40 protein-coding genes and 1 other RNA gene (2 of these 41 cut by a window edge) are annotated in these 57671 nt (G+C 38.4%); 21 read left to right on the forward strand and 20 right to left on the reverse strand.

Features of this window, described 5'->3' with window-relative positions; translation table 11 throughout:
• From BM130_RS08745 to BM130_RS08805, 13 genes are all read left to right on the forward strand, one after another.
• On the forward strand, window positions 1-979 hold the 3' portion of the coding sequence (locus BM130_RS08745) for a DUF2027 domain-containing protein (protein WP_010527403.1). It extends 83 nt beyond the left edge of the window; 979 of the gene's 1062 nt are visible here — the last part of the coding sequence; its start codon lies beyond the left edge, outside the window; the stop codon is at window positions 977-979.
• A 1033-nt stretch (window positions 980-2012) separates the two neighbouring features.
• Window positions 2013-10061, forward strand: coding sequence for a T9SS type B sorting domain-containing protein (locus BM130_RS08750; RefSeq protein ID WP_074964345.1), 8049 nt, complete (start codon window positions 2013-2015; stop codon window positions 10059-10061).
• A 27-nt stretch (window positions 10062-10088) separates the two neighbouring features.
• Window positions 10089-11033, forward strand: coding sequence for a PorP/SprF family type IX secretion system membrane protein (locus tag BM130_RS08755; RefSeq protein ID WP_010527400.1), 945 nt, complete (start codon window positions 10089-10091; stop codon window positions 11031-11033).
• 35 nt (window positions 11034-11068) lie between these two features.
• Window positions 11069-13195: an OmpA family protein gene (locus BM130_RS08760; RefSeq protein ID WP_010527399.1), complete on the forward strand. Its 2127-nt coding sequence runs from the start codon at window positions 11069-11071 to the stop codon at window positions 13193-13195.
• Between the two features lie 27 nt (window positions 13196-13222).
• On the forward strand, window positions 13223-13852 hold the full coding sequence (locus BM130_RS08765) for an SPOR domain-containing protein (RefSeq protein WP_010527398.1): 630 nt from the start codon (window positions 13223-13225) through the stop codon (window positions 13850-13852).
• Window positions 13853-14114: 262 nt separating this feature from the next.
• Window positions 14115-14483: RNase P RNA component class A (gene rnpB, locus BM130_RS08770), an RNA gene on the forward strand.
• A gap of 9 nt (window positions 14484-14492) precedes the next feature.
• Window positions 14493-15803 (forward strand): YihY/virulence factor BrkB family protein, encoded by a 1311-nt coding sequence (locus BM130_RS08775; RefSeq protein ID WP_010527396.1) that lies wholly within the window; start codon window positions 14493-14495, stop codon window positions 15801-15803.
• Between the two features lie 363 nt (window positions 15804-16166).
• Window positions 16167-17168, forward strand: a complete 1002-nt coding sequence (gene pta / locus BM130_RS08780) for a phosphate acetyltransferase (RefSeq protein WP_010527395.1) — start codon at window positions 16167-16169, stop codon at window positions 17166-17168.
• 62 nt (window positions 17169-17230) lie between these two features.
• A complete protein-coding gene (locus tag BM130_RS08785) occupies window positions 17231-18190 on the forward strand; it encodes a 3-hydroxyacyl-CoA dehydrogenase family protein (protein ID WP_010527394.1) in 960 nt (319 codons plus the stop codon).
• Between the two features lie 429 nt (window positions 18191-18619).
• The gene (locus BM130_RS08790; protein WP_029626571.1) at window positions 18620-19852 is read left to right on the forward strand and encodes an acetate/propionate family kinase; all 1233 of its coding nucleotides are present in this window, start codon (window positions 18620-18622) and stop codon (window positions 19850-19852) included.
• A gap of 94 nt (window positions 19853-19946) precedes the next feature.
• On the forward strand, window positions 19947-20843 hold the full coding sequence (locus tag BM130_RS08795; RefSeq protein ID WP_010527392.1) for a bifunctional enoyl-CoA hydratase/phosphate acetyltransferase: 897 nt from the start codon (window positions 19947-19949) through the stop codon (window positions 20841-20843).
• Window positions 20844-21082: 239 nt separating this feature from the next.
• Window positions 21083-22159: a butyrate kinase gene (buk, locus tag BM130_RS08800; protein WP_010527391.1), complete on the forward strand. Its 1077-nt coding sequence runs from the start codon at window positions 21083-21085 to the stop codon at window positions 22157-22159.
• A gap of 107 nt (window positions 22160-22266) precedes the next feature.
• Window positions 22267-24456 carry a T9SS type A sorting domain-containing protein gene (locus BM130_RS08805; RefSeq protein ID WP_010527390.1) on the forward strand — a complete coding sequence of 730 codons (2190 nt, stop codon included), beginning with the start codon at window positions 22267-22269 and terminating at the stop codon, window positions 24454-24456.
• A 51-nt stretch (window positions 24457-24507) separates the two neighbouring features.
• Here the strand turns inward: BM130_RS08805 and BM130_RS08810 are convergent, their stop codons facing one another.
• The 4 genes from BM130_RS08810 to BM130_RS08825 form a co-directional block, all read right to left on the reverse strand.
• Complete coding sequence (locus BM130_RS08810; protein WP_010527389.1) at window positions 24508-25542, reverse strand: DUF4465 domain-containing protein; 1035 nt, start codon at window positions 25540-25542, stop codon at window positions 24508-24510.
• Between the two features lie 164 nt (window positions 25543-25706).
• Window positions 25707-27170: a TlpA family protein disulfide reductase gene (locus BM130_RS08815; protein ID WP_010527388.1), complete on the reverse strand. Its 1464-nt coding sequence runs from the start codon at window positions 27168-27170 to the stop codon at window positions 25707-25709.
• Window positions 27171-27270: 100 nt separating this feature from the next.
• Window positions 27271-29064, reverse strand: a complete 1794-nt coding sequence (locus BM130_RS08820; RefSeq protein WP_010527387.1) for an aminopeptidase P family protein — start codon at window positions 29062-29064, stop codon at window positions 27271-27273.
• 10 nt (window positions 29065-29074) lie between these two features.
• Window positions 29075-30136, reverse strand: a complete 1062-nt coding sequence (locus BM130_RS08825; RefSeq protein WP_052298953.1) for a DUF4097 family beta strand repeat-containing protein — start codon at window positions 30134-30136, stop codon at window positions 29075-29077.
• A 686-nt stretch (window positions 30137-30822) separates the two neighbouring features.
• On the opposite strand from BM130_RS08825, the gene BM130_RS15435 reads away from it, so the two are divergent.
• The gene (locus tag BM130_RS15435) at window positions 30823-30960 is read left to right on the forward strand and encodes a hypothetical protein (RefSeq protein ID WP_175560424.1); all 138 of its coding nucleotides are present in this window, start codon (window positions 30823-30825) and stop codon (window positions 30958-30960) included.
• 282 nt (window positions 30961-31242) lie between these two features.
• On the forward strand, window positions 31243-32706 hold the full coding sequence (locus BM130_RS08830) for a sensor histidine kinase (protein WP_010527385.1): 1464 nt from the start codon (window positions 31243-31245) through the stop codon (window positions 32704-32706).
• A 531-nt stretch (window positions 32707-33237) separates the two neighbouring features.
• Here BM130_RS08830 and corA read toward each other — a convergent pair.
• The 3 genes from corA to BM130_RS08845 all read right to left on the reverse strand — a co-directional run bounded on the left by corA (window position 33238) and on the right by BM130_RS08845 (window position 35635).
• Window positions 33238-34296, reverse strand: coding sequence for a magnesium/cobalt transporter CorA (gene corA / locus BM130_RS08835; protein ID WP_010528846.1), 1059 nt, complete (start codon window positions 34294-34296; stop codon window positions 33238-33240).
• Between the two features lie 69 nt (window positions 34297-34365).
• Window positions 34366-34866, reverse strand: a complete 501-nt coding sequence (ribH, locus tag BM130_RS08840; protein WP_010528845.1) for a 6,7-dimethyl-8-ribityllumazine synthase — start codon at window positions 34864-34866, stop codon at window positions 34366-34368.
• An 88-nt stretch (window positions 34867-34954) separates the two neighbouring features.
• Window positions 34955-35635, reverse strand: a complete 681-nt coding sequence (locus BM130_RS08845) for a tetratricopeptide repeat protein (protein WP_010528844.1) — start codon at window positions 35633-35635, stop codon at window positions 34955-34957.
• A gap of 135 nt (window positions 35636-35770) precedes the next feature.
• Here BM130_RS08845 and recF point away from each other — a divergent pair, with 135 nt between their 5' ends.
• Together recF and BM130_RS08855 are read left to right on the forward strand one after the other, a co-directional pair.
• Window positions 35771-36868, forward strand: a complete 1098-nt coding sequence (recF, locus tag BM130_RS08850; protein WP_074964351.1) for a DNA replication/repair protein RecF — start codon at window positions 35771-35773, stop codon at window positions 36866-36868.
• A gap of 23 nt (window positions 36869-36891) precedes the next feature.
• Window positions 36892-37206 (forward strand): DciA family protein, encoded by a 315-nt coding sequence (locus BM130_RS08855; protein WP_010528861.1) that lies wholly within the window; start codon window positions 36892-36894, stop codon window positions 37204-37206.
• A 23-nt stretch (window positions 37207-37229) separates the two neighbouring features.
• Here BM130_RS08855 and BM130_RS08860 read toward each other — a convergent pair whose 3' ends face one another.
• Complete coding sequence (locus BM130_RS08860) at window positions 37230-37739, reverse strand: acyl-CoA carboxylase biotin carboxyl carrier protein subunit (RefSeq protein WP_010528860.1); 510 nt, start codon at window positions 37737-37739, stop codon at window positions 37230-37232.
• Between the two features lie 343 nt (window positions 37740-38082).
• Entirely contained in the window at window positions 38083-39594 is a 1512-nt protein-coding gene (gene accC / locus BM130_RS08865; RefSeq protein WP_010528859.1) for an acetyl-CoA carboxylase biotin carboxylase subunit, read from the reverse strand.
• A gap of 300 nt (window positions 39595-39894) precedes the next feature.
• Here accC and BM130_RS08870 point away from each other — a divergent pair, with 300 nt between their 5' ends.
• Entirely contained in the window at window positions 39895-40401 is a 507-nt protein-coding gene (locus BM130_RS08870; RefSeq protein WP_010528858.1) for a ferritin, read from the forward strand.
• A 57-nt stretch (window positions 40402-40458) separates the two neighbouring features.
• On the opposite strand, the gene BM130_RS08875 is transcribed toward BM130_RS08870, so the two are convergent.
• The 6 genes from BM130_RS08875 to BM130_RS08900 all read right to left on the reverse strand — a co-directional run bounded on the left by BM130_RS08875 (window position 40459) and on the right by BM130_RS08900 (window position 46570).
• Complete coding sequence (locus BM130_RS08875; RefSeq protein WP_010528857.1) at window positions 40459-40818, reverse strand: translation initiation factor; 360 nt, start codon at window positions 40816-40818, stop codon at window positions 40459-40461.
• Window positions 40815-41561, reverse strand: a complete 747-nt coding sequence (locus BM130_RS08880) for a shikimate dehydrogenase family protein (RefSeq protein WP_010528856.1) — start codon at window positions 41559-41561, stop codon at window positions 40815-40817. The genes BM130_RS08875 and BM130_RS08880 overlap by 4 nt, the downstream gene beginning before the upstream one ends.
• Window positions 41562-41565: 4 nt before the next feature.
• Window positions 41566-42471, reverse strand: coding sequence for a DUF368 domain-containing protein (locus BM130_RS08885; protein WP_010528855.1), 906 nt, complete (start codon window positions 42469-42471; stop codon window positions 41566-41568).
• The gene (locus tag BM130_RS08890) at window positions 42461-43228 is read right to left on the reverse strand and encodes a phosphosulfolactate synthase (RefSeq protein ID WP_010528854.1); all 768 of its coding nucleotides are present in this window, start codon (window positions 43226-43228) and stop codon (window positions 42461-42463) included. The genes BM130_RS08885 and BM130_RS08890 overlap by 11 nt, the downstream gene beginning before the upstream one ends.
• The gene (locus tag BM130_RS08895; RefSeq protein ID WP_010528853.1) at window positions 43218-44660 is read right to left on the reverse strand and encodes a tetratricopeptide repeat protein; all 1443 of its coding nucleotides are present in this window, start codon (window positions 44658-44660) and stop codon (window positions 43218-43220) included. Before BM130_RS08895 ends, BM130_RS08890 begins: the two co-directional genes overlap by 11 nt.
• Window positions 44661-45037: 377 nt before the next feature.
• Complete coding sequence (locus BM130_RS08900; RefSeq protein WP_010528852.1) at window positions 45038-46570, reverse strand: DUF4301 family protein; 1533 nt, start codon at window positions 46568-46570, stop codon at window positions 45038-45040.
• Window positions 46571-47196: 626 nt separating this feature from the next.
• Here BM130_RS08900 and BM130_RS15665 point away from each other — a divergent pair.
• Together BM130_RS15665 and BM130_RS15670 are read left to right on the forward strand one after the other, a co-directional pair.
• Window positions 47197-47793 (forward strand): OmpP1/FadL family transporter, encoded by a 597-nt coding sequence (locus tag BM130_RS15665; RefSeq protein WP_254771983.1) that lies wholly within the window; start codon window positions 47197-47199, stop codon window positions 47791-47793.
• On the forward strand, window positions 47765-48424 hold the full coding sequence (locus BM130_RS15670) for an OmpP1/FadL family transporter (RefSeq protein WP_254771984.1): 660 nt from the start codon (window positions 47765-47767) through the stop codon (window positions 48422-48424). The genes BM130_RS15665 and BM130_RS15670 overlap by 29 nt, the downstream gene beginning before the upstream one ends.
• A 170-nt stretch (window positions 48425-48594) precedes the next feature.
• Here BM130_RS15670 and BM130_RS08910 read toward each other — a convergent pair whose 3' ends face one another.
• The 4 genes from BM130_RS08910 to BM130_RS08925 all read right to left on the reverse strand — a co-directional run bounded on the left by BM130_RS08910 (window position 48595) and on the right by BM130_RS08925 (window position 53742).
• Window positions 48595-49977, reverse strand: a complete 1383-nt coding sequence (locus tag BM130_RS08910) for a TonB-dependent receptor plug domain-containing protein (RefSeq protein ID WP_010528851.1) — start codon at window positions 49975-49977, stop codon at window positions 48595-48597.
• Window positions 49958-50314 (reverse strand): carboxypeptidase-like regulatory domain-containing protein, encoded by a 357-nt coding sequence (locus BM130_RS08915; protein ID WP_010528850.1) that lies wholly within the window; start codon window positions 50312-50314, stop codon window positions 49958-49960. Before BM130_RS08915 ends, BM130_RS08910 begins: the two co-directional genes overlap by 20 nt.
• Window positions 50315-50441: 127 nt before the next feature.
• Complete coding sequence (gene feoB / locus BM130_RS08920; RefSeq protein ID WP_010528849.1) at window positions 50442-52661, reverse strand: ferrous iron transport protein B; 2220 nt, start codon at window positions 52659-52661, stop codon at window positions 50442-50444.
• A 55-nt stretch (window positions 52662-52716) separates the two neighbouring features.
• On the reverse strand, window positions 52717-53742 hold the full coding sequence (locus BM130_RS08925; RefSeq protein WP_010528848.1) for a metal-dependent transcriptional regulator: 1026 nt from the start codon (window positions 53740-53742) through the stop codon (window positions 52717-52719).
• A gap of 118 nt (window positions 53743-53860) precedes the next feature.
• Here BM130_RS08925 and BM130_RS08930 point away from each other — a divergent pair, with 118 nt between their 5' ends.
• Entirely contained in the window at window positions 53861-54511 is a 651-nt protein-coding gene (locus tag BM130_RS08930) for a metal-dependent transcriptional regulator (RefSeq protein WP_029626749.1), read from the forward strand.
• Window positions 54512-55784: 1273 nt separating this feature from the next.
• Here the strand turns inward: BM130_RS08930 and BM130_RS08935 are convergent.
• Window positions 55785-57671, reverse strand: partial view of a type I restriction endonuclease subunit R gene (locus tag BM130_RS08935; protein WP_044138752.1) — the 3' portion only. 1098 nt of this gene lie beyond the right edge of the window; the window shows 1887 of its 2985 coding nt (coding positions 1099-2985); its start codon lies beyond the right edge, outside the window; the stop codon is at window positions 55785-55787.

The following is a 57671-nucleotide window of genomic DNA, read 5'->3' on the forward strand; positions in this document are numbered from 1 at the left end:
TAAGGTGGTTTATGTTATCGATGAAATAGGTTTTGAAGTTCCCGTTCCGGTATCAGAGGTGGTAGTAGTTGAACGCAAAGCCGAAGATAATAGACCCCAGGTTGAGACTACGGCACCGGATACTGTAAGTAACGATAATTCTACAATTTCTCATCCCGAATCGTCAGAAGAAGAATTACCATATATTGACCCTCGGCATGACGATTTTAATCCAAGATTTTATTTGGCATTTACTCCGACAAACCCTGGAGATAATGAGCAAAAAGTTGATTTTTATCTAGTTAATGATAGTAACTTTTATTGTTTTTATCTCATTACAGAAACCGGTGAAAACGGTTTGGCTCAAGAACTATTTAGTGGGGCTATTCATCCTAACACTAAAGAATTTATTCAGGCATTTTCAGCCGCAAATATGGATGTTAACTGGCACGTGCAATTGATTTTGTTTAGAAAAGATAAACCGTTCCGACTTTTCGAACCGGTAAATGAGTTGATTAAAATCCGTGCCAATAAATTTTTCCGAGACAATGCCTTTAAAAGCAATGATTTTTTTGATAGGAAAGCGGTTCTAATTTCTGTTATTAAGAATGAACTTGAACGAAGGTTGGAAAGTTTATCGAAAAAAGAGACACAGCAAATCATTAAGGAAAAAGAAGCTAAAACTGAGAAAACGGTTTCTTCAAAAAAGCAAAAACGACCTGATATTATTGAAGTTGACCTACATATTCATGAGCTATTGGATGATACCCGAGGGTTATCCAATTCAGAAATGCTTAAAATTCAATTGGATAAATTTCATGAAGTAATGGAGGAGTATCAAAAAATTAAGGGACAAAAAATTGTTTTTATTCATGGTGTTGGTAATGGAACTTTGAAACATGAGATTCGGCGTCAGTTAAATACCAGATATAAAAAACACAGCTTCCAGGATGCTTCCTTCAGAGAATATGGATATGGTGCTACCCTGGTGATTATTTAGCACTTTAGGTTAAATATTCAATCTGTTTTTTCTTTTTAATGCCCATCAGGCCAAACCGCCATTATATTTGTGCAGGTTTCCCTATTGGGCAGAACTTTTTTTAGGAATTTAATTGTTGTTTCTTTATTTTTCATTCGTATAAATTTACTTACTTCGTTGATACACTGCTTCTTATAAGTAGTCGTTAGTGGTTAGTCGTTAGTTATTTTATACTAACCACTTGTTAACTAATGACTAATCACTTCTTCTGCCTTCTGCCTGTGCACTTCTGCCTTTGTCTTTTATACATGTCCTTTTGTGGCAACAGCCGCCATGCTCGTTTTATCCGTACAAAATTTACTTATGTAATTGTTTTAGTGTTAATTATATTTAATGTACAGCCCTTAATGCACTAATGGGAAAATAATTCAACTCGCAATCATAAGATTGAAAAATACCCCTTCTGCAGGTGCACTTCTATCAATGTTTTTTAATCATGTTTTTAATGTGATAAATATTTTTCTTCTGTAAGATTATGTTTGTTTTCTGACTTTTGTCAGTGATTTTGGTGTTTGACCAACAGCCTGAAAATGATGATAAATTGATAAAAAAGACGGTTAAAAGTAAATTATTGAAAGTCTATTTTTTGATTTTAACGCTGCACGAAACCCTGAATTATTCTGTCCATTGAAACAATGAATGGATTGAATGCGTACAAAATAACAATTAAAATTTAGAGCGTTTCTAAATTGTATAACATAAGCCTTTAATTTCATTTTATAAAATTTGAATTAATTCGGTAGTAATTTTAATTAACTTATTGTAATTCAATTTAATTTGCGCTGAATATATCTGCCTAAAGGGCCATAATTCCAATTAATTAATTAAACTATTGTATCGATTTGGCCTGATGGCAAAAATTGGATATTGCATTAGTATGATAAATTCTTATTGTAAAAGTATTTGAGAGAAATTAAATAAATATATTTTTGCTTATTAATGACCTTGAATAAGATGATAAGGTTAGGACGCAGATAACCCTAAACTAAATATTATGAGTAGAGGTTTACAGTCTTTCGCTTTTTTGTTGGTTTGTTTATTCTTGCTGTCAGGCAATGATTTATTGGGGCAGGGAAGAGATACAGGAAGCCAAAATGATGTTAAACAGGACCTAATACCTATTTTGCTTGGATTAAAAGCGAAAATTTCAGATATTGATGATGCTTATTGTTCAAATGGTGCCCCTGATGAAATATATCCTGATCCAGAATTAATTCCTGATTGGGCTGATACTATTGTATGGGGAGTATACACTGTAGTGGGGGGTACAATTGAAGAGGTTGTCCATACCAATTGGTTTAAGCCAATTGGGAACGGTCGTAATACCGGGATTGAGTTTTATCCGGATTCTGTGGAAGATGAATATTTAGACATAGTAGATATTTGGTTTAGAGGTACATTTAGACAAAAAGGAAGTGGTGAAATTAAGTCAATTACCGATTATACCGTTGTTTATAAAAGTGCCACACCATTTGTATTTGGGAGTGATGATGAGATTTGTAGTTCAGAAAGCGCAACATTGATTTTGGAACAAACAGAGAGTGCTTTTTTATATTCACTTTATAGGGATGACGGAAGTGGTTTTAATTTAATTCCCGAATTTTCCGATATTCAGGTAATTAACGGTGGGCCTCTAGAATTTAATGTTAGCCAGTCAGGAACGTATGCTGTAAGTGCTGTTCGCAAAAATTCACCTCCCGAATGTATTTCCTGGATGAATGGTAATCCGGTGGTCACTGTATATCCCAATCCTGTTCCTGATCCACAATCCAATGGTCCGGTTTGTCAAAATGAAGATATTCAGCTGTTTGACGGAAATCCTGCCGTTGACGGCTATGTTTATACCTGGTATGGGCCAGGATTGCCCTCTAGTGGTCAAACCGGTCATTCCATTACTGTATCTGATCCCTCAGTGGTCGGAAATGCGGGAACTTATGATTATGATCTTACCATTATTGATACTAATAATCCTTCCAACTGTGAAGCTACCAGATCGGTAAGTGTGACGGTAAATGAGGGACCTGTTGCCACACCTACTATTTCGCCCACTGAAGTTTGTGAAGGTGCAACCATAACAATTAATGCTAATGCAAGTGGAGGCACAGCACCTTATTCTTATACATGGTCAACAGCTGATAATCCTTCCTTTACATCTGTTGATCAGCCCTCTATAACAATTAATCCTACTACGCTTGATGATGATGGAGATGTCTATACTGTTGTTGTAACAGATGCAAACGGGTGTACTTCAGAGGCAACAAATGCACCGGCCTTAATTGTAAATGATGTCCCGGAAGTAACGATAACCGGACCGAGTGAAGTGTGTGAAAGGTATACGGCCACCTATACAGCGAATGTAACGGGAAGTGGAAGTTACACCTATCAGTGGCAATTGGATGGAGTTGACATTCCAGGTGCCACAGGGTCGACCTTAAGTTATGATGCATCTGGTTTACCTTCGGTAGGTAGCCATACCATAAGTGTAATTGTCGTAGATAATTCATCCACCGCACATTGTACCACCAGTGCCAGTTTGCTTTTGGAAGTATATGATACACCGGAAGTAAGTATAAATGAAGGTGACCAGGAGATATGTGAAGATGGGACCGTAACCTATACCGCCACAGTGATAGGAAGCAGTGGTACTTATAATCATAAGTGGTATATAGATGGAACAGAAATACCAGGTGAGACCACTACGACACTTAATCTTGATGCAACTGCAATAAGTAGTCTGGGAGTTGGGACTCATACAGTGGTGATAGAAGTAACAGATCCTTCAAGCCCATTGAGTTGTAGTGAAACCGCCAGTGTACAGCTGACGATTAATGATGTTCCGGAAGTAACGATAACCGGACCGAGTGAATTGTGTGAAGGTAGTTCAGTCACCTATACGGCCAATGTAACGGGAAGTGGGAGTTACACCTATCAGTGGCAATTGGATGGAGTTGACATTCCAGGCGCCACAGGGTCGACCTTAAGTTATGATGCATCTGGTTTACCTTCGGTAGGTAGCCATACCATAAGTGTTATTGTCGTAGATAATTCATACACTGCACATTGTACCTCCAGTGCCAGTTTGCTTTTGGAAGTATATGATACCCCTGTAGTAACGATAGATGAGGGTGACCAGTCAGTATGTGAAGATGGAAGTGTCAGCTTCACGGCGAATGCTACCGGTAGTGGAGCACTAAATTATAAATGGTCAATAGACGGGACCGAGTTGATTGGGGAGACAGGTTCTGTACTTAACTTAGATGCTGTTGCGTTAAGTGGCTTAAGTATAGGCGACCATACAGTAACAGTGGAGGTTACCGATACCTCAAGTCCGTTGAGTTGTAGCGCTAGTGCGAGTGCACAGCTGACTATCAATGAAATACCTTCGCTTTCACCTATTCCGGCACAAACTGTATGTGAAGATGCTGCAAATGCGATTTTCATTGCTGACGATTTGGGTAGCGGTTATTCTTATGAATGGAGTTATAATGGACACGTTATTAGTGGTGAGACAGGTACTTCTCTCACCATTGAAAATTCTAACTTCCCGCCGGTTGGAGATACCTATCCTGTTTCTGTTACAGTTACGAATAATTTAACAGGTTGTTTTACAGTTATAAACACTAATTTGTCTGTTAATTCTCTTCCTACCGTTAATCTTGACGATGCTTCCACTTGTGATGGACAAGACATAACCATAACGGCTACAGCCTCGGGAGGGAGTGGTAATTATGTTAATTATATTTGGTATGATGAATTAGGAAATGTAATTTCCAGTGGTCCTTCGAATGAGTTAACGCTTACCGGCAGTGATGTTGAGCTTGCCAATAACGGGGCAACTTTTAGTGTTGTTGTTGAAGATGATAATGGTTGTCAAAGTGCACCTGATGATATGACGTTGACAGTCAATGAAAATCCGACAGTAACCATAAATTCCGGGGAAACGTCAAAGGATATTTGTGGAGGTGCCGAATTGAAGTTGGAAGCTTATGCTACAGGTGGAAGTGGTACATCGTATTCTTATGAATGGCTCTTGCCAAACGGAACTACGATGACCGGTAACGAAATTACGATTCCGTCTGTTTTATTTTCTGAACATAACGGCACTTATTCAGTAACAGTTTCAGATGATGCTACGTCTTGTTCTGCAACTGCTCAAATAGAGGTTAATGTTATAGAAATAACACCTGTACTTGATGCTTCAGCAACAAGTGTTTGCGAAAATGATAAGGAGATAACATTTACTGCATCCGGAGGTGAACAATACGAATTCTTCAGATTTGACAGTCAGGCAGGTACATGGAGTTCAGTACAAGGACCTGACACTCAAAATATTTTAGTTACGGATGAGCTAAATGATGGCGACCGCGTTTATGTTGAAGTTTATGAAAACGGATGTAGTGCCCTGTCGGATACATTGGATATCACTGTTCATGGATTGCCGGTGATAAACTCTATTACTAACAACAGTCCTCTCTGTGCAGGCAGCTCATTGAATCTGTCTGTTGAAGCATCTGGGACAAATCCACTTACATATTTTTGGAGTGGTCCGAACAGTTTCGCAAGTGGTCAGAGGGAACCATCGATAGCTAATATTGCCAAAGAAGATGAAGGTGAATATGTAGTTGTTGTTACTGATGGAAACGGTTGTAAAATAGATACATCAACAACTGTTGTTGTTAACAGTCTTGTTATTGATACTATTAGTAACACCGGGCCGGTTTTTGTAGGTGAAGATGTTACTTTGTCGGTTAATGTTTCAGGAGGTATTGAACCATATGAATTTAATTGGGAAGGTCCAAATGGTTTTAGTAGTAAAGCCGCCGATACGACCATTACCAATGTCTCTATAGCTGACTCAGGGAATTATGTAGTTAACATAATAGACGACATAGGATGTTCCGTTTCTGATACTACCCTGGTTGTCGTGCTAGAAAAAGTTGCTGTGCCGGATGTTCGGGTAATGAATTCATCTTATTGTGAGGGAGAATCTGGTGCAGATGTTGAAGTTATTAACCCTCAAAATGGAGTTACATATGAAATAGTAGATGGTTCGGGAACATCTTATTATTCAGTTGTTTATGATGGCTCTATTCCCGTTATATGGAATGTTGTGGGTAATGCCCCACCAGCAGGTACCATTTATAGGATTAAGGCTTATCGTGCTGAACTTGTATCTGAATTTGAATTAAGCGATACCTTTACTGTGGTTGAATATCCTCTTCCGGAGGTTGATACAATGACTATCAATGGTAAGATTATTCCTGCATCGGGCGATAGTGTTGTTACTCACTGTAATGCCGGTGTCGGATATAAAATTGGGTTGAATTCTTGGGGACCGTATGTATATAGATTATACATCGATGGTCAACTTCAAAAAACCAAGACTGGTGACAAAGATCCATTTGAGTTTGATGGCTATTATAGTACTATAGGAACTTATACTATAGAAGCCGTAGGAGAAAATGGTTGTGCCAGTTTGATGTTTGGAAGCTTTACCATTGAAGGGGATGATTTACAACAATTTGACCTTTCTGCTGAAGATAACGGTGGCTATTGCGAAGATGATGCCGATGGCGTTGAGCTTTACCTTGAAGGTTCTGAAAATGGGGTTGAATATATTGTCCTTCAGGATGGAACACCAATTGATACTATAACCGGTGACGGCAATCGTTTAGAGTTAGGGAATTACATACAAGTAGGGTCCGACACAACTACCTATTCGGTAATAGCATATTCTTCAGTTGGATGTACTTACCCGATGAATGATACAGTTAAGGTTTATAAGGTACCCAAACCTTCAGCTGGAACCCTTATGGCCATAAACGATAATAACAGTCTTTTGAATGGTAATGAGTACTGCGAGGGTGACTTAGGCGTACGCCTTCAACTTTCCGGTCAGGAAGAAAATATTACCTATCGATTGTATCATGATGGTCTTGAGGTTGCCTCACATGTGGGTGATGCTTCCGGAGATGATGTTAATTTTGTTAACAATGCCAATGGTTCGGAATGGTTTAGGGATGCCGGAGATTATTATGTTGTAGCCGAAACCAATGAATTGGGTTGTCAGTCTGATCCCGGTAATATCGTTACAATAACGCCTGTATCCCTACCCGAAGATAGACCAATTCTTGGTGAAACCGGTTTCTGTTCCGGGGATTTTACCAATCTATTTATTGAGAATACCCAAAAAGATGTTAGATACAAACTTATTGATGTAATTAAAGATTTAATTGTAGACTCGATAGATGGAGGCAACGGCACAACAATAAACTTCCCGGTAGCTGATTCTTCTTCTTATACTATTTTAGCTACCAATATTTTAACAGGTTGTCAGAGGTATTTTGAAGATACCGTGAAGGTGGTTGAATATGACACACCTGATGCTACATTGAATGTTGAAGTAGATATTGTATCTGTTACAGGCGATGCATGTGGAAGTGAAAAAGCTGTTGTTTCTATAGAGAATCCGGAAGATGGTGTTACATATTATCTATGGAAGGATGGTAATTCCACATATAGTAGTAGGGTTACGGTTTCAGTAAGCGGCCTGGCTGAAGTGGCATTCCCCGATTCCATAATGGATAATAATGGCCATTATTACATTATGGCTGAAAACAGTAACGGGTGTGAAGTGCGGTTGCAAGATAAACCGGATATAAGTACCGATGGTGCCATGACTGTTTATGGTCTGGTGGCTGACGATAACTTATGCCAGGGAGATGGGGCAGCTATTATTGAAACCAATGGAAGTGATTTGGGTCCTGTTGTGTATTCGCTTAAATATCGATCAACAGGAGAGGTTTACGATGCCATTGTGGGAACGGGTAGTAAGTTAACCTTTTCCCCACCTGTTAGTGCCAACAGTGCTTTTTACCTAGAAGCAAGAGATACTCTTACCGGTTGCCAGGTGGTAATGGATTCGGTAAATATTCGGTTTAACCCGTTGCCTAAGGCCTTCGAAATGACCGGTTCAGGCTATTACTGTGATTCTGAAGGAGGGGCAGAAATTGGTTTGAGTGGTTCGGAATTTAGTGTGCGATATTATCTTATTGAAGAGAATATAGGTTTAACCGATAGTGTTGAGGGTAGATATGATGGTGGTGAAGTGTCCTTTAATTTGGTTAGCACCGGAGGTACTTATACGGTATATGCCAAGAACATGGATACAGGCTGTACTTCCAGCATGAAAGATAGTGTTAAAGTGCAGTTTATGAGTTCACCTCAACCACCATCTGTTGATGATGATACCATCTATTTCTGCAGTTCCGAAGCTTATTCTGAGATTATAATTAATAATGCTGAGGCCAATGTGACGTATCAATTGACCGATGCTGATAACAATATTGTAATAGAAGAAAAAACTGAAAGTGCAGATGATTTAGTTCTTGGACCTGTCTTTGAAGGTAGCTATATGATAACCGCTTCATATGATGGCTCATGTTCAGTACCTTTAGCAGATTCGGTAAGAGTAATAGAAGCATTAGAGCCTTTGGTAACCATCCCGGATTATGATGCGGTGATATGTTATGGGGATTCGTCATCCGTAAATTATGATATCAGTAGTGATCCTGAGGATTATTTTGAATATATCGTTGTTGATGCAAATGATACAACCTTAATTTGGACTGAAGAAGATGCAGTAGAAATTTCAAGTGATTACATAATATGGAAGATTGGAAGGGCAGGCACTTACTATATTGAAATAAGAAGTGTCGCGAGTGGCTGTTCCGACCAAACAGGTAAAATTCGAATAACTGTTAACGATGAAATTGATGTGCCTTCAATTTCATCGGATACCATCGGCATTTGTCATTCCGCAACAAATACCTCTTTGGATTTGGCTGGTCAACCCGGCAAAACCGTATTCTATCATTTATATCAGGCCTCAAATTCAGCTGAAAGTATCGATTCTATTTATGCTGGTGTTAATACCATTACATTCTCCAATATTTCAGAAGGTGAATATCTGATTAGAAGTCAGGATATTAAAACCGGATGTTATTCTGCCTTTACGGATACAATTTTTGTACGGCCTTACATAAGCGATGAATTACAAAATGCCTATAAAGGAATTTTTTGGGAGGATTTAGTTAGTGGAATTGATTCCATTGAGTATATGAACAACGGAAACCTTACCTTGAATCTCGACATGGAGGTTTTGGATACCATTAGTAAGGATGTTTTTAATGCCTATTGGGTTAACCAAGCCGAAAATGACGATGTACGGTTTGGGGTAAGTGACGATGGTGAGGTGATTATTTCTAAAGAGGGCGAAGATTATGTCGTATCGGGTGAGTATGCGGATGAATGTCCATTATTCCGAATAACAAATAGGTTAAAAATAAGGGAGGATAATTTGTCAGTTGATGATATTTATATCTACTTAAAAGAAGGTGAATTTATTAGTCATCAAGATATTAAAGTCTACTATAGTAATATTGATGAAGGGAAATTAAGTTATGAATTCTATATTGATCCTTCTTTAAAAGATATGATGGTTGAAGATGAAGGAGCCACTATTAAATATTTTACTGGAGATTATACTATAGTTCAGAATAATGATAGTGCATCTTTAACTTTCGAAAAAGGCTTAACATTTTATGGGAATAATAGCGATATACAAATTATAGTTAAAAATGTTGAAATTCCATCTCGGATAGATACCGCAAGAGTATACGTTTTTGCCGCAAATAAGGATGTTGATGGAGATAAATTGCTATTTATTCCTAATGCTTTCTCTCCCAATGGAGATAATATAAATGATGAATTTATAATAGAAACCAATGATAAAGCTTCTACCGTATCGGCCTCATTAGAAGTATATAATCGGTGGGGAAATTTAGTTTATCGTTCAAATAATTATGGTGATGAAGGAAAATGGTGGGATGGTAGAGCAAATGTCAGCAATATGGTTACAATTGGTGATGAGCTTCCCAATGGAGTTTACTTTTACATCTATACTGTACGAATAGTCGATGCTGAGGAAAATGAGACACCCATTACGAAAAAATATCAAGGTTTTGTAGAGTTGCGCCGATAAAAGGGAATTAATCTAAACCCTATGATAATGAATAAGAATTTAAACAGAATAGTAATTATAATCCTGGCATTTATTTTAGGGAATTCATTGTTTGCCCAGGACCAATATCAATTCAATCACTATATTGCCAATCAGGGGCTTTTAAATCCTGCCTATAATGGTACGCGGGATATTATTAGTGGGCTGTTAATTCATAGAAGTCAGTGGTTGGGAATGGAAGGCGCGCCAATGAATCAGGCTTTAAATATTCATAGTCCTATCGAAGAAACCAATTTAGGCGTGGGGCTTGTATTGGTTAATGATCACATTGGTTTTAGCAATACTTTTGATGCTTTTGCCGCAGCGTCGTATAAAATTCAATTGGATCGAAATAGAAGATTTCTTTCTTTGGGTTTGCAAGCCGGTGTTAGTTCACTTGTTTATGACGGAACAAAAGCCGAAATTAGCAATCCTAACGATCCGGTTTTTGATGGGAAAGAGTCAAAAATGATATTTAATGTTGGGTTTGGCGCCTATTTTTATTCCGAAACCTATTTCGCCGGATTTTCGGTACCCAAAATTTTTAGTAATCAGTTTGACGAAGATCCCAACGTATTGGCATTTAAGAATACGCTTGATTTGAAAAATATGCATTCTTATCTTTACGGTGGTTATGTGTTTGAGATGGAAAAGGTAAAGATCAAACCAACTATGTTATTAAAGTATGTGTATGGAGCACCTTTACAATTGGATATTTCAGGTAACGTTCTGTTTATGGATCGCCTTTGGCTTGGATTGTCATATAGAACCATTTCAGACATGGTTTTTCTGTGTGAATACGCTATAAATAATCGGTTCACGGTTCGATATTCTTTCGATTATCCAATCAGTGAGTTGAACCAGTTTAATAATTACGGAACCCATGAGATAAGTTTGCAATTTGATTTTTCGTTTACCGGCAGACCAGGAATGCGTTCCATTCGTTACTTTTGATCAGTCCTTTTCTATTATTTGGAAAAATATGCCGTATGAAGCTTAATAAAATTATATCTTTCATAGTTCTTTTTCTAATTTCTGTTTCAATGGTTATGGGGCAAAGCCGTACCATTAGAAGAGGCAATAAGTATTTTGAAAACGAAGAATATTATAAAGCCCTTCAATACTATAATCAGGCAAAAAATGCTGGCGAAGAGCTATCGGTAGATGTTCAAAGAAAAATAGCCCATTGCTATTATTATTTGAATGATATTGAGCGTGCTTTTGTCGCTTTTGAGGAATTAAAAGGCAACCTCTTGCCCGAAGATTTGGTTAACTATGCATTGTCTGCCCACAAAAACGGTTTTTATCAGAGGGCCATTGATCTTTATCGGAAAACCAAACAATACAAGGTGGGGAACCAATCACAAATCAATAAATTGATGGAGGCGTGTGTTTGGGCTCTGGAAAATGATGAATTCAATCCCAATTATTATGTTAACCCTTCAACCCTTCTTACCTTTGGGCAATCTTTTGGTATTCAGTATTATAAAAACGGTGTTGTTTATTCTTCTTCTTCTGGCGACAAGGATGGTAATCGTAAAGTAGACAGGTACGGCAAAGAATTTTTGAATCTTTATTATTCCGAATTGGATGAAAATGGCAGAATAGGTGAGAAAAGATTATTTGATGAGAATATGGTTTTTGATTATCATGTTGGTGCCATTTCTTTTACATCCGATCAAAAAACCATGTACTATACCCGGTCGGTAAGAATACCCGGAGGACAAAGCAGAATCAAAATCTTTTCTGTAGAATTTGATGGGGAACATTGGGTGAATGAAAAGGTGTTACCAATTAACAGTAATGATTATGATTGTGCATATCCAGCAGTAACTCCAGATGATCGTTACCTTGTTTTTGCTTCCAATATGAAAGGTGGTTATGGCGGAACCGACTTATATATTGCAGAGCGGTATGAAGATGGGCGCTTCGGGCAACCTAAAAATCTGGGACCACAAATTAATACTTTCGGAGATGAGCGTTTCCCCTTTGTAAGTAAAGATTATGTTCTGTATTATAGCAGTGACGGTATGAAAGGTTTTGGAGGGCTGGATATATTTAAAGCAGAGAAAACTGGAGAAGCCAAGTGGAGCAATCCGCAAAACATGATGAAACCTTTTAATTCTAACAAGGATGATTTTGGTTATGTGATTGATCCCAATAACCCTGACCGAGGATTTTTGTCATCTAATCGGATTAGTAGTGGTGAGGATGTTATATTTTATGTGGAACCGCGAAACCTTGATAATGAAAACCAAAATGCTAGTGACGAGGAAATGCTTCCGATGGGTGGTTTGTTGTATGATGAAAATGGTTTGGTAGAAGTTGAAGAGATGCCAATGGGTGGCCTTGATGTGCCGGAATCAACGCCAGAAGCGGTTTCGGAACCTGTTCCTGAAACGGATCCTCAACCCGAGCCTGTAACCGAACCTGTGCCTGATTTATCTGCTTTTCCCGATGCCTTTGCTACTAAAATATTGAGTACTTTTAACGGTGATGCAATAGAAAATGCATCGGTTATAGTTAAAGATTACAATTCCGGCCAAACCGTGGTTGAAGGAATGACAGACCAAAATGGAAGAGTTCATTTATTATTGCCCGATAAGTATAGAAAAGAAGGGCAGGCTTTTGAAATATCCATTAGTAAGGAGCACGAGTATAAAAGCAAAAACATGATTGTGGATATTATGGAGCTTGAGCAAATATCCAATAATGGCATTTCCCTGACTCCGGTTTTCGATGATGTGGTGCTGGATGATATTGGAACTATGGTCATTCCTTACATAGGTGAGAATATCACCGATGAAGGATTAAAAGTACTGGACAAACTTGCGGCCTATCTCTTGAATAATCCTAATGTGGTTGTAAAATTGAATTCGCATACTGAAGCTCGTGGTAATAAGTATAACAATTTGTTGATTTCGCAAAAAGTAGCCGAAAAAGCTAAAGAATATCTCATGGACCATGGAGTTGGGGATGTTAATGTTATCCCCAGGGGTTATGGAGAAAGATATTTGGTTAATAAATGTTTCCGTGGGAAAGTATGTAGTGACAGTGAACATTTGAAAAACCGGAGAATTGAAGTCGTTGTTTGGAAAATGTTGGGTAAAAACTAAAGTGAATAGTATCTAGAAGGATAAATCATGGTTAAATTAATTCAATATTTTTCTGTAGCATTGTTTTTGTTGGTTCAGCCATACGTTGTTCGAGCTAAAGCAGATAAATTGGCAAATTTGCGTTCATCCAAAAAAATAGTAGCAGTAAGTGATATTTCCGAGCCATATTTTGCCATTCAAATTTTGGCACTGGAGAAACCGCCTCAGAATCCTTCATTTTTTAAGAATATTGAAAAGGCATACGAATATCGATGTTCCGATGGTTATGTACGTTATACAGTAGGACAGTTTAATACAAAGGAAGAAGCATTGCAAAACATATCTAGAATTAAAGCCTTAGGATATGTAGAATGTTTCGTTGTAGATATTCGCCATTTTCGGTTAAAAAATAGTGAAACAGCTTCGACCTTTGTGCCCGATGGACAAACTCTTTATACCATACAGCTGGCAGCCTACCGGTATCCGGTTTATACTTCAGAATTTAAAGAATTTGATGAAGTTATGGAATTCTATATGGATGATAGAATTTATCGTTATACGGTAGGAGCCTATAAGGGTGATGAAGCGCTTCAACAGCTTAAAAAGGTGAAAGATATGGGGTATCAACATGCCTATTTGGTGCCATTGGAAAAATATAAACCATATAGGATTGAATAGATCTTTTGTTTGAAAATTAATTTAATTGCTTTTAAATTGTAAGGGTTTACATTGATTTTAGTCCAACATTGGATTCATCAGTATAAAATTTACTTTAGTCATTGGTCTGATGGAACTCCCATGAACAGCAGTTTATAGAGGTTCTTGTCGTGGCAACCATAAGTTGGCCACATTCGTTTCATTGTCCTATTAATATTTTTGATTAGGTTTGGAGGTATTTGTCAAGAAAATTGATGCTTTAAAATAGCTAAAATAGTCAAAAACAGCAAGCCGGCCTGTCGCTCCGAAAGGGGAGGAAAGTCCGGACAACGCAGAGCGCCGCGCTTCCTAACGGGAAGATGGTCGTGAGACCATGAAGGTGTAACAGAAAATAACCGCCTACGGGCAAGGGTGAAAAGGTGGGGTAAGAGCCCACCGGTTCGGATGGTGACATCCGAAGCCGTACACCCCGCGGGTTGCAAGACCATGTATATCCCGGTTCCTTTTAGGTACGGGGTTGCTCGCTCCGGTTCCTTAGGTTGGAAGCCGGGAAGGGTAGGTCGCTTAAGGGGACAGGTGACTGTCTTCTCAGATAAATGACAGGCATCCTGGCAACAGGATACAGAATCCGGCTTACAGGTTTGCTGTTTTTAATTTTTCTATGAAACAACAATTAGAAAAAATAAGAATCTTTCTATTAGAAGATATTTGGCGTATTCGGCCCGATGAAACCAGTAGTAAACGCCAATACTGGTTTATTCGTTTATTGCGTATTTTTTCTCTGGCCATACGTCGATTTGTGGTAGACCAGTGTCAAATAAAGGCTTCAGCTCTTACTTTTTTCTCGCTTCTATCGGTGGTTCCTCTCGTTGCCATGGCGTTTGGCATTGCCAAGGGGTTCGGTTTTAGAGAAGCTCTGGAACAGGAATTACAAAAACGGTTGGTTGGTCATGAAGAGGTAGTACGCTGGATTGAAGAGTTTGCTCTTGATTATTTGGATAATGCCAAAGGGGGAATGATTGCCGGCGTTGGATTCGGTATTTTGCTGTTTCTGGTTATGCGACTTATGAACAGCATTGAGGAATCTTTTAACGACATCTGGGATGTTAAAAAGTCTCGGTCGTTGCTTCGAAAATTTAGTGATTATGTTTCTCTGGTATTGGTTGGTATATTGTTGTTGGTAACATCCGGTAGTGTGGTGGTTTTTATTGCCAACCAGATTCGTAATTTGGGGGTAGTGAGTTATGCCAGTGGCTTTGTTGTTTGGGTTGCACCTTATTTGTTGGTGTGGATTGTTTTTTCCCTGTTTTTTATGATTATGCCCAATACAAGAGTGAAACCGCTTTCGGCTCTTTTTGGCGGTTTTATTTCAGGAACACTATTCCTGGCGGTTCAATATGGTTATATTTACTTCCAGGTAGGTGTATCCCGCTATAATGCCATATATGGTAGTTTTGCGGCATTACCTCTTTTCTTAATATGGATGCAAACCAGTTGGAATATTGTTCTTTTTGGGGCTGAATTGGCTTTTGCCCATCAAAACGAGCGTCACTTTGAATTTGAGGTTGATACTCGAAATATGAGTATTTATGCACAAAAATTAGTAAGCATTCTTATTGTCAGAGAGGTGGTAAAAGCTTTTGAACGGCAGGATAATCCACTGACAGTATCGACTTTGGCCGAAAAGCTGAAACTGCCCATTCGTTTGGTTATTGACCTTATTTATAAGCTTTTTGAGGCCGGAATTTTGATTGATGTGGGTTCCGATTCTAAAGATGATATTAAAGTTATACCGGCATATGATATCCATAAAATGACTTTGGCCAATGTGCTTTACCAAATTGAGCACTGCGGCTATTCTGAAACTATTTTGGAAAAAACCGATGCTGTAAACCTTATTAAGAAACGTTTTGAACGTTTTGAGCGAATTATTGTGGAATCTCCCTCTAATATCCATCTTAAAGATATTTAAGAATTTATTTTGAGGCATTTTGCCTGTAAATCAAGGATTTGGTTAAACTGTTTTTCTTCCTTCTCGCTTTTGCTTGGTGACTTTTATACAGGTTTTTGTTGTGACAATCTTCTTTTGATAGCATCATATGTCTGCGTAAAATCAATCCTGTTAAGTAAAATAATTGTGTTTCAATGAGATTTTTTGTGGGGAATAGAGTATATTGTATTTGGGGGTAATATTGAAAAGGTAACAATTTACGTTTATGAGTATATTGGCAATGAATCGACCAAATTGTCAAAAAAGTTTTAATTAAATGATAAAAGGCAGAAAAAATATATTCATTTCTGCTAAATTTGCAGGGAATCAAATGTAATACATAAAATGGATATACTAAATAAAATAAAAGCACGAGCTTCTGAAAACAAAAAACGTATTGTACTCCCTGAAGGAACTGAAGAAAGAACATTAAGAGCAGCAGATGAAGTTATTGAAAAAGGTCTTGCTGATATTATTTTATTGGGCGATCCAAAACAAATTGAGGAGGAGAGTCGACGGCTGGTATTAAAAAATATTTCACGAGCTCAGGTTTTAGATCCTAAAAAACATCCCCAAAAAGATGAATATATTGATCTTTTAGTGGAGTTGAGAAAAGCTAAAGGGATGACTCGTGAGGAGGCTTCAAAACTCGTTGAGAATCCACTTTATCTGGCAGTATTGATGATCAAAAGCGGGGATGCCGATGGTGAAGTAGCAGGTGCCGATAATGCTACAGGCGATGTTTTACGTCCCGCCTTTCAGATTGTAAAGACTAAACCTGGTATAAGTGTTGTTTCAGGTGCTTTTATAATGATTCTTCAGGATAAGAATTTTGGAGAGAATGGAATTATGGTGTTTGCGGATGGAGCAGTTCATCCTAATCCCACAGCTGAAGAATTGGCTGAAATTGCTGTTACCACAGGGCAAACGACTCGTAATCTTTTGAGTTTTGAACCTCGTATCGCCATGCTCAGCTTTTCTACCAAAGGAAGTGCCAAGCACGAAATGGTCGATAAGGTTGTTAAAGCCACAGATTTGGCTAAAGAAAAAGACCCCTCTCTTCACCTTGACGGTGAGTTGCAGGTTGATGCAGCCCTGATTCCGGAAATTGGAAGAAAGAAAGCCCCGGGTAGTGATATTGCCGGAAATGCTAATGTTTTTATTTTCCCATCTCTGGAAACCGGAAATATCGCCTATAAACTTGTACAACGACTGGCTCACGCCGAAGCTGTAGGACCAGTTTTACAAGGAATGGCTGCTCCAATTAATGATTTGTCCAGAGGTTGTTCCGTGAATGATATTGTTAATCTGGTTGCTATTACCGCTACTCAAGCAATGGGAAAATAAATTATTGGCCGGTATGTACCGGCTTTTTTTAAATTCTATAATGATAATAAGCAATTTGAAAAATGGCTGAAATTGTTGTTGAACCTATTGAAAGATATGCTCTAAGTGCCAAACGGAGGGTTAAAACTCTTTTTTCAAAAATTGGGGTTGTTGGTTGTGGTAAGGAAGGACAAAACATTGTTCGTATTGCTGCCTGGCATGGAATTGAAGTAGTATTTATTGAATTGAGCGAAGAAAAGATAAAAAATTCGCTTGACAGTATTAGTCGTGAACTGGATAATCGTATCGAAAGCTGGGGGTTGACCTCCAGTGAAAAACGGGCCATAATGGGGCGAATAAAAGGATCCCTCGATTTTCAGGATCTTGCCGGGTCCGATTTTGTAATTGAAGCAATAAGAGCAGATGAGAAAACAGGTATTCGTAGTATTGATGTACGAAAAGATGTTTTCCATAAAATCGAACAGGTCGTTGATCGTGATGCTATTATTGCCACCAATTCTACCACTATCATTATTACTGAACTTGCCAGTGAGTTGAAGTATCCCGACAGGTGTGTTAGCCTTCATTTTTTTGTTACTTCGCCCGAAGCCAGAATAATTGAAGTGGTTAAAGGCCTTTATACTACTGATGAAGTTTATAAAAAGGTTTGCACTTTTGTTAAGCTTATAAACAGGGAAGTTATTCCGGTAGAAGAATCGGCCGGACTGGTAAGTATTCGTTTGTTTGTTACTTTGTTAAATGAAGCTTGTGAAACTTTAATGGAAGGTGTTGCCTCCGCCGAAAATATTGATAAAACCATGATTATAGGTACCGGCATGAGGTATGGTCCCTTTCATATGGCTGATATTATTGGTCTTGACAAAGTAGAGAAATGGATGGAAAATCTTTATGAAGAGTTTGGGGGGCCCAAATACAAACCTTCACCTCTGATAAAAAGGTTGGTCAGAGCTAAGCGTCTTGGTGTTCAAACCGGGCAAGGTTTTTTTAAATATGACGCCAATGGTAATAAAATTTCCGAATAACTTAAGTAATATTTATACGGATGAAACGAGCATGGCGACTTTTGCAACTAAAAAAGGCAGAAGTGCACAGGCAGAAGGCAGAAGAAGTCAATAGTCATTAGTCATTAGTCATTAGTAAACAGTCATTAGTGTTAATGAATTAGTGACTAATCACTAACCACCAATGACTAACCACTAATGACTACCTTTAAGAAGCAATATATCAATGAAGTAAGTAAAATTTATACGAATGAAACGAGCATGGCGGCTGTTGCCACAAAAGGACATGTATAATAGACAAAGGCAGAAGTGCACAGGCAGAAGGCAGAAGAAGTGATTAGTCATTAGTCAACAAGTGGTTAGTGTTAAATATCTAGTGACTAACGAACTAATCACTAATGACTGCTTTTAAGAATCAATATATCAATGAAGTAAGTAAATTTTATACGGATGAAAATATTAGTTCTAAACTGCGGTAGTTCTTCAATAAAATATCAGTTGTTCAAAATGGATGACCTCCAGTGGGAGGTTATGGCCAAAGGTGGTGTTGAGAAAGTAGGGCTTAAAGGTTCCTTTCTTAAGCATGAAAAAGCTTCAGGCGAAAAAGTATTGCTTGAAGGTGAAATCCTTGATCATCAAATCGGAATAGATTATATTCTAGGTGTTTTAATTAGTGAGAAGCATGGTTGTATTAAAGATCTGGATGAAATTGATGCGGTAGGTCATCGCGTCGTCCATGGTGGTGAGATGTTCAATTCCAGTGTATTTATTACGGATGAAGTAATTAAAAAAATGGAAGAATGCATCGAGTTGGCGCCATTGCATAATCCGCCCAATCTTAAAGGTATACAAGCAATCTCTACCTTGCTTCCGGATGTGCCCCAGGTCGGTGTCTTCGATACTGCCTTTCACCAAACCATGCCCAAGCATGCTTTTATGTATGCTATTCCTCAATCTCTTTATAAGGAATATGGTATTCGACGGTATGGATTTCATGGTACCAGCCATCGTTATGTAAGTCATCGTGCCTGTGAACTGTTGGATTGTGACTATAATACCCAAAGAATTGTATCGTGTCATTTAGGAAACGGAGCCTCAATAGCGGCCATAAAAAACGGTCAATCGGTAGATACCTCTATGGGCTTTACGCCTATTGAAGGGCTAATGATGGGCACTCGTTGTGGTGATCTGGATGTCGGAGCGGTGACTTTTATTATGGAAAAGGAAAAAATAGGAACCAGATCGGCTTCTATTTTATTTAATAAGCATAGTGGGATGCTGGGGGTTACCAACATTTCATCGGATATGAGAGAAATTGAAGAGGCATACGAAAAGGGTGATGAAAACGCTCGCCTGGGGTTGGAGATGTATTGTTATCGAATTAAAAAATATATTGGTTCTTATGCCGCTGCTATGGGAGGAATTGATATTTTATTGTTTACCGGTGGAATTGGTGAAAATGCTGACCTCATTAGAAGTAAAGTATGTGAAAACTTAGATTTCTTAGGAATAAAAATTAATGAATCGAAGAACAAAAATCTTCGTGGTCAGGAAATGGATATTAGCAGTTCGGGAAGCAGGGTAAAGGTAATGGTTGTCCCAACCAATGAAGAATTGGTTATTGCTCAGGATACTAAAGAAATTGTTGAGCAATTGGCCAATAGAAAAATTCAAGAACCTTGATATTTCCCCGGCTTTAAGGGAAAAAACTAACTATTAGAAATAAACCGGGATTTGTTTACCTGGCTCGGTTTATTTCTTTTAAATAGCGTAAAGTATGTTAAAACATCTGTCCGATTTGCATGACCTATTGGATACATCCAGGGCCCCAAAGAAACTTGCTTTGGCAGTATCGCAAGATATTTTTTCGTTAAATGCTCTTTACAAAGCTTATAAAGGGGGAATTGTACAACCTATTCTTATTGGTAATCGGGAAGAGACTTTCCAAATCCTGGCTGAGAAACAGTATGATTTTGGAAATAGTAAATTTATCGAAGAGGATGACCCGGAAAAGTGTGTGGAGATTGCGGTACGGATGGTTCGTAATGGCGAAGCAGATGTTTTGATGAAAGGGAAAGTTGCTACTCCCGTTTTGTTGCGAGGTGTTTTGAATAGAGATTGGGGGTTGCGTTCCGGACGGTTGTTGTCACACCTGGCGGTTTTTGAAGTAGCAACCTATCACAAGTTGATTGCGGTTACAGATGTGGCAATGAATATTGCTCCCAATTTACAGGATAAAATAGGAATATTAGAGAATTCGGTACAGTATTTAAATAAACTTGGCATTAAAAAACCCAAGGTGGCTGTTCTGGGGGCCATTGAAATGGTTAATGAAAATATGCAGGCCACTACAGATGCAGCTTTACTCAGCAAAATGAATCAGCGAGAACAAATAAAAAATTGTATCGTTGACGGACCACTGGCCTTCGATAATGCGGTTAGTTTCGAAAGTGCCCACCATAAAAATATTAAAAGTGAAGTAGCCGGTGATACGGACCTGCTGCTGATGCCAGATATAGAAGTAGGTAATGTTTTGTACAAGAGCCTTGTATTTTTTGCCCATGCCAAAGTAGCTTCCATTGTTCTTGGAGCTTCAGCCCCTATTGTTCTATCTTCGCGCAGCGATAGTGATGAGAGCAAATATTATAGTATCTTATTGGCTGCTTTGGCTTAAAAATTAATCCATATAAATATTACTTAAGTTATGGGTTGGATGGAACTTAAAGTTGCTAATTAGTGGTTAGTCGTTAGTCATTAGTCTTTAGTTATTTAGCACTAACCACTAATGACTGTTGACTATTGACTACTTCAGCCTGTGCACTTCTGCCCTGGGCTTTTATACATGTCCTTTTGTGGTAAAATTAGTCATGCTCGTTTCAATAAATTAATGTCTAAATGCACTAATAAATTTTTATGAAGAAATTTAAGATTTTGGTTATTAACCCCGGTTCTACTTCGACAAAAATAGCTGTATTCGAGGATATTAAATCTATTCTGCTAAAAACGCTAAGGCATACGCCGGATGAATTATCCAAATTTGAAGATGTACCCAGTCAGTATGAATTTAGAAAAGAAGTAATTCTTAATGAACTGAAACTGGCACAGATAGAAATTGAGGATATTGATGCGGTAGTTGGTCGCGGCGGTTTACTTCGTCCTATTCCTTCAGGAGTTTATGAAGTAAACGACAAAATGAAGCAAGATTTAAGATATAGTAGTGGAAAACCCCAACATGCCAGTAATCTGGGTGCCTTAATAGCCGATGATATTGCCAAAAGCTTGCCTGCTGCCAGAGCTTTTATTGCTGACCCGATAGTGGTGGATGAATTACAAGATGTGGCACGGATTACCGGGTTGCCTGAATTGCCCCGGCAGTCGGTGTTTCATGCACTTAATCAGAAAGCTGTAGCTCGTAATTATGCTCGTTTGGTAGAAAAGAAGTACGAAGATTTAAATCTCATTGTTGCCCATTTGGGGGGTGGTATATCTATTGGTGCTCATAAAAAGGGTAGGGTTGTGGATGTCAACAATGCATTGGACGGATATGGACCATTTTCACCCGAAAGGGCAGGTACTTTACCTTCCGGAGGGCTTGTTGATATGTGTTTTAGCGGGAAATATACCTATGAAGAAATGAAAAAAAAGGTGGTTGGTCATGGTGGGCTAATGGCTCATTTAGGGACCAATCAGGCGCATGAAGCCGAAGAACGGGCCTTAAACGGCGATAAAAAAGCCGATTTGATACTTCATGCAATGTCATATCAAATAGCCAAAAACATCGGTGCTTGTGTGGCTGTTTTGGAAGGTAAGGTTGATGCAGTATTATTAACCGGAGGGATGGCTCAAAATAAAACCGTAGTTGGTTACATCCGCAAATACATCGATTGGATAGGCAACATAAAAATTTATCCGGGTGAAGATGAGATGTCGGCCTTAGCTATGAATGCATTAGCTGTCTTAAAGGGTGAGATGGAGTGCAAAGAATACTAATACCTTTATTAAGAAAATACCTTTAAAAAAGTTTTCGGATTAGGTTGTGTTGGTCTTTTTCCGGAAACTTTTTTTATTTTTTCTGCGTTTTAGCTTTAAAATTGAATATGTCACGAATTATATTAATTCTTGAACTCTTTTTTGTTTGTATCACTTTATCAACCGCCCAGATTGGTCATGGGGGACGACCTTCGATAATGGGTGCAGAAATAATGATGCATGACAAAAGTTTTGGAAACATTAGTGATCAGCCACAGACGGTCATATCTTTTACTCCACCGACCAATGAATATATAAAAACGGAACTGAGGGCCAATAAAAAAGGTCGTCCGCTTCGGTTTGCCTATCCTAATTTTGTAGACTTAAGCCCTGAGAATTCAGGTATGATATCTGTTCTGGATGATGGGCGATTATACTGGCAATTACGGTTGACGTCGGTTGGCGCCTATTCCTTGAATGTTATATTTGATCGTTTTCATCTGAATCAAGGAGATTCCTTGTTTATTTATAATCCTTCAGGAAGCTATGTAATTGGTGCCTTAACTGAAAAAAATAATAAGTCGTGGGGGGGATTGGCAACGGCACCTGTTCCCGGCGATGAAGTGATTATTGAATGGAAAGGGAAAAAATTAGGCGAAGGCGGTGCCCAATTGAAAATAGGTGCAGTCAATCATGATTTTTTGGGTATTATCAATGTATTGGCGTCGAAAGTGGGGCAATTTGGTGACAGTGGCCCATGCCATACTGACTTTACTTGTTACGATGATTCAACCTGGCTTCTCAATGGAAGGTCGGTTTGTCAGGTTATTGTTAACGGAACGGAATATTGTAGTGGTACCCTAATGAACAATAGTTTGGGTGATGGGACACCATATGTTTTGACTGCCGGACATTGTTTAGGAACAAATCTCTCACCGGAATCTGTGGTTTTTATCTTTAACTATGAAGTGCCCCAATGTCAGACTTTTATAGACGGAAGTAAAATACAGAGCATTTCCGGTGCCAGTTTGAGAGCCTATGCCGATCAGTTGGACTTTGCTTTATTGGAAATGTCGGAATATCCCCCGGAATATTTTAGAGTTTATTATTCAGGATGGGATCTCACCACAACACCTCAGGGGGGTGTCCATACGGTACATCATCCATACGGAGATGTAAAGAAAGTAGCTGTTTCATCGGAGTCGCCGGAAGAAGCAAGTTATTTTGCCACTTCTCGTTTAGGCAATACGTTTTTAGAGGATGCGCACTGGAAAGTAGCCCAATGGACTGATGGAACAACTGAGCCTGGTTCATCAGGAGCAGGATTGTTCCTGGGGAATGGGGCATTTATTGGTCTTTTATCGGGTGGCTCGGCAACCTGTAGTAACCCCGTGAATGATTATTTTATTCGTTTAAACAAAATATGGGATTATTTGCCGGAGGATACGGCACGGGTCGACTTATGGCTTAACCCTAGTGGCGAAGATATTTCTTTTCTACCCGGACTCAATCCTTCTGAAGGCAATTTAATGAGAGTATCTCATTTTCCCGAGGATGGCATCCCTGAATTAAAGAAAATCAACGGGGCCAATGAGTATTGGACCGGTCCAAACAGCTTAATGATTACTGATGTGGCTGAGAAATATGATGAATTCTCTTCGGGTAAAATTTACGGTTTATTTTTGGTGCCGGGTGCAAGTTATTACGCTGGCGATGGGAATATCGACATCAAAATCTGGTCGGGGACCGATAAACCTCAAACTTTATTGGCCAGTAAAAATAACGTTAAAATTGGCGCAGAATCTAATAAAGAGCTTTTAATCCTATTTGATGAACCGGTTTCCTTTTCGGAAAATTTTTTCGCAGGTTACACCATTGATTATTCTACCCCCATTGATACTTTTGCTGTTTATCAGGTTGCTACAACAGAGAGAGACAATTCTTTATTTCTGAATTCATTAAACAGTGGCTGGCAGTCCTATTCTTCATTAAGCGGCGATTTCCCGTCTATGGCATGGATTGATGTACTTGTTGGCTATGTTAATTATACAGATTCAAGCCATATTGATATCCCTGAACAATTTTACATTTCACCCAATCCTGCCGGAAAATATACAAATATTTATTATCCTGAAAATGGGACCGGACAAATTTCTATTTATAATTTAAAAGGAAATCTGGTTTTGACTAAACAGGTGACCATAAATGATAATTATTATGAATTGCGTTTTTTTGATCGGCTTGTAACCGGTGTTTATTTGTTACAGCTTAAAATTAACGGGAAAGCTTTAGTGAAAAAATTAGTAGTTCAAAAATAACTGAATCTCTTTTTCCTATTTAAAACGATAATAATATCAAATACAGCCGGGTTACAAAATCTTTAGATTATCAATGCAAAATATTTCCGGTGTGACCATATTCCCTGAGTCGTCTGTTTTACTGCTGGATAGAATAAATTCAATTTTATTCACCTTATTAAGGTCACTAAGGTCAACTGTAGTCCAGTCTTCAATAATATAGTCACGTTTATTGTTGTCAAAACGATAATCTGCCAAAAAGAAATCAACAGAACCTGTTATTTCGCCTTGCGCGTCTATGCCTCTGATTGTGACCTTGCACCAATCGGCATTATTACTTCCGCTACCACCCATTCTTTCAAATTGGTCGCTTCCAAATTTCATTAAATATCGACCTAGCGTTGAATTATTGATGTCAATAGACTTTAACAAATGGTCCTGACCCTCATTAAATTGAATAGTTGGATAATTAGAATCAGAACCATTGGGATATCGAACTAAAAGAAAATAATCGGATTGATCTTGACTCGCATATACGCTGAAGGGCGAGATATCCTCCAAATCAGAGGAACTACTTCCCATATTACTTATTCCAAAACCTTCCCATGTTGTATCATTAATAAAAGTGTTAGAAAAGAAGATTTCCTTATAAGAAAATCCGGCATTGTCAAAAGGTCCAATATGAAAGGTATCAGTCTCGGTCGAAAGGGCTAGTTCATTGAAATCTGCCAATATGATTACATCAACATTAATGGTCATGGAGTCGGAACCATAGGGGGTGATAACTTTAAAAAAGTATTCAATGTTTCCCAGATTGATAGCTGTATCGGTAAGAAATTGACCCGACACATCCAGTTTTTGCCCATTTTTCCGCCATTCGTAAATAGCATCGTAATTGTACGTTATTTGGGGTTTTAAAACAATAGTATTGCCCAGATTAACTTCAATTTCCTCATCACTGCCGGCCAAATATATCTCGGGCGGAGGTATTTCCTTCTCATTATCTTTACACGCCCCTAAAAGGCCTATTATTGATATGAGAATGAGTTGAAAAATAATAACTCTTTTCCGGATTATGAGATTATTGTTGGTTAATCGATTGTTCATCTTTGAATTATTGATTTCTGATATTAGTAATTAGCCATGATCAAGATATTTTTCCGTTTAAGATATACGCTTGGTCATGTCCAATTTCTTACCCTAATGTTTTTTTATAATGAGTTCTTGAGTCAGTTCATTTTTTAAGCAGCAAAAATGTGATCAGCCCCCAATTAACTCGCTTTGTTTTGCCTGTATTTTAAATAGTGTTCGATAAACCCGGGCAGGTCTTCAACGGCAATACGTTTACCAATAATTTTTTTGTCTTTATCGAGAATGAAAATAGTTGGGGTACTTTTGACATCAAAATGTTCTCTAAATCCAGTGTGACGATAGGGATCCCAAACATTGATAAAGTCATAAAGCTGGTTTTTTTCAATAAAATCAACCCATTCGGGTTCGTTGCCCTGGGTATATACGGCAAAAATCTTCACACCTTTATCTATCAACTTTTTCTGGTAAATTTCGTTGAGTTTGGGAATAGCTTTTTTACAGTGTCCGCAATCGGGTTCCCAAAAAACCAATATGGTTACAGGAGCATTAATTTCATATAATCGGTAATATTGACCGTTAAACGATTGCATTTTCAGGTCATGGGCTTTGTTGCCTATTAAGGTGGGTTTAATTTCTTTAACACGGGTTTCAAGTTTTTCTAAAAACTCTTCATCGGCCCAGGTGGCCTCCCCTGCGAGGTAATATTTTTCAGCCAGGCCAACCAACATTTTATCCATGCCCATAATTTGACTATCATTGGCATAGTTGAATAAATTACTCACCATAAAACGGAAAACTTCGGATGAAGGTCTGGTTTTCTCAATCAGTTTAATGGCTTCATTGAGTAGTGTATCAGGTATTTGCGGAAGAACCGACGAAAAATAATTTTCTATTTTACGGCCAAAGAAGGGAGTTCTCAGAATCCGGGCATCGGTTAAGTCAATATTATCAAAGTAGTGTTCTCTGTAGTAACGATACTTTTTTATTCGCAGTAAAGAATCCGGGTTGCTGGCACCTTCCGGAACCTCGAAGTCAGGTATTTCAACTTCCTGAATACCTTTTAAAAACAGAGCCAGGAGAGTTCCAGGATTTTCTTCGATTAAGGTATTCCATTGATGTTTAACTTCCTGGTTTAACTTTTCCAGTTCTGCTTTAATTTTTTCTCCTTGAGAGGAGTCTGCATCGGTATTTTTTAATTGTTCTTGCAGATTTTTGGCTTTTTCTTGTCTTTCGGCAATAAACCGTTGGTATTGGTTAAATAATTTTGTTTGCTCTGAGCCATTCACCTTCATCGAGTTGATAAAATCTGAGGTGTCTATACTAACCTCAAAATGTTGGTCCTGGTCAATTAAAACATCAAAGTATTTTTTGTTGGGAAGATAAACCACATATATTCCCCCCGGGAGGGGTTTATCATCGCTAAAAATGGCCTTGCCACTGCCATCTATTCGGGTGGTATCATCAACGTACATGCGTTGATTAAAATAGTGACCTAAAATTAACGTTGTATCTTTTAACCCATTTATGGTAATTTCTATTCTGTGGCCATTAGGATTATCGCCCTTAAAAGAGATAGGTGTTCCATATATTGAGAAATTTATGGCCATCCAAAAGAATAATAGGCTAATATTTAAAAATTTCATAAGGCGCACTTTGTTTGGTTAGGTAATTCAATGCGTAATTCAACAAAGATAAAGTTTGATGTACTGCCCATTGGGGGTTAAGGCTATATTTTTATAGCCATTAAACATTGCTGCCAATGGCCTGGGTTTTTTCCTTTAACCATTCTTTTTCCTCTTCTTTTAGGTTGGGAGATAATTTATCAAAAACCTCTCGGTGATAATTGTTTAGCCATTCGATTTCCTGTTGATTAAGCATATCTTCCACTATTAAAGAAGTGTCAATGGGACAGAGGGTAAGCGTTTCAAAATTTAAAAAGGTGCCGAAATCAGAGTCGCCGAAATGGCGGGTTAATACCAGGTTTTCGATTCGTATGCCGTATTCCATTGCTCGATAGATGCCCGGTTCGTTAGAGGTCACCATCCCGGGTTTAAATTCTGTTCCATTGTCTTGTACTCTGATGCTTTGAGGCCCTTCATGAACATTTAGGAAATAACCTATTCCATGGCCGGTGCCATGACCGTAATTTCTTTTATGAGCCCATAATGGTTGTCGGGCCAGAATATCGAGCTGAACACCCCGGGTGCCTTCAGGGAAAATCGCATTGGCTAAAGCTATATGCCCTTTAAGAACCAGTGTGAAATCTTCTTTTACCTGGTCTTGAACAGGACCCAGTTTTATGGTACGAGTAATATCAGTTGTTCCTGTAAGATATTGTCCTCCTGAATCAACCAAATAAACCCCTTTATTTTGAAGAGTCGTATCGGAATCGGGAGATACGTCATAGTGAACAATAGCACCATGAGGACCATACCCGGAGATAGTTTTAAACGATTCACCCTGAAAGTTAGGTGACTGACTTCTGAATTTAAGTAATTGTTGAGCGGCCGATAATTCAGACACCGTACCTGTGGGTACAGATTCTTCCAACCATTTCAAAAATTTAACCATGGCAACACCATCCTCAATCATGGTTTTTTTGATGTTCTCTATTTCAATCTCATTTTTTATTGATTTTAATGAGGTTATGATACCGGTACCTTCAATTTTGGGCACATAGGCTGGTATCGATTCATATAAAATCGAATTATTGCGCAGGGGATCGATATAAGCCACTGCATGTTCCGGCAGTTCCTTAAGGTGAGAATAGATTTCACCATATAGGTTAATGCGTATTTTATCTTTGGATAAATGTTTGCCAATGGAAGAGGTTAACTTATTGGGATTAATATAGAGAGACACGTGGTCCATTGAAATCACCAGGAAAGCGTGGAACACCGGATTAAAAGGAATATCGGTACCTCTGAGGTTCAGGACCCAGGCTATTTCATCAAGAGCACCGGTAATGTAATGGGTTGCCTCTTTTTCCTTGAGGGCTTGCCGCACCAATTCTATCTTTTGTTGGCGAGACATGCCGGCCAATGTTTCCGGATGTTCGGATACCGGATTGTCGGGAATGGCCGGACGGGTGGTCCAAACATCTTCGGCAAGTGTTAGTTGTGTTTCTAACTGTATTTGTTTTTTGCCGAAGGCCTGGCTCATCTTTCGGACATCTTCCACCGAAAAGCAGGTGCCATTGATGGCTACTTTGCTGCCCGCCGACAAATTTTCGGATATCCATTTAATATAGTCAGGCACACCCGGAAGACCTTCCTTTACTAACTTAATGCCGGTTCCCGACAGTTGTTCCTCGGCTTGCAGGTAGTAGCGGGAATCGGTCCATAAAAAGGCACCATCACTTCCCACAACCAGCGTTCCGGCTGAACCGGTAAATCCGGATAAATAATCCCGAATCTTCCAATGCTCGGCCAAATACTCACTAATATGAGCATCATTTCCGGGTATTATACATACATCAATGCCATTAGCGGCCATTTTTGACCTCAGTTCCTGAATTCTTTCTGCAATATATGACATATTTATATTATTATTTTAATTCTTTTATGTTGATCCCAGCATTTTTGTTGAAAACAACTATGGAGGCTGGTTGACCATTTTCATTAAAAGTACCGGAAAAAAAAGTTTTTTCCTGATCACTTATGATGCGCAAAGCCTGTTGAGCAAAGTGAAAAAAATCGCCGTTGGTAATCTCGCCCTGAATGGTATAAGATAGCGATTCAGGCAAGGTTAAAGTGATTGGTGTTCCATTATTGGCAATGGATAATTCTTTTAATTGATGGCTTACATTTTCAATGATCAAAAAACCATTGGAAATTTCAATTTGTCCTTTTTCCTGAATTTTCCCAATGGTTGCAAAGCAAAAATTACTCTTTATAGTTATTTGTCCGGATTCTGAAATATTTAAACGAGAGGTATTGCCTTTTATATCGGCCCTGTTAATTTTATTGATGTTGAGCTGGAAGAACTGGCCCGAAAAAAGCCCATTGTCCACACGTTGTATATTAACGTTGGCATTGTCCAATTTTAAGTTGCAGGATGCTGCATCAATCAGTTGGGCATTGGAGAAGGCAAGATCGCCATTTATGGTGTCTATTGTAGCCAACTTATTTTGCACCAAACGGCCATATCTTAATGTTGGTTCGAACGTGGGAACAGGAGCGTTTAAAGTGATGTCACCAAACTGATTATTGACTATAACTTGTTGTTGGCCGGATGGAATAAAAATTTCATAATTGATTTCAAACGGAAAATTGGAATAGAAATTATCAGCAAAAGAAGTCCTGAAATAAACTTTGCCTTCGGTTTCTGTACTACTTATATTTATTTGGTCAAAAACTTCCTGTGCCAAAGTTTGATTCTTGGTTTTCACAATTAGTGAAACCTTCACCTGAAGGGTATCGTTATCATGCGCGTTAATGGTAACATTGCCATGCTGATTATGTAATTCAATGCCATCATAAACTTTGGAAGAGAAAATCCATTCTTTATGCTCTGACTGATATGGTTGTTCTTGTCCATATATTAGAGTATTCTGAAATATTAAAGTGCCTAAAATCAGTATGTAGGTTAAACGAAATGCTTTCATCATCAATTGATTTTTTTCGAAAAACAGCAGAAAAATATATTTTTCATGGGCTAAAGTAATGAAAAAGGAAGAAGCGGTGAAATTTTGATTGGCATTAATGCTTTTGGTTTAATAGTGCCCACATGAACAAATATTTATACATGCTTTCAGGATAAATCTTTGGGGGCTTATTGTTTACCGGCATATAAAAGTGGTTTATTCTCTCAAAATTTATTTAATTTAGTTCCTCTTCTCCTTATCTCTTTTTTTTGTGGATACCTATTTAAATAATAAACGCAGTTTTTTTTATAAGGTTTATGATTGAGAATCCAATAATGGAATGTTTGGATGATAGGATTTCCTTCATGGTCTGATATCGGTTGAAAACCGGTTACTTACAATTTGATGACAATGAAACGAGCATGGCGGCTTTTGCCACAAAAGAATATGTATAAAACTGAGGCAGAAGTGCACAGGCAGAAGGCAGAAGAAGTCAATAGTCATTAGTCAACAGTCATTAGTGTAAATGGACTAGTGACTAATGACTAACCACTAATGGCTACTTTTAATAAACAATATATCAATGAAGTAAGTAAATTTTATAGGGATGAAACGAGCATGACTAAGAAGGTTTGTCACAAAAAGAACATGTATAAACTTTAAGACATGCGAGTTCCATCAGGCCAATGAATTAGATAAATTTTATACTGATGAAACGAGCATGGCAGCTTTTGCCACAAAAGAACATGTATAAAAACATTGAGGCAGAAGTGCACAGGCAGAAGGCAGAAGTGAAATTTATCGATTTTATGATAGCGGGTTGGGAAATTTCCCCTTTAGGGGATTAAGGGGTGTGCGTTGGCCATAATGGACTTTAAACTAATTATATAAGTAAATTTTATACGAATGAAATCTTTGGTACAAAATATCATGCCAGAGTTGAATGAGGTCAGACTTTATTGCAAGAATTACTTTTTACTAAACCCAATTGGGTGAATTTCTTGTCCAGCCTTATATCCATTTTTTTTAAACAATCGTGTAACGAGAGTGGGGTACTAATCAAAAATTGGTAGATAAGGAGTACCAATTTTATAATATTATCGTACCAAAAATTAAAAGATAGATGAGGTATGATATCTGAACAGCAATTGGGCAAAGCCTTAGAGCATTTTGGCGGAATCATCATGATAACTGATGCTTCGGGCAGAATTCTTTTTGTTAATGAGCGGTTCGAAAATGTTTATGGCTACGAGAAATCAGAAGTAATAGGGGAAAAACCCTCCATATTGAAGAGTGGTTTTCATTCCCGGCAATTTTATGAGGAATTGTGGCAAACTATCTCATCGGGTGATAATTGGCGGGGGGAAATGTTAAACCGATGCAAAAATGGGGAAATAATTACCGAACAAGCCACTATATCTCCGATTTATTCCGAAGGGAAAAAGGAAATTACCGGGTATATAGCCATAAAATTTAATGTAACCGAAAAAGAGAAAATCAAGAAACGCCTTGAATGGAAAGAACAGTTATTCGAAAAACTTTTTGAAAATTCCCCATTGGGTATATTCATTCTGGAAGAAATCAGCACGGAAGCAGGCATAGTGGATTATATGATAACCCGCGCCAACTTAACGGCCTCCGTGATTTTTAACCGTATTTCATTTATTAATCAGAGGCTTTCATCGGTTTTGGAAAACCAGAATTTATCTGCCCTAATTCAGGCTCATAAATCGGTTCGGCACGGCGATGAGATTTACGAATGGGAGGATGTATGTAAAGGCAAATATTTGGAATTTAAACTCTTTGCCATCGAAAAACATACAAAATGTTTACTTATATCGGATATAAGTAAGAAAGTGAGGATGGAATTGAAGTTAAAAGAGAATGAAAACAGATTGAAGGAATTAAACGAAACAAAAGATAAGATTTTCAGGATTATTTCCCATGACTTAAGAAATCCCTTTCAAACAATTATTGGCTTCTCCCACTTGTTAAATCAGGGAATAGAGAATTATCCGCCCGAAACATTGAAAGAAATTGCCGCTCAGGTATGTGAAATATCAGAAAAAAATTATCAGCTCATAGATGACCTTTTGAACTGGTCAAAATCACAACTGGGACAACTATCGGCAGTTACTGTAAATGTTCCCTTAAAAGAAGTTACAGATAAAGTGGTATCTTACTTAAAACCACAAGCCGACAAAAAAGATATTCAATTAATTAATGATATTTCCGATAATGTTGTTGTAAGAGCTGATAAAGATATGACGGAATTTATTATTCGTAATTTGGTTCATAATGGAATAAAATTTACTCGGGAAGGTGGTTCCGTTTATTGTTTTTCCGAAAAAGACGACCAGCATATCAAAATTCATATAAAGGATACCGGAATCGGCATTCATCCGGATAAAGTTTCGAAAATATTTTCTTTAACCGGTAATCTGTCTACAAAAGGAACAAGTGAAGAAGCCGGAACGGGATTAGGTTTAATGTTATCATATGAAATGGTAGTTTTAAATCACGGAAAAATTGAAGTAGCAAGTGAACCGGGTAAAGGTTCTTGCTTTACAGTAATTTTACCGGCTGCTTCTTAATTTTCAATGCTGCATGAAGGTTTCAAATCACTCTGGAGGCCATTACAACGCTGCATGAAGGTTTCAAATCACTCTGGAAGCCATTACAACGCTGCATGAAGGTTTCAAATCGTTCTGGAAGCCATTGCAGCGCTGCATGAAGGTTTCAAATCACTCTGGAGGCCATTGCAACGCTGCATGAAGGTTTCAAATCGTTCTGGAGGCCATTGCAACGCTGCATGAAGGTTTCAAATCGTTCTGGAGGCCATTGCAGCGCTGCATGAAGGTTTCAAATCGTTCTGGAGGCCATTGCAGCACTGCATGAAGGTTTCAAATCACTCTGGAAGCCATTGCAGCGCTGCATGAAGGTTTCAAATCACTCTGGAAGCCATTGCAGCGCTGCATGAAGGTTTCAAATCGTTCTGGAGGCCATTGCAGCACTGCATGAAGGTTTCGAAATAGAGCGTAAGATATTACATCAAATATAGAAGTCGTAACAAAAAGTTTGATATAATTGACGTGGCTGGTGGCTTTTAATTACAGCGCAAAAATTCACAGCCATTTTTTTTGTTTAAAAAAGAGAAGCATACCTAAAGCCAGAAGAGCCATTAACGCCAGTACCGCAGGATACCCATAATTCCAATCCAGTTCCGGCATGAATTTGAAGTTCATGCCGTAAACTCCAGCCAAGAAAGAAAGGGGGATGAATAATGAGGTTACAATAGTAAGTACTTTCATTACCTCATTCATGCGGTGGCCTTGATACGAAAAAAACAAATTGGTGAGTCCTTCAGAGCGGTGAATGCTCAAATCCGTTTCATCGGTAAGTTGCCACAATTGATCTTTTAAATCGGCGAAAAAAGGAATAACATCACTGTGGATATGTGCAGAAGGTCCTTTTTCGGTGAAAATAATGGCTTCTTTAAGAGGATTAATGGCTTTTCGCAGGTTAAAGAGGCTTTGCTTAATATGTTCCAGCTTAAAAATTTGTTCCGGCTTTGGATCATCCATGATTTTTTGAGGGAGTTCATTTAATCTGCTTTCCAATCCGTTAAGACTTGTATAATAGTTGTCAGTAATAGCATCCAAAAGAAGGTACAGCAAATAATCGGCTCCACTTTTCCGCACCAACCCTTTTCCTTCTCTCAATCTGCCGCGGATGTATTCAAAATGGTCACCCTTTTTTTCTTGAAAAGATAAAAGGATATTTTCTTTGAGGATAAAGCTGATTTGTTCCGATTCAATGTTTAATCCATTCTGAGGCAACAGAGATTTTACAGAGAAAAAAACCATGTCGGAACTTACTTCCACTTTTGGGCGCTGGGTGGTATCTACAATATCCTGAACCACCATTTTATCCAAATCGAAATGGTCGATGAGGCGTTTAATTAATTCGATATCATGAACACCATGGACATTAATCCAAAAATTGAAGTTTTTGCTATAGTTTAAGTTTTCGAAAATTTTGGAAAGATTGCCCTCACTAACAATTTCTTCAATTCCCGGTTCCGAATATTTAAATAACTGGATGGCGGGAGTATCCATGAACTGATGGCCTACAAACTGAATTTTAGGCTCAATCATTTTTCGCTGAAACCGGAATTTTGCCATGAATATAGATTTTAAGTGGGGGAGAGAGAAACTCTCTCCCAAATTTGAATATCAATCTACAAAAAAATTTTATTTGTGCTTTTTTAGAGTTTTGACCAAAGAAACCATTTTAATGGCGGTAATGGCTCCTTCATCGCCTTTATTTCCCAGTTTTCCGCCGGCACGGTCTTTGGCTTGTTGCTCATCATTGGTGGTTAAAACACCAAAAATAACGGGCTTTTTGTATTTAACGTTTAATTGCGAAATTCCTTGCGTAACGCCCTGACAAACATAATCGAAATGAGGTGTATCCCCTTTGATGACGCATCCCAGACAAATAACGGCATCGACATCGGTATTTTTAATGAGATGACGGGCCCCATGCGTCAGTTCAAAACTTCCGGGAACTCTTGCTACTAAAATATTTTCTTCTTTGGCACCATGTTTCACTAGGGTATTGTAGGCTCCACTCAATAAAGCCTCGGTAATTTCCTGATTCCACTCCGAAACAACAATGCCAAATTTCATTCCTTTAGCAGAAGGAACAAGCGTTGGATCATAATCGGATAAATTCTTAAGGTTTGTTGCCATAGCTTTAGTTTATTCTGTTTTATATCAAAAAGAGGTTGTCGATTATCGACAACCTCTTAAATATCGTAAAATTAAATGGGAAAATAAATTAACCGGATACTTTAACTCTGGTAATATATTTGTCGATTTGCCGACCTTCGGTGGTCTCCTGGTATTTATTTTTTATTGTAGTATAAGCTTCCAATGCTTTCTCTTTATCGCCAATTTCTTCGTAGAGAAGCCCCAGTTTAAAGAGATATAGGGGTGTAATCATTTCACTGTCGACAGAAGAAGTGGCTTTTTTATACCATTCAATGGCGTTCGCGGTATCTCCCGATTCCAGGTAAGCATCTCCAATGGCACCTTGGGTAGTAGCTTTAAGCAGCGGCTCATCGGTAGAAAATTTTTTCAGATACTCAATGGCCGAATTATAATCACCCAGATTCAGATAACAAATTCCGGCATAATATTGGGCTAATTCCCCCACATCTGTGGAGCCGTAATTTTCGATTATTTCCAAAAATCCGGGATTCATGCCGTCGCCATTGAGTGCCAGATTAAAACTATCGGTCTGAAAATATTGTTGAGCTTGAAAAACGCTTTCCTGAGCTTCTTTCTGTAGAGGCTCTACATACAGCTTTTTAAAAGCCCAATAACCACCCACAATCACTATCAGGGCGATGGCGGCAATACTGATAAGTTTCTGGTTATCTTCAATAAACTGTTCGGTTTTTGTCAATGCTGATTCAACATTTTCAAAACTGTCTTCGTGATGTTGCTTTTTTGCCATATCTTTAATTCGTTTTTTTCTGTAGGCAAATGTAATTCTTTTCCGTTTTATTCAAAACAGGGTATACTTATTTTTTCAAAGTTGTCGACTCTCTGTGTTTGTTTCATTAATTTTGCGCTTTATGAACTTTCAATTATGTATCTTAAACATCTGAATATACTAAATTATAAAAATATTGCCCAGGCAGATCCTGAATTTTGCGACGGGATAAATTGTTTTGTGGGTTCCAATGGTGCCGGGAAGACCAACCTTCTGGATTCTATTTATTATTTGTCCTTTTGTAAAAGCTTTTTTAATTCTGTAGATAGCCACAACATACATCATGATGAAGATTTTTTTGTTATACAGGGCACGTTTGTGCGCAATGACCAGGAAGAGCAGATATATGTGGCGTTGAAAAGAAACCAAAAGAAGCAATTTAAACGCAACAAGAAGGAGTATGGCAAACTTTCGGAACATATTGGATTATTGCCATTGGTGATGATATCGCCCTCTGATGAGCGGTTAATCACCGAAGGTAGCGATCAACGTCGAAAATACATTGATAGTGTGGTTTCGCAGTATAACAAGCTGTATCTGGATCATCTAATCCGCTACAACCGCGCGCTTTCGCAGCGAAATGCATTACTGAAAAAATATGACCAATTAAACAGTGGAGTAGCAGCACAGTTGGATGTGTGGGATGAACAATTGGCTTCGCTCGGGGAAGAACTTTATTTGCGTAGAAGTGAGTTTATTGAGCAATTAGTTCCTGTGTTTCGTGAATTGTATTCTCATATTAGTGGTGGGGATGAAACGGTAGATATAGTTTATTCATCTCACTACCAGAAAGGGAATGTTATTGAGTTGCTGGCTCAAAATCGGGCGCGCGATTTAATTCTGGGGTATACAACCATTGGCATTCATAAAGATGATCTGTCATTGTTATTAAGTGGCCGGCCTGTTAAAAAGGAAGGTTCGCAAGGACAGAAAAAATCTTTCCTGATAGCCTTAAAGCTGGCACAATTTGAATTTTTGGCCAAATACAATGGTTTTTCCCCAATTCTGCTTTTGGATGACGTTTTTGACAAATTAGATATGCACCGTGGAAAACGACTGATACAATTAGTAGGTGAGGGCCGTTTTCGACAAATCTTTATAACCGACACTCAAAGGGAACGGCTCGAAGGAATTGTGAACCAAACGGGGAAAAACAGTCGTTTTTTTGAAGTGGTAAAAGGTAGTGTTGTTTAAGTAAAAACACTTTAATTTATAGGATGAATTATAGTAAAGATAGAAATCCCAGAAAAAAGTCGATACAACCGCTTCAGGAAATATTAAAAGAAATAATGGGTCAACCCTCAATTTCGAGAGGGATTTATCCTTCCCGTATACCCAATGCATGGAAAGCGGTTATGGGACCATCGGTATTACGGGTTACAAAAAATATTTGGTATAAAAACGGGGTTGTGTATGTATCTTTAAATAGTAGCATCATCCGGAATGAGTTAATGATGCATCGAGATAAAATAATTCGGGAAATGAATCAGTATATAGGGAAACCCCTAATAAAAAATCTGATATTTAGATGATTAGATAAGGGTTTGAACTTCTTTTAATCCAAAGCTTTTACTTCGACAAGCACAAAGTTTTCTCTTACCACATCATCTTTTTTAACGGTTACATCTTTAACCACGCCTTTAATGGGTGATTTTAATTCATTTTCCATTTTCATGGCCGAAAGCACTATTAAAGTTTGGTTTGCCTCAACCAAATCACCAATTTTAACTTTTACCGATACTATTTTACCTGGAATAGGTGCTTTTATTTTTTCAATTAATTTTCCGTTTTTAGCGGTGCGGTTGGCCGCTGGTGTGGCAGGGGCTATTTCGATGTCAAACGATTTATATTGGGTGTTTACTGTATAATGGTTTTTATTGCCATTCTTTATGATTTCCATATTATGGCTTTTACCCTTGTGTAAAACAGAGTACACGCCATTTTCTACTTTTTCAATATCCAGTGTATATTCTCTTTCTCCAATGGCAACGGTTAGTAAAGAACCATCTCTGTTTAAAACTTTTATCTCTTCCTGACGATTCCCGTTTTTTGCTAATGTTTTCATCCGTATAAAATTTACTTATATAATTAGTTTAAAGTCCATTATGGCCATCCCTCACCCCTTAATCCCCTAAAGGGGAAATTTCCCAACCCGCAATCATAAAATCGATAAATCTCACTTCTGCCTTCTGCCTGTGCACTTCTGCCTATATCATTTTATACATGCTCTTTTGTGGCAAAAGCTGCCATGCTCGTTTCATCCGTATAAATTTTACTTACTTCATTGATATATTGTTTCTTAAAAGTAGTCATTAGTGGTTAGTCGCTAGTCACTAGTTATTTAATACTAACCACTTGTTGACTAATGACTATGAACTGCTTTATCCAATAACCTGAATTATTAAAAATTAAAAAGGATTGATTCTGTAGAGACGACCATATTCTTTCCAGTTCGATTTATGATGGTGATCAAGAGAAAAGCGCAATCGTTTATCTGAATGTGACTGATGTTCTACATAAGCCATAATCATAGCCAAATCCTCACATTCCAGTTCACAAGGTTCTCCTTCGGTAAGGTATTTTTCATTCTTTGAAATAAAATGTGTGTCATATTTACCTTCAATAAAATCGGGGGTATTCATAATTCTTTCAAGGAACTGAATGTTGGTTTTTACACCGGTAATTTTGTATTCGTACAATGCTCTTTTCATGCGAGCTACGGCCTCTTCACGATTCTGTCCCCAAACGATTAGTTTTGATATCAAAGGGTCATAAAACACGGTTATTTCATAGCCTTCGTAAATATACCCGTCGGTACGTACTCCTAATCCCAAAGGTTCGGTAATGTGCAATACTTTACCGGCACCCGGCATAAAATTATTTTGAGGATCTTCTGCATAAATTCTGCATTCAATGGCATGCCCGGTTCTTTTGATATCCTCTTGATTAAAAGGGAGAGGCTCTCCGTTGGCAATTTTTATTTGAGCTTTAACCAGGTCGATACCGGTAGTTCTTTCGGTGATTGGGTGTTCTACCTGTAATCGTGTATTCATCTCCAGAAAATAAAAATTCATGTGGGCATCCACCAGGAACTCTACTGTTCCTGCCCCTTTGTAGTTAACCGAAGCAGCGGCAGCCACGGCTCTGTCGGTCATGGCTTTTCGCACCTCGTCGGTAATAAAGGGCGAAGGGGTTTCTTCTACAACCTTTTGGTGTCGGCGTTGCACAGAGCATTCCCGTTCAAAAAGATGAACAATGTTTCCGTAGTTATCACCCAAAATTTGTACTTCAATATGGTGAGGCGATTGTAAATATTTTTCCATATAAACAGTATCATCACCAAAGGCATTTTGTGCTTCGGATTTTGCACGCCTTACGGCATCTATAATTTCATCCGGACTCCAAACAAGCCGCATTCCCTTACCGCCGCCTCCGGCCGAGGCTTTTATCATTACCGGATAACCAATTTCTTCAGCAATTTTTTTAATTGAGTCTTCGTCCGTGTCATCCAGCTTACCTGAGCCGGGAACTACCGGAACGCCGGCTTTAATCATTAATTCTCGGGCTTTCATTTTGTCGCCCATCACGCGTATGGCTTCGGCATCCGGGCCAATAAAAATAAGTCCTGCTTCACGCACCTTCTCAGCAAACTCTGCGTTTTCGGAAAGAAAGCCATAACCCGGATGAATGGCGTCGGCACCGCTTTCTCTGGCAATTTCTATAATTCTTGGAATGTTGAGATAACTTTGCCCTGAAGGACCCGGGCCTGCCCAATAAGCTTCGTCGGCATAGCGAACGTGCATTGATGTTCTGTCGGGTTCGGAATAAATGGCCACACTCTTAATGTTTGCTTCGCGGCATGAACGTATGATGCGTACCGCTATTTCGCCCCGGTTGGCCACTAAAACTTTTTTTATCATATGCGAAGGTTGTAAATAATCTTGTCGTAATGTTAACAAAGTTGAAGGATTTGGGTTCAAATTATGGGGACTCAAGACTTTCTTTGTTAGAGTAATTTTTGGGTGGGGAATTCGGGGTTTATAGGGGTATTAAGAGGAAAATACATCTGACTTATTGGTAATGAATGAGAATGATTTTTAAGCAATGGCTGTGTTTATTAAGATTTATTATAAATTATATTCAAGGCTAAAAAGCAGGAAGAAAGAAGAAAATTAATGCCTTATCTTTAATGCAGAAAAACAAATAAAACAAGGAAAATTATGCTGAATAAGAATGTAGAAAAAAAGCTAGTAGAGCAGATTGAAAAAGAAGGTTATTCATCCAGTTTATACCTGTCGATGGCCAGTTGGGCCGAGTGTAATGGCTTTGCAGGAATTGCCGACTGGATGTACGCCCAATCTGATGAGGAACGCATGCATATGCTTAAAATTGTGAAATATGTGAATGAACGTGGAGGTAAAGCCATTATTAGTTCCATAGACCAACCTCCAGCCGATTTCAAGAGTGTTAAAGAGATGTTTGAAATGGTGTATGAGCATGAACAGATGGTAACGGCTTCCATTAATGATATTGTGGGTGTTTGTCTGGAAGAAAAGGATTTTACAACCCATAATTGGCTGCAATGGTTTGTTACCGAGCAGATAGAAGAAGAAGCATCTGTTTCAAATATCCTTGATAAACTGAACTTACTTGGGGATCAAAATAATTTGTATCTATTTGATCGTGATATTATGGGTATGCGTAGTCAGAACGATAGCGCTGAATAAAAATATGTAATAGATAGTTCTGGTGCCGGGGGATGAACGCTCTACCCCGGCTTTTATTTAACCTCCCGATTTTTTTGTTTTAGTATAACCCTCTTTGAGAAGGAAATCAAGAATTCTATCCCTGAAATCACCTTGCACAAGAATTTCACCATTTTTGACGGAACCACCCGCGCCGCAAATTCCTTTTAACTTTTTTCCCAACTCTTGTAAATCGCTATCGTTTCCAACGAAGCCGGTAATTAAAGTGACTGATTTTCCTTTCCGGTTTTTGCGGTCAAGAGAAATCCTTAAATTTTGTTTTTCAGACGATAGGGTTTCTGGTTCGTTATCATTTTCAATATAATCGTCGGGATTAAAATCGGGATTTGTACTAAAAACAATCCCTCCGGAGGTTGATTTGCGCTTCTTTTTACTCATGCCTGATTAAAAATTTCCCAGGCAGCTTCTGCCTGAAGGTGTAACATTTCAAGTCCGTTTTTAATAACGGCGCCTTTATTGGCACATTTATTCAGGAAAAGGGTGGTTTCCGGATTATAAATCAAGTCAAAAGCCAGGTGCTCCTGTGTTATGCCTTCGTAGGGTATTGGGGGCGCTACGTCTGTATTGGGCGCCATTCCCAATGGTGTAGTGTTAATTATTACTTTGTATTCTTTAATGATTTCAGGGGTAAGCGCCTGATAGGATACATGTGAAGGGTGTTGCGGATTCCGGGATACAAATCGAAAGAGTAACCCTAGCTGTTTCAAAGCATAAGCCACGGCTTTGGAAGCACCACCCGTACCCAATATAAGCGCTTTGGTGTGCAATGGTTTTAATAATGGAGTTATGGAACGCGAAAAACCGATAACATCACTATTATACCCTTTCAAATATGGAACTTTATTCTTCCACGTTATTTTAATTACATTAACTGCACCGATGTCTTTTGCCTGGGGATCAAGCTCATCCAAATAATCAATAACTTGCTGTTTATAAGGTATAGTAACATTTAATCCTGCCAGGTAGGGATGTTTTTTTAATAAATCCGGCAGTTCATTAATTTCAGGTATGGGGAAATTTAAATACCTGGCATCAATATTTTCTTTTTTGAACTTTTCGGTAAAATAACTTTGCGAAAATGAATGCCCCAATGGGTATCCTATTAAACCAAAAGTTTGCATATGATCATTTTTTTTCTTTTTTGCCGGCCCAAATTTCTGTGGCTGCAATGCTTAAAATGCCTAAAATAATAAAAAGCAGAGCAAAAAACAATTGAGCATTTACTTCCGGGAGTAACCATTGGTATGCAATTACTTTGGTTTTATCACCAAACTGTTGTGTTATTTCTTCTTTCCAGGGCCAAAGAATGCCCAATGATCCCAGAATAAACCCCGAAAGCAGAGCTATAGCCGAGTCAGGGAAACGCTTAAGCAACCACGACAGAAACCGGCTGAAGAGTAATAAGCCAACCACCGCTCCAATAGCTACGGGCAAAAGAATATTTAGATCAAAATGATTGATGGCATCAATCATTACCAATTGATAATTGCCCATTAAAATGAGTACAAAAGAGCCGCTTAAGCCCGGCAATATCATGCTGCACATGGCAACGATACCACATAGTATAAGGTAAAAAAACGAACTATTTTCCGATGCCGGGGTAAGGACTGATATAGATATGGCAATTCCGGCACCTATTATAAAAGAAATTATTGCGCCCGAATGCCATTTGTTGACGGTTCTCCCAACGAAATAGACCGATGCCAGAACCAAACCAAAAAAGTAAGACCACACGTATGTGGGATAATTGGCAAAAAGATATTCTAATAAATGTGCCAACGATACTATGGCTGTTATTATTCCGGCAAATAGTGTACTTAAAAATACTAAATCGGTATGTTGGGCAAAAGTTTTAAATTTTCCCTGACCCAATAACTTTATAGCGGTTGCGTCGAAAGATTTAATGGCATTAATTAAACGAACAAAAACGCCGGTTATTAAAGCTACAGTACCTCCTGAAACGCCGGGAATGACATTCGCCGTCCCCATGGCCACCCCTTTCAGGAATAGTGAAATTAATTTATTCAGCATCTGGTAAAAAATCTAAAAGGGTATCACCTCTAAGACCTAACCGCAATGTTTCGAGAGGAATAACTTCACTAGGGGCAATATTCCCCAAATTCACATTATGCCCAAAATGTTTAATGAACCATACTTGCTGTGGTTTCTGAGGTGCTTCCCAAAGGATATTGGAAGCATCCAGATGCGTTCGGATGTCTTCGATGAGTTGTAAATTGGCCGAACCGTCCTTATTATATATTCCGGTAGTTCCACTTTCTCTAGCCTCAGCAATAACCTTCCATGCTCCTGCCTCCAGTTCGGTTTTCATCATTGAAATCCATTGCGTATTAGGAATAACCTTATTGGCAACTTTAGACCCAACTTCACTCACAACAATATACTCTTTTGACAATTCTTCGATGTATTTTAATTTATCTTCGTGAGGAATGGATATGGTGCCATCACTAACCTCCACATATTCCATCCCATAACGATCCAGATAGCGCCGGAATTCATCGAATAAGCCCCTAATAATAAAGGCTTCGAACAGCGTACCGCCAAAGTAGGCATGCACACCTGCTTCACGATAAATATTTAGTTTTGCTTCAAGGCTTGGTACCAACAGACTGGTTCCGAATCCCAGTTTCACCAAGTCGGTATAAGGAGCATTACCTTCTACAAAGTTTTCTGCTTCTCTTACACTCATCCCCTTATCCATCATCATGGTTAACCCATATTGACGAGGTTTTTCAGGACGTTGTGGTAAATTTGGTAATTCAAAGTTCATAATTCCTATTATTGAGTTCAATTAAATTGCTTAGTTGATTATTGTTCTTTGCAATGTCAAGAATCTCCGGAAACAGGTCGGTTAATTCGTCAATAAAGCCCGGAGCATTGGATATAGCCTCTTTCAGATGATAAAAGCTTTTTTTTAGGTTTTCTGTAATAAGCAAATGATAAGCAGCTAACATATACTGAAAAGAGGGAGCTTCTATGAGTTTTGAGGTGTAATCGTATACAAAAAGTTCAATGTTGTATTCAGGGTTAAGGGCTTTTTCCAATTTGAATAACGATGCAGGGTGACGAAATTCTTTGGAATTACATCGAGTGGCTTTAACGAAATAGTCTTTGGAAAGTTTCCATTTTTCATCCAGAACATATGACTGAGCCGTCAAATGATAAAAAGTACCTTGTTCTTCGTTTGTCATTAAGTCTTTTTCTTCCAAAGCTTGTTTGATAATTTGCCGGCATTTTTTTGGTTTTTGAAGTTCAAGGTAAAACCGGGCATAACTTTCCCATGTATCAAAATCGATGATATCGGATTTGATGGCCAATTCGAAAAACTGTATGGCTTTTGAACTGTTTCCCAATTTATGCCAGCAATCGGCAATATATTGAAGACATTTGGATTGCTCTAAATCGTAAGATATGCAATTTAGATAACAATCCAGCGCTTCCAGATATCTGTTTTGTTGAGCCAAACTATTACCTTTGTTAAAATGAGCCTGTGCATGGTCTGGATTGATTGTCAGGCAAAAATCAAAGGCATCAACAGCTTCTTCTAAATTGTCTAATTTTACCAGTGATATTCCTAAATTATACCATGCATTTTCGGAGTAGGGATTCAAATCCAGAACTTCTTCATATATATCATGAGCTTTATGGTTATCCCCAATTTTGTCTAAAGCATAAGCTAATTCGAAGAGTAGGTTTTCATCATTTTTAATTTTTGGATATCGGGCCGAAAGTAGTCGGATGGTGGTACTATATTCTTGAAATTGGTTAAGATAAAGAACCGTGTCTAATAAAATATCGTTTTCGTCACCGGCATATTTTAGACCAAGCTCAAGAGTTTGTATGGCTTTATCTCTGTCTCCTTCTCTGAAATAAATGTATCCAAGATTTAAATATACTTCGGGGTTTGATTTTTCAATACTCATTACGTGCTCAAGGATAGCAGCCGCTTTGGATAATTGCTCTTTTTCGATGAAAATGATGGCTTCTTTTATTTTCAGGGAAGTGGAGCCGGGATGTTGTCGAAGGCCTAGTTGGATAATTCGTTCTGCCTTGGCAAGCTCGAATTGGTCCATGTAATAATCAAAAATACTTTCAATACTATGAACATCAAAAAAATATTCCTGTTTGTTATATTCCATTTTTTCGAAGCGTTCTATGGCTTCTTTTATTTCGTTAAAATGCGCTGACCATGATTCTAGCATAAGCACTGAATTTATTCATGCAAAAGTACGCATTCTTTGCGGAAAGCCAAGACTTCATAAATTATTTGATGTGTTGTTATGGCATTTAGTTGATTAACAGATTATAAGTAAGGATGAAATGAGCTCGAACACTTAAGTGTGTCACAACAAGAACATGTAATTTAAAGGAAGAAGTGCCCAGGAAGAAGAAGTCATTAGTGGTTAGTCAATAATCATTAGTGTTGATTTACTTATGACTAACCACTAACCACTAATCACTAATCACTAACTTTAAGTTCCATTCGACCAATTAGTTAAGTAAGCTTTATGCGAATAAATAAACCCGGTATAGACTTGAAGTGCCATATCAAAAAGGGCAAGGAACCTAAGTTATTTTATTATTGTTTTGTTTGGTGAACAGGTTTGAGTAAATCGTTAACGGTTTTTACCGGGTTAAAGGTTTCGACAGGCACTTCCACAAAAAGAGTTAGCCAATGAGCCATGGCACCATTCCAAAGGCCTGGTCGTTCAAGCGCTTTAATGGTTTTTCCGTAGACTGACTTTTGAGAAATAAACCCTGTTTCCGGGTCGATGTATTGGGTCAGATCAAATTTTTCTCCTTTGTAATTTTTGGGAATACATACCAAATCAACCGGGTTGAAATGGGTCCCGTTATTGAACAGTTTTTTTTGATGAGGGTCATTCAGATCAAATTGAGAACCTTCAACAATTTGAAGGGATTGTTGGCCATTATTGTCTTCGACCCAAAAGGGGCCGCCACCGGGGTCACCCACATTTTTTACCATGCCACAGACCCGAATGGGACGATTTAAAAATTGATGAAGATAGGCCGCTTGTGCTTCTACTGATTGGGATTTTACCGGTTCAGGAATATCCGTGTGAAAATTTTCTGCGATGAATTTTCTAACCTTATCAATAAGGTTATCATTTACATTAGTATCTAATTGATTCAAAAAAGCAAAAACATTGTTCCGGATTTTCAAGGCCAAACCGGCCAAAGCCTGTTTATAGGTTATTATTAAATCAAGACTATAAGTTGGAACTACGTTATCAATATTTTTTATGAATAATATATCTGCATTACAATCATTAAGGTTTTCGATAAGCGATCCATGGCCTCCTGGACGAAAAACCAAATGGCCGTTTTCATCTCTGAAAGGCTCATTGTTGAGCGTAACGGCAATGGTGTCGGTATAAGGTTTTTGAAAACTAAATGTAACTTCGAATTTGGTTTGGGTTTCATTTTCAACTTTTAACCGGTCATTTTCTAGTTGCTTTTTGAAAAAGTCATAATGTTCAGGGCTTATGGTAAAATGAACTCTTGCTATTCCGTTGAGGTCTATGGCGTATGCGGCAGCCTCATAGAGATGTTCTGCCAGAGGTGTATGTAAGTCCTTGGGGTATCGGTGGAATGGTATTAATCCCTTGGGCAGGAAACCGTATCCCAGCCCCTCGCGGGTTAGGATTTTATGAATTATTTCTTTTGCATGAGAGATTCTTTCAGCAGTGTCGTTAAGGTTAAAGTTTTTGGTATATTTTTCAACTTCAGAAAAAAAAGCAAATCTTGGCAATTCAACTAAAAAGCGCCGTACCGGATGATCAGCGGACAAATCTTCAGCATTTTGATCGGAATCAAGAAACTGAAACAGGTCTTTAAACATTCGGGTGGCGGCGCCGGAGGCAGGAACAAATTTCATAGGCATTAACTGTTTCTGCACCTCCCCGTGATATATGCTTTTATAATGGTTTATATCTGCAGTTGGGAAAGCTATAATTCCATCGTTCAAAGTAGCGGGGCGAGTAGCCTTAATTGTTGGAAAACCATTTTTAAAGCGTTTTATTTGCTTGTTAATGGATTCCGGTGAAATACCTTTTTCTTTTAACTGTTCTAAATCCGAATTTTTTAACATAGATAATGGTTTTTGGTTTCGGAAAATAAGGAAAATTTACTTAGTGCACAAAACTGATCGCTCAAGACACAAACAACTCACCTTCTGTCCTGATGATTGGTCAGGGTTGTTAACTTATTTAAGTTGTTAGCTTAAAGTAATTAACTTTGATAATAAAAATCAATTCGATTGTTACAATTGCTAATATACTTTCCTGTATCATTATATAAAAAAACGATATTCATTAGGCTCACAGAACTCGCATGTCCTAAAATTTATAATGGGATATCCTTAGTTGGCTATTAACAGTAAATTCAATGGATGTCTTATAAATAGATTTTCAGCCGAATTACAAAAAGAAAACACGGGATTAAGAAGATTGTTTTTATTTTTTCTAGTGGGGGATAAATTAGAAATGCAATAATATTTTTTCGAACAAAAAGAAAAAATAAATTGACTTTTCATATTTGAATGTCTATCTTTTGTCGCATAAAAATTTGTGTGAAAGATAAATATGTTTTCGACCGTTTTGGTTTAATGATTTCGACCCTTTAATTAAACATTATTTCCCTGGAAGGTAAAAGGAAGTCCCATTTATCTCTGCCACATTAGTTTCAAAATTTTTTAATTCCATTAATTTTCTATTTATGAGGCATTTTTTATTAATCTTTTTAGCCAATTTATTTTTTATTCAATTGGCTCTGGCCGAAGGCTACCAGGTCAACTTACAAGGTCAGAAACAAACCGGTATGGGGCACACCGGTACGGGGCTTCTTTTGGGGCCATCTTCCATTCATTTTAATCCCGGCGCTTTAGCTTTTTTGGAAGGCAACTTTTTTCTTTCCGGTGGTATCAGCGGGGTTTTTTCAAACAATTCTTTTGTGCAAAATGAACCTGTCTATTACAAAGCAGAAAGTGACAATCCAGTTGGAACACCGTTTAGTTTTTATGGTGCGATGCGACTTAATAAACGTTTGGTGGTTGGTTTAGGGGTTAATTCACCCTATGGAAATACTTTGGATTGGGAAGATGACTGGGCCGGTCGGTATTTGATTCAAAATATTTCATTGCAGGCTATTTTTGTTCAGCCTACGGTCTCATATGCAATTACGCCACACATTAGCATTGGTGGTGGACCTGTAATAGCTTTTGGGAGTGTGGATTTAGATCAAGCCATTCCTTTAGTTCCGCTTGATGACGGAAGCGTAAATTTAAATGGTGATGCAACAGCCTGGGGGGTATAATTTAGGGGCATTTTTTAAAATAGGTCAGCGACTTACGGCAGGGATTAATTATCGTTCCAAAATATTAATGAAAGTGGATGGGGGATATGCGACTTTTAATGTTCCCGAGACTTTGTCAAGTTATTTTCCGCCCAATAATACCTTCACGGCCGAATTACCTATGCCGGCCAATCTTACTTTGGGTGTGGGTTTGAAAGTATCGGATAAACTTTTATTGGCTTTTGATTTACAACATGTGCGGTGGTCAGAATATAACGAGCTCGTTTTTGATTTTAAAGAAAATACAGCCGTTCTTGAAGATTCATACAACCCACGAAATTTTGAAAATACCATGATTTATCGGTTCGGTGCAGAATATGGGTTATTGGCATCGCTTAAATTAAGAGCAGGTATTTATTATGATGAAACACCTATTCCTAAAGATTATTTAACCCCGGAAACACCCGGTACAAACAAAATAGGTATTTCCGGCGGTTTTTCATGGGCTTTGAATAACCATCTTTCATTAGATGCATCGCTACTTCACGTTTCAGGTGAGACGCGCGATGATGGCTATGCCCCTTTGGAATTTTATGGAAGATATGAATCATCAGCCTGGATTCCCGGTGTGGGACTGAGTTGGTCATTCTAAAGGGGTGGTTATTAAATAAAAAAAGAAGGTGTCTGTAATTCTTGTTTTTTCTGTAATTTTTAAATATGCCAGCTTCATAAACCTTAATTGAATTGTATTTAATTTATCCATAAAAAGACAACAACGCATTTAGACACCTTCTTTGTACACTAACTTAGCGGTCAAAATTCTTAAAATACATTTCCAAATTTAATTCCGAAATTAATGGTTCGGGGTTGTGATGGTCCGTAGATATAGCCTGCATCTCTGTAAATGCCTTTGTCATAATCGTCCTGTAATTGGTTGAAAATATTCTTCATTCCAAGGAAGAATTGTAATTCGGTTTCATTTGTTAAATGAATATCATAAGAAACCAACAAATCTGCAACAATGAAAGCTGAGGATTCTTCTAATTGCTCTCCGGAAATGATATCGCCCCGGTTTATAGCCTCCTCAACTTTTTGTGCCTCTTCCGGGTTGTCAAAATCATCGGGATTTAACCCGAAATGAGGTACTAACATTGAACCGGTGTAATTTAATGATAAGGAAGCATTAAAGTGATGGGATGGCCTCCAAATAAAGGTTGCGTAGCCATATTTATCGGGAGTTCGCATAAACTTCTTCGATGTACTATTATCTTCTTCACCCCACGGTTGGGGAGACTCATAACGACTGGTTTGTATTGTAAATCCTAACTGAGTTTCCAGTTTATTGGATAAAAAAGATTTCCATTCCATGTTTACCCCCGATACATATGCACCATCTTCGGCATTTACTCTCAAATAGGCAAAGTTGCCCTGGTCACCCAATGGGAAATAGGTATTGGCAAACGGGTCATTGAGTCGGGTGTAGAAGCCTTCAATCAGTAGATCATGGTAGGAATGTTCAATGTTAAAAACTGAATTGATAGATGCGGTAAATGAATCTGATGTTTCTTGCTTTAAGTTATCAGAGTTGAAAGTTTCAACACGGTTGGCATTTACCAACTCGATATGCAAATCTTCGTTAAATACCTGGGGGGCACGGTATCCGCGGGCATATCCTATGCGAAATCTAAAGTCCTTGGTGAATTTGTATAAGATGTTAATTCTGGGAATCCAAACTCCGTTATTGATATCACCAATATCACTTTCCAGGTCGTTGTCATAACGCATTCCAATTCCCAGGTTTACTTTATTGGATTTCCAATTTTGTTGCAAAAAAGTACCCAGGGTATTAACCGACTGCCTGGTTAATAAGGTATTGCTGCGACCATTTGCCCCAAGTTTGGTGTCTTTTAAATAATCCTTAGTATTATCGAAGCCTATCAATGTTGTCGAGTTGTTGAAGAGAAGACGGTTCATATTAAAGGAATAATAGCCACCTGCCGAATAAGTTAAATTTTTTGTATGTCCGTAAGCATTGGGGTCTTGTTCTGCACCATAATAAGAATCTCTGTCCACATGCTGAGCAGAAGCATAGAGGGTGAGTTTATCATATTTTCCATTGGTGAAAAGGTCGTAAGAAAGGTTTACGTCGGAAATAAGATGTTCCAACTGTTCGGCAATATCTGCCTCATGTGGAAGGTAATCCAACTTGTTTCCGCCACGGCGAAACTCTTGTATGCGGTAACGTGTTTACTTTCTTTGTCTGGCTTTTGTAGCCTAATCCGCTAACCCGAAGCATTAGCTCCCCTTCAGGAAGGTTTACCAAACGGTAGTGACCGGTGGCATCGGTCATGGTACCGATAGTAGTCCCTTCAACCGTTATGTTTATAAAGGGGACATGTTCGCCGTTGCATTGTACATCGCCTATGATATTGGCATCGGTTTTTTTCTTTTTTTCTTCATCCGAAAATTCCGGTGCTTGTTGAGCATTTGTAAAAAATCCGGATAAAATGATAATCGGTGTTAATAGTAATTTTCTGGCCATAAGGATTAAGTTTAAGTTTATAATTGAAAAAGCGAATAATTCCTTATTTAGGTTTCTTCCGAAACCTATTAACCCTATTGTATGTGGGTTTTCCCTTAAATTCTATAGATTATTTTTTACAGGTAATTTAACCCCAAATTAATGTTGTTAAGAGGCATACCAGAAGTCCCATGGCTATGGGAAGAAAGGTCGATACCAATGTCCACCTCACACTTCCTGTTTCTTTGTAGATGGTATATATGGTAGTAGAGCATGGGTTGTGTAATAGGCTGAACAACATTAGGTTTACGGCTGTTAATAGTGTCCACCCCCCTGCATGCAGCAAACTGGCAGTATCCCGGATGGAATCCAGTTCGAACATAACGCCGGCTCCGGCACCCACACCTGTCATATTTTGGGTCAGAACTGTTAACATCAAAATAGTAGGGATAACTATTTCATTGGCCGGTATTGCAATGATATAGGCAAGAAAAATAATTCCGTTGAGGCCAAATAAGAGGGCGATGGGGTCTGCCCAATGGATAAAGTGTTCTGCTATGCTAATGCCATCAACTTTTACATTGGCTACCAGCCATATTACAATACCTGCCGGGACGGCAAAAACTACTGCTCGCCATAAAACAAAGATTGTACGGTCAATTAATGAAGTATATAGTATTTGCCATATCCTTGGGGGGCGGTAGGGTGGAAGTTCCAGACTAAATGCGGAAGCCTCACCACGCAATACTGTACGGCTCAAACCCCAGGATACTACTAAACTGAGGAATATTCCCAATAGTGCAATGCCAACTACTGCAGCAGCTGATACTAAACCCGCCAGATGGGCCGGTACGGCTCCCCCAATAAATATGGTGGCTATTAGTATTTGCGTTGGCCATCGTCCATTACATAATGAAAAATTGTTGGTTATGATGGCAATGAGTCGTTCACGTGGACTGTCGATAACACGCGTGGCAATAACTCCGGCGGCATTACATCCGAAGCCCATGCTCATCGACAGGGCTTGCTTACCGTGAGCACCGGCCTTGCGAAACAGGCTATCCATATTAAATGCCACACGCGGCAAATAACCCAGGTCCTCCAAAAGGGTAAAAAGGGGAAAGAAAATAGCCATTGGTGGCAACATTACGGAAACCACCCACGCCATAGATAAATAGGCCCCGTCAATTAGTACACCATTTAACCACCACGGTAAGCCTATGGTAGTTCCCCAATCTTTAAGTATGGGATGAAGGGTGTCCAGAAGCAGTGATGCCAACAGCCCTGATGGATAATTGGCGCCCGAGACGGTAATCCAAAATACTAAAGCTAAAAGCAGAAGCATAATGGGAAAACCCAACCAACGGCTTGTAACTATTTTGTCTATTTTTATGTCTAAACTATATGCCGGTTTATTCTCATCAGTGGTAACAACTTTTCCGGCTATCTCAGCCGCATCGTTGTAAATACCTTCTATGACAGAGTCATGGAAGTCCATTCCCAACTTCCATCGTATGGTGTTGACCTTTGAGAGTAAGGCTTCCCGTTGTTTGTTGTCAGGAATCGATTCCTTTTCTTTATCGGCCATAGAAGTGTTACTCAGGAAACCCAGTTGTCCTGACTTTACAGCATCAATAATGCTTTGGTCGCCCTCCAGCAATCGAAGCGCTACCCAATCGCTATTGGGTATATCGGGAAAAATATTTTGCAATTGTTGACCAATTTCCTGAATGGCATGTCGAATTTTGGCGGGGCGCTTACGCGGTTTGTAAGGTTTGCATAAGTAACTGCCTGTTGCAACCTGTTCTATGGCGGTCATGAGTTCCTGCATGCCACGGTTACGGCGGGCTGCAGTCCCGACAACCGGAATGCCCAACTCGCGCGATAAGGCTCTTAAGTTAATTTGTATATGGTTGCGCTCTGCTTCATCCATCAAATTAACACATAACACTGCGCGGTCAGTGATTTCTAATATTTGTAAAGTGAGGTTCAGATTTCGTTGTAAGCGAGTGGCATCGGTTACAATAACCGTCACATCAGGTCGGCCGAATAAAATGAAATCTCGAGCTACTTCTTCATCGGTACTGGTCGACAGTAATGAATAAGTTCCGGGTAAATCTACCACTTTGTAACGCTTATTGTTAAAAGCAAATGCCCCTTCGGCACGTGTTACCGTTTTGCCCGGCCAGTTACCGGTATGTTGTCTGAGCCCGGTAAGGTTATTAAATACTGTGCTTTTTCCTGTATTCGGATTTCCTGCCAACGCAATAATATAATCGGTAGCAGAGGTGTCAATTCCCAATTGTTTAAGGTTTTCTTTATGGTGAATTGGACAGTTTTCACATCCTTGTGCTATTGACGTAATCATGCTTGTATTCTTAATTTGGGGTTTTACATAATTGGTATTCGCGGAAAAACCCAGGTTATTTTTGTATATAAATATTTTCTGCCTGGCTTTTTCTTATGCCAATGGTTGTATCCATAATACGATAACCAATTGGGTCTCCTGAAGCACTTTTCAGTAAAGCAGTAACGGGAGTTCCGCGGACAATTCCCAAATCCATTAGCCGGCGTCGCTCCTGTCCTCTGCAATTAGGTGATATTCCTGCGATACGTGCTGTTTCACCCAGATTAAGGTCGGTGAGTTTTTGGAAGTTTTGTGTGGATGGATTTGGTTCCTCTGATAGGGTTCGGACAGTCACTGAGGAGGCAAATAACGGGGTTAGGACACATTCTTCCCCATCGGCAGCAAAAGAAATTTTTTCTTTCTCCACATCCAGAATATAGATTTTCATTCCCGGATATAGGCCGATAGCTACCAATTGTTTATAGATGTATTCAGGCTCATCTTCCAGGTGTGTGATAATGGCATGATCGCCCTTTTGTAATGTATTAAGGGGTCGACCCTGAAAGTCAGGCAAATCACCTTGTGCTGTCGGGATAGGGTCTCCGTGAGGGTCAAAGGCCGGATTACCCATATCGGCTGCAAGAAGGTTGGCTTCTTTTTCCGAGATGAAATGTTCCCAATGGTCGGCTCTGGGGTGCCACTCGGTCTGGCCAACACCCGTTTCGTTGGCCAGATAGGTTTCCCAAATACGGTGAACACGGATAATGCGGAGGGAGTAAGATTTCCCGGCTTCTGTTAGTTGATAGGTCCCTTCCCTGTCAGAAATAAGACCCATTTTGGTAAGTCTTCCCAATAATTTATTGCAGCCTCGTTCTGTAATATTTAGATTACGGGCAATATCTTTCTTTTTGCAAGGTACCTTCTTATATTCACAGTCGTACAGAAATTTTAATGCGTCTTCAAGGAGAATCCTTTCATTGTTAATTTTAATAACTGCCCTTCGGGCAAGAATCCCTTTTCTTGGCCAAAATATCCATAAAATAAAGAGTATTAGCCCTGTTAAAATCGATATAACGACAATTATTTGAAATGTTGTTTCCATCGATATTAAGATTATTGTAGCTTGAATGATTAGATTAAGCAAATATATAAAGTTAGAAAGATCTAACAAATAGTTTTAGGAAATTTTATATATTTGTGGCAATCAAAAAAGAGCATCTTTGAAGACAAAGGAGAATTATCTTAAGGCGATGTATATGATAGTTCAGGAGGGAAAAAGTATCTCACTGTCTCTCCTGAGTGAAAAGATGGGTGTAAGTATCCCTACGGCAAATAGCATGGTTAAACGGCTTGATGATATGGGGCTTGTCAAATACAGAAAGTACAAGCCCTTAGAGTTGACGCCCAAAGGAAAGAAGGCAGCCGGGCGTATTTTGCGAAAACATCGTATTGCTGAAATGTATTTGGTCGAGCAGCTCGGCTTTAGCTGGGAAGAAGTCCATGATATTGCCGAAGAAATTGAACATATTCCTTCCGAAAAACTATTCGATAAAATGGATGAGGCTTTAGGCTTTCCGGAAACCGACCCTCATGGTTCGCCTATTCCCGATAAAAACGGGAATATGTCTTCAACGTGTTATGCCAAGCTGGCCGATATGGAAAGCGGTCAAACCGTTCGTTTGTGTGCAATACATAAAAGCGATGCCCCTTTACTTAAGTTTCTGAATCAAAAAGAGCTTAAACTTGGAACCATTATTAAAATTTTGCATATAGAGCCATTTGATAAGAGTATGACAGTTTCTTACGACGATTTTTCAGAGGTGGTGCTTTCAAATGATGTGTGTGTGAGGTTGTTGGTTGAAGTCTGTTGACAGAAAAGAATTTTGGGGCATTTATTAAAAAATGAACTGTAAATAAAATATTAAAAAAAAGTTTATTGAGAGAGTTGAAAAAGGATATTTTCTCCACCATTAGCATGCAAATTTCTTCTTATCCAAATTCCTGTTTGCAATCAGGCTCATTAAAATGTTGTTGATTAAAATAGTAAGATTTTTAACAGGGGACAAAACGCGGAGACGAAGAGACGCAAAGAGGGTATAGAGATGGGTTTTCAAATTAAAGGAAATTGGCGGCTGGAATCGAATCTAAAATTTTTTAGGTCGAAAATCAGCGGCCGAAATTGAATCTAAAATTTTTTAGATCGAAAATCAACGGCCGAAATCGAATCTAAAATTTTTCAGGACGAAAATCGACGGCCGAAATTGAATCTGTAAAATTACAGGCCGAAAATCGACGGCCGAAAATGAATCTGTAAAATTACAGGCCGAAAATTGACGGCCGAAATCGAATCTGTAAAATTACAGGCCGAAAATTGACGGCCGAAATCGAATCTGTAAAATTACAGGCCGAAAATCGACGTCCGAAATTGAATCTGTAAAATTACAGGCCGAAAATTGACGTCCGAAATTGAATCTGTAAAATTATAGGTCGAAAATTGACGGCCGGAATTGAATCTGTAAAATTATAGGCCGAAAATTGACGTCCGGAATTGAATCTGTAAAATTATAGGCCGAAAATTGACGTCCGAAATTGAATCTGTAAAATTACAGGTCGAAAATTGACGTCCGAAATTGAATCTGTAAAATTACAGGTCGAAAATTGACGTCCGAAATTGAATCTGTAAAATTATAGGTCGAAAATTGACGGCCGGAATTGAATCTGTAAAATTACAGGCCGAAAATCAACGGCCGAAATCGAATCTGTAAAATTACAGGCCGAAAATCGACGGCCGGAATCGAATCTGTAAAATTATAGGTCGAAAATTGACGTCCGAAATTGAATCTGTAAAATTACAGGTCGAAAATCCCCTAACACTAAATTGAAAAAATATTGTTCCTCAGTCGTTCCTGACAGAACCGGATGGTTCACTACATATGCATTTGGAATTTTGGGTTCAGGAAATGTCGTTTCGGGGGTGGGGGATAAAAGGGAAGGGGTACAGGGTTATAATACCTTTTTATGGTAAAATAAATTGCTGAGGTTCAATATACTTTGAAAAAGAGGTTGTTTAGAAAAATGAAACAATCTCTATAAAATGATGTAGCCTCTTTTATTATATTCTTCCAGTTCCTTCATTCATTAATCTCAAATTGCAATTCCTCTTACCTTTTTGTCGTAAAGGTCGTTAAACCATAATTGTTTAAACATTGTATTGACGCGATCTTCGGAAAGTTTATTGTAAAATTCAAGTTTGGTATTGATGAAATTGAGTAACTCACTATCAATCTCTTCATTGAATTTTTCCTGAATATTTTCTTTCGTGTTATTAGGATTAAAGAAACTCATTAATTCTTCGTTTGAATAGATGTTTTCTTTCATTTTTTCAAAATCCACACGGTCCTCCTCTGTTAAATCTAATCCAAAGGTGTCGTTCAACACTTTAATGATATTTGTTAACAAGTCGTATTCTTCTTCAGGTTTTCGATTTCCACCGCCGGGAGTCATGCCTTTCATTTCACCATCCCCGGAAACCAATTTTAAATCGGTAGTGTATTGGTGCTGTATTTTATAGCTGTGTAGTTCCACTTCACCCAATACATCTAAAGGCATACTTGATTTGATGTAAGGCAGTTTCTTTATTAATGCCGTTAGGAAAACGTAGTACTTTTCTAATTCCACATCAGTGAAAGAAATGATACCCCTTAAAAAGCGATATAGCTTGACAAAAGACTTGGCATCGCCCTTAAAGCCTGTTTGTTTATCTTCGTCCAATTCTTCCTCGTATCGGCGGCATACCTCATTTAAAATGGGTTGTAATTCTTCGTAGTTGTCACCTTTACGGAAAAATATATTAGCAAAAGCATCAATCTCGTTTTTATACAACAAATTGTAAGAGTCGATTTTGTTTTGGACATCATACAAGGTATTAGGGTCGGTTTGATGTTCTTCTTTCATGTAGTTTTTACCATAAAACCTTTGAAAATCTTCCAGAACCATTTCCGGGTCGTTTACAAAATCAAGCACCATCGTCGAGTCTTTTCCCTTGGTAGTTCTGTTCAAACGACTGAGGGTTTGTACCGTACTTGTACCCCCCAATTTTTTATCGACAAACATGGTATGCAGTAAAGGTTCATCGAAACCAGTTTGAAATTTATCGGCTACAATTAATATGCGGTATTTTGGTAATTTCAGGGCTTCCGGAATACTTATTTTACCTTGTAGATTATTCATGCTAACCTCGGTATAATCTTCGCCTGTTTCATCGTCACGAACGGTACCCGAGAATGCCACCAAAGCGTTGTACGGTAATTTCATCTCGCGCATGATATCATCAAACTTGCGCTTGAATCTAACGGCATGCAAGCGAGAACGAGTAACCAACATTGCTCGTGCTTTGCCCTGTATTTCATTTTGGGTTTGAGTCACAAAGTGTTCTATCATTATTCGGGCTTTTTTCTCAATGGCATGGTCTTGTAAATCGACATACGAACTTAATAGCTGCACTGTTTTTTTCTTCTCGTATTCTTTATCGGGTATTTCGTTCCGCTTTACAATTTTAAAGTATCGTTTAAACGAAGTGTAGTTCTTTAGTACATCAAGGATAAAACCCTCTTTAATTGCTTGCTCCATTGAATAAATATCAAAAGGAGCTTTTGAACCATCCTCCTGAACAGTCCCAAATAGTTCTATTGTTTTGGGTTTTGGCGTAGCGGTAAAGGCAAAAAAGGAGATATTTTTTTGAATACCTTTACTCTTTATTTCATCGGCAATAATTTCGTCTAAATCTTTATTTTTTGATTCCAGTTCTTCGGCAACTTCCAGGGAAAGGGATTTACGTAAATGTCCGGCAGCTTCGCCCGTTTGCGAACTATGTGCCTCATCAATAATTACCGCATAATTTTTATTGGGCAGTTTGGTAATGGTGTCGGAAATAACTGGAAATTTTTGAAGTGTTGTTACGATGATACGTTTTCCATCAAGAATTGCCTGTTTTAAATCCCTGGCAGATTTTTTCTCGTCAATATAAGCCAC

This window comes from Thermophagus xiamenensis, assembly GCF_900112795.1.
Lineage (GTDB): Bacteria > Bacteroidota > Bacteroidia > Bacteroidales > Marinilabiliaceae > Thermophagus > Thermophagus xiamenensis.

Bases quoted from the DNA above. Each gene is read 5' to 3' on its own strand.
- BM130_RS08750 (WP_074964345.1), top strand. From the start codon at position 2,013: ATGAGTAGAGGTTTACAGTCTTTCGCTTTTTTGTTGGTTTGTTTATTC.
- BM130_RS08755 (WP_010527400.1), top strand. From the start codon at position 10,089: ATGAATAAGAATTTAAACAGAATAGTAATTATAATCCTGGCATTTATT.
- BM130_RS08760 (WP_010527399.1), top strand. From the start codon at position 11,069: ATGAAGCTTAATAAAATTATATCTTTCATAGTTCTTTTTCTAATTTCT.
- BM130_RS08765 (WP_010527398.1), top strand. From the start codon at position 13,223: ATGGTTAAATTAATTCAATATTTTTCTGTAGCATTGTTTTTGTTGGTT.
- BM130_RS08775 (WP_010527396.1), top strand. From the start codon at position 14,493: ATGAAACAACAATTAGAAAAAATAAGAATCTTTCTATTAGAAGATATT.
- pta (WP_010527395.1), top strand. From the start codon at position 16,167: ATGGATATACTAAATAAAATAAAAGCACGAGCTTCTGAAAACAAAAAA.
- BM130_RS08785 (WP_010527394.1), top strand. From the start codon at position 17,231: ATGGCTGAAATTGTTGTTGAACCTATTGAAAGATATGCTCTAAGTGCC.
- BM130_RS08790 (WP_029626571.1), top strand. From the start codon at position 18,620: ATGAAAATATTAGTTCTAAACTGCGGTAGTTCTTCAATAAAATATCAG.
- BM130_RS08795 (WP_010527392.1), top strand. From the start codon at position 19,947: ATGTTAAAACATCTGTCCGATTTGCATGACCTATTGGATACATCCAGG.
- buk (WP_010527391.1), top strand. From the start codon at position 21,083: ATGAAGAAATTTAAGATTTTGGTTATTAACCCCGGTTCTACTTCGACA.
- BM130_RS08805 (WP_010527390.1), top strand. From the start codon at position 22,267: ATGTCACGAATTATATTAATTCTTGAACTCTTTTTTGTTTGTATCACT.
- BM130_RS08810 (WP_010527389.1), bottom strand. From the start codon at position 25,542: ATGAACAATCGATTAACCAACAATAATCTCATAATCCGGAAAAGAGTT.
- BM130_RS08815 (WP_010527388.1), bottom strand. From the start codon at position 27,170: ATGAAATTTTTAAATATTAGCCTATTATTCTTTTGGATGGCCATAAAT.
- BM130_RS08820 (WP_010527387.1), bottom strand. From the start codon at position 29,064: ATGTCATATATTGCAGAAAGAATTCAGGAACTGAGGTCAAAAATGGCC.
- BM130_RS08825 (WP_052298953.1), bottom strand. From the start codon at position 30,136: ATGATGAAAGCATTTCGTTTAACCTACATACTGATTTTAGGCACTTTA.
- BM130_RS15435 (WP_175560424.1), top strand. From the start codon at position 30,823: ATGAAACGAGCATGGCAGCTTTTGCCACAAAAGAACATGTATAAAAAC.
- BM130_RS08830 (WP_010527385.1), top strand. From the start codon at position 31,243: ATGATATCTGAACAGCAATTGGGCAAAGCCTTAGAGCATTTTGGCGGA.
- corA (WP_010528846.1), bottom strand. From the start codon at position 34,296: ATGGCAAAATTCCGGTTTCAGCGAAAAATGATTGAGCCTAAAATTCAG.
- ribH (WP_010528845.1), bottom strand. From the start codon at position 34,866: ATGGCAACAAACCTTAAGAATTTATCCGATTATGATCCAACGCTTGTT.
- BM130_RS08845 (WP_010528844.1), bottom strand. From the start codon at position 35,635: ATGGCAAAAAAGCAACATCACGAAGACAGTTTTGAAAATGTTGAATCA.
- recF (WP_074964351.1), top strand. From the start codon at position 35,771: ATGTATCTTAAACATCTGAATATACTAAATTATAAAAATATTGCCCAG.
- BM130_RS08855 (WP_010528861.1), top strand. From the start codon at position 36,892: ATGAATTATAGTAAAGATAGAAATCCCAGAAAAAAGTCGATACAACCG.
- BM130_RS08860 (WP_010528860.1), bottom strand. From the start codon at position 37,739: ATGAAAACATTAGCAAAAAACGGGAATCGTCAGGAAGAGATAAAAGTT.
- accC (WP_010528859.1), bottom strand. From the start codon at position 39,594: ATGATAAAAAAAGTTTTAGTGGCCAACCGGGGCGAAATAGCGGTACGC.
- BM130_RS08870 (WP_010528858.1), top strand. From the start codon at position 39,895: ATGCTGAATAAGAATGTAGAAAAAAAGCTAGTAGAGCAGATTGAAAAA.
- BM130_RS08875 (WP_010528857.1), bottom strand. From the start codon at position 40,818: ATGAGTAAAAAGAAGCGCAAATCAACCTCCGGAGGGATTGTTTTTAGT.
- BM130_RS08880 (WP_010528856.1), bottom strand. From the start codon at position 41,561: ATGCAAACTTTTGGTTTAATAGGATACCCATTGGGGCATTCATTTTCG.
- BM130_RS08885 (WP_010528855.1), bottom strand. From the start codon at position 42,471: ATGCTGAATAAATTAATTTCACTATTCCTGAAAGGGGTGGCCATGGGG.
- BM130_RS08890 (WP_010528854.1), bottom strand. From the start codon at position 43,228: ATGAACTTTGAATTACCAAATTTACCACAACGTCCTGAAAAACCTCGT.
- BM130_RS08895 (WP_010528853.1), bottom strand. From the start codon at position 44,660: ATGCTAGAATCATGGTCAGCGCATTTTAACGAAATAAAAGAAGCCATA.
- BM130_RS08900 (WP_010528852.1), bottom strand. From the start codon at position 46,570: ATGTTAAAAAATTCGGATTTAGAACAGTTAAAAGAAAAAGGTATTTCA.
- BM130_RS15665 (WP_254771983.1), top strand. From the start codon at position 47,197: ATGAGGCATTTTTTATTAATCTTTTTAGCCAATTTATTTTTTATTCAA.
- BM130_RS15670 (WP_254771984.1), top strand. From the start codon at position 47,765: ATGGTGATGCAACAGCCTGGGGGGTATAATTTAGGGGCATTTTTTAAA.
- BM130_RS08915 (WP_010528850.1), bottom strand. From the start codon at position 50,314: ATGGCCAGAAAATTACTATTAACACCGATTATCATTTTATCCGGATTT.
- feoB (WP_010528849.1), bottom strand. From the start codon at position 52,661: ATGATTACGTCAATAGCACAAGGATGTGAAAACTGTCCAATTCACCAT.
- BM130_RS08925 (WP_010528848.1), bottom strand. From the start codon at position 53,742: ATGGAAACAACATTTCAAATAATTGTCGTTATATCGATTTTAACAGGG.